General features: G+C 37.9%; 62 protein-coding genes and 1 pseudogene (1 of these 63 only partly in view). 20 read left to right on the plus strand and 43 right to left on the minus strand.

All coding sequences use genetic code 11. The features are described 5' to 3' along the window. A protein-coding gene (locus NSQ84_RS09010) for a hypothetical protein (RefSeq protein WP_339212711.1) crosses the window boundary here: on the plus strand, window positions 1-1,231 show its 3' portion. The gene continues 320 nt to the left of window position 1, outside the view; 1,231 of the gene's 1,551 nt are visible here — the last part of the coding sequence; its start codon lies beyond the left edge, outside the window; its stop codon occupies window positions 1,229-1,231. Between the two features lie 22 nt (window positions 1,232-1,253). Then, window positions 1,254-2,549: a hypothetical protein gene (locus tag NSQ84_RS09015; RefSeq protein ID WP_130156963.1), complete on the plus strand. Its 1,296-nt coding sequence runs from the start codon at window positions 1,254-1,256 to the stop codon at window positions 2,547-2,549. Between the two features lie 388 nt (window positions 2,550-2,937). On the opposite strand, the gene NSQ84_RS09020 is transcribed toward NSQ84_RS09015, so the two are convergent. After that, complete coding sequence (locus tag NSQ84_RS09020; RefSeq protein ID WP_242513773.1) at window positions 2,938-3,189, minus strand: GNAT family N-acetyltransferase; 252 nt, start codon at window positions 3,187-3,189, stop codon at window positions 2,938-2,940. Window positions 3,190-3,767: 578 nt separating this feature from the next. Here NSQ84_RS09020 and NSQ84_RS09025 point away from each other — a divergent pair. Then, entirely contained in the window at window positions 3,768-4,217 is a 450-nt protein-coding gene (locus tag NSQ84_RS09025) for a hypothetical protein (protein ID WP_130156965.1), read from the plus strand. Window positions 4,218-5,043: 826 nt separating this feature from the next. On the opposite strand, the gene fetB is transcribed toward NSQ84_RS09025, so the two are convergent. The 10 genes and pseudogenes from fetB to moaA all read right to left on the minus strand — a co-directional run bounded on the left by fetB (window position 5,044) and on the right by moaA (window position 12,549). Next, a complete protein-coding gene (gene fetB / locus NSQ84_RS09030; RefSeq protein WP_063387658.1) occupies window positions 5,044-5,844 on the minus strand; it encodes an iron export ABC transporter permease subunit FetB in 801 nt (266 codons plus the stop codon). Then, window positions 5,841-6,470, minus strand: a complete 630-nt coding sequence (locus tag NSQ84_RS09035; protein ID WP_311067342.1) for an ABC transporter ATP-binding protein — start codon at window positions 6,468-6,470, stop codon at window positions 5,841-5,843. Before NSQ84_RS09035 ends, fetB begins: the two co-directional genes overlap by 4 nt. Before the next feature lie 967 nt (window positions 6,471-7,437). Then, entirely contained in the window at window positions 7,438-7,923 is a 486-nt protein-coding gene (moaC, locus tag NSQ84_RS09040) for a cyclic pyranopterin monophosphate synthase MoaC (RefSeq protein ID WP_327874036.1), read from the minus strand. Between the two features lie 4 nt (window positions 7,924-7,927). Next, a complete protein-coding gene (moaD, locus tag NSQ84_RS09045; protein WP_063387661.1) occupies window positions 7,928-8,161 on the minus strand; it encodes a molybdopterin converting factor subunit 1 in 234 nt (77 codons plus the stop codon). Further along, a complete protein-coding gene (locus tag NSQ84_RS09050) occupies window positions 8,158-8,613 on the minus strand; it encodes a molybdenum cofactor biosynthesis protein MoaE (RefSeq protein ID WP_130156967.1) in 456 nt (151 codons plus the stop codon). The genes moaD and NSQ84_RS09050 overlap by 4 nt, the downstream gene beginning before the upstream one ends. A gap of 32 nt (window positions 8,614-8,645) precedes the next feature. Beyond that, window positions 8,646-9,149 carry a molybdopterin-guanine dinucleotide biosynthesis protein B gene (mobB, locus tag NSQ84_RS09055; protein ID WP_186439295.1) on the minus strand — a complete coding sequence of 168 codons (504 nt, stop codon included), beginning with the start codon at window positions 9,147-9,149 and terminating at the stop codon, window positions 8,646-8,648. After that, the gene (gene glp, locus NSQ84_RS09060; RefSeq protein ID WP_327874037.1) at window positions 9,146-10,411 is read right to left on the minus strand and encodes a gephyrin-like molybdotransferase Glp; all 1,266 of its coding nucleotides are present in this window, start codon (window positions 10,409-10,411) and stop codon (window positions 9,146-9,148) included. Before glp ends, mobB begins: the two co-directional genes overlap by 4 nt. A 45-nt stretch (window positions 10,412-10,456) precedes the next feature. Beyond that, window positions 10,457-11,065 (minus strand): molybdenum cofactor guanylyltransferase, encoded by a 609-nt coding sequence (locus NSQ84_RS09065; RefSeq protein ID WP_063387703.1) that lies wholly within the window; start codon window positions 11,063-11,065, stop codon window positions 10,457-10,459. 5 nt (window positions 11,066-11,070) lie between these two features. Next, window positions 11,071-11,571 (minus strand): MogA/MoaB family molybdenum cofactor biosynthesis protein, encoded by a 501-nt coding sequence (locus NSQ84_RS09070; protein WP_094245859.1) that lies wholly within the window; start codon window positions 11,569-11,571, stop codon window positions 11,071-11,073. Window positions 11,572-11,581: 10 nt separating this feature from the next. Then, a pseudogene (gene moaA, locus NSQ84_RS09075) lies at window positions 11,582-12,549 on the minus strand (GTP 3',8-cyclase MoaA). Window positions 12,550-13,648: 1,099 nt separating this feature from the next. On the opposite strand from moaA, the gene NSQ84_RS09080 reads away from it, so the two are divergent. The 4 genes from NSQ84_RS09080 to NSQ84_RS09095 are packed head-to-tail and all read left to right on the plus strand — an operon-like array spanning window position 13,649 to window position 15,696. Continuing rightward, window positions 13,649-13,882 (plus strand): DUF2249 domain-containing protein, encoded by a 234-nt coding sequence (locus NSQ84_RS09080; RefSeq protein WP_063387667.1) that lies wholly within the window; start codon window positions 13,649-13,651, stop codon window positions 13,880-13,882. Window positions 13,883-13,886: 4 nt separating this feature from the next. After that, complete coding sequence (locus NSQ84_RS09085; RefSeq protein WP_063387668.1) at window positions 13,887-14,114, plus strand: DUF2249 domain-containing protein; 228 nt, start codon at window positions 13,887-13,889, stop codon at window positions 14,112-14,114. Next, window positions 14,101-15,348 (plus strand): hypothetical protein, encoded by a 1,248-nt coding sequence (locus NSQ84_RS09090; protein WP_327874017.1) that lies wholly within the window; start codon window positions 14,101-14,103, stop codon window positions 15,346-15,348. The genes NSQ84_RS09085 and NSQ84_RS09090 overlap by 14 nt, the downstream gene beginning before the upstream one ends. 45 nt (window positions 15,349-15,393) lie before the next feature. Beyond that, window positions 15,394-15,696 carry a metal-sulfur cluster assembly factor gene (locus NSQ84_RS09095; protein WP_063387670.1) on the plus strand — a complete coding sequence of 101 codons (303 nt, stop codon included), beginning with the start codon at window positions 15,394-15,396 and terminating at the stop codon, window positions 15,694-15,696. Between the two features lie 460 nt (window positions 15,697-16,156). On the opposite strand, the gene NSQ84_RS09100 is transcribed toward NSQ84_RS09095, so the two are convergent. Both NSQ84_RS09100 and NSQ84_RS09105 read right to left on the minus strand, forming a co-directional pair. Next, window positions 16,157-16,279: a hypothetical protein gene (locus NSQ84_RS09100; RefSeq protein ID WP_268753464.1), complete on the minus strand. Its 123-nt coding sequence runs from the start codon at window positions 16,277-16,279 to the stop codon at window positions 16,157-16,159. Window positions 16,280-16,468: 189 nt separating this feature from the next. Then, window positions 16,469-17,581, minus strand: coding sequence for a TIGR04053 family radical SAM/SPASM domain-containing protein (locus NSQ84_RS09105; RefSeq protein ID WP_327874018.1), 1,113 nt, complete (start codon window positions 17,579-17,581; stop codon window positions 16,469-16,471). Window positions 17,582-17,919: 338 nt separating this feature from the next. Here NSQ84_RS09105 and NSQ84_RS09110 point away from each other — a divergent pair, with 338 nt between their 5' ends. Beyond that, window positions 17,920-18,612 carry a Crp/Fnr family transcriptional regulator gene (locus tag NSQ84_RS09110; protein WP_130156977.1) on the plus strand — a complete coding sequence of 231 codons (693 nt, stop codon included), beginning with the start codon at window positions 17,920-17,922 and terminating at the stop codon, window positions 18,610-18,612. 91 nt (window positions 18,613-18,703) lie between these two features. Continuing rightward, window positions 18,704-18,916, plus strand: a complete 213-nt coding sequence (locus NSQ84_RS09115; protein ID WP_242009325.1) for a YozQ family protein — start codon at window positions 18,704-18,706, stop codon at window positions 18,914-18,916. A gap of 191 nt (window positions 18,917-19,107) precedes the next feature. On the opposite strand, the gene NSQ84_RS09120 is transcribed toward NSQ84_RS09115, so the two are convergent. After that, the gene (locus NSQ84_RS09120; protein ID WP_066248572.1) at window positions 19,108-19,851 is read right to left on the minus strand and encodes a YwiC-like family protein; all 744 of its coding nucleotides are present in this window, start codon (window positions 19,849-19,851) and stop codon (window positions 19,108-19,110) included. Between the two features lie 199 nt (window positions 19,852-20,050). Here NSQ84_RS09120 and ric point away from each other — a divergent pair, with 199 nt between their 5' ends. Continuing rightward, window positions 20,051-20,746 carry an iron-sulfur cluster repair di-iron protein gene (ric, locus tag NSQ84_RS09125; RefSeq protein WP_339211831.1) on the plus strand — a complete coding sequence of 232 codons (696 nt, stop codon included), beginning with the start codon at window positions 20,051-20,053 and terminating at the stop codon, window positions 20,744-20,746. A 777-nt stretch (window positions 20,747-21,523) separates the two neighbouring features. Here ric and parC read toward each other — a convergent pair. The 3 genes from parC to NSQ84_RS09140 form a co-directional block, all read right to left on the minus strand. Continuing rightward, the gene (parC, locus tag NSQ84_RS09130; protein WP_130156981.1) at window positions 21,524-23,953 is read right to left on the minus strand and encodes a DNA topoisomerase IV subunit A; all 2,430 of its coding nucleotides are present in this window, start codon (window positions 23,951-23,953) and stop codon (window positions 21,524-21,526) included. A gap of 25 nt (window positions 23,954-23,978) precedes the next feature. Next, window positions 23,979-25,901, minus strand: a complete 1,923-nt coding sequence (parE, locus tag NSQ84_RS09135; protein WP_094246508.1) for a DNA topoisomerase IV subunit B — start codon at window positions 25,899-25,901, stop codon at window positions 23,979-23,981. Between the two features lie 194 nt (window positions 25,902-26,095). Then, window positions 26,096-26,503 (minus strand): CoA-binding protein, encoded by a 408-nt coding sequence (locus tag NSQ84_RS09140; protein WP_063387680.1) that lies wholly within the window; start codon window positions 26,501-26,503, stop codon window positions 26,096-26,098. Window positions 26,504-26,658: 155 nt separating this feature from the next. Between NSQ84_RS09140 and plsY the strand changes: the two genes are divergently transcribed. Continuing rightward, entirely contained in the window at window positions 26,659-27,255 is a 597-nt protein-coding gene (gene plsY, locus NSQ84_RS09145) for a glycerol-3-phosphate 1-O-acyltransferase PlsY (RefSeq protein WP_063387681.1), read from the plus strand. A gap of 19 nt (window positions 27,256-27,274) precedes the next feature. Here the strand turns inward: plsY and NSQ84_RS09150 are convergent, their stop codons facing one another. From NSQ84_RS09150 to NSQ84_RS09160, 3 genes are all read right to left on the minus strand, one after another. Beyond that, window positions 27,275-28,018 (minus strand): exonuclease domain-containing protein, encoded by a 744-nt coding sequence (locus NSQ84_RS09150; protein WP_063387682.1) that lies wholly within the window; start codon window positions 28,016-28,018, stop codon window positions 27,275-27,277. Then, on the minus strand, window positions 28,015-28,992 hold the full coding sequence (locus NSQ84_RS09155) for a DUF294 nucleotidyltransferase-like domain-containing protein (protein ID WP_063387683.1): 978 nt from the start codon (window positions 28,990-28,992) through the stop codon (window positions 28,015-28,017). Before NSQ84_RS09155 ends, NSQ84_RS09150 begins: the two co-directional genes overlap by 4 nt. 66 nt (window positions 28,993-29,058) lie before the next feature. Continuing rightward, window positions 29,059-30,324: an ammonium transporter gene (locus tag NSQ84_RS09160; protein WP_063387684.1), complete on the minus strand. Its 1,266-nt coding sequence runs from the start codon at window positions 30,322-30,324 to the stop codon at window positions 29,059-29,061. A gap of 224 nt (window positions 30,325-30,548) precedes the next feature. Between NSQ84_RS09160 and NSQ84_RS09165 the strand changes: the two genes are divergently transcribed. Together NSQ84_RS09165 and NSQ84_RS09170 are read left to right on the plus strand one after the other, a co-directional pair. Beyond that, on the plus strand, window positions 30,549-31,703 hold the full coding sequence (locus NSQ84_RS09165) for a CapA family protein (protein ID WP_063387685.1): 1,155 nt from the start codon (window positions 30,549-30,551) through the stop codon (window positions 31,701-31,703). Window positions 31,704-31,775: 72 nt separating this feature from the next. Beyond that, window positions 31,776-32,066, plus strand: coding sequence for a HesB/YadR/YfhF family protein (locus NSQ84_RS09170; protein WP_063387686.1), 291 nt, complete (start codon window positions 31,776-31,778; stop codon window positions 32,064-32,066). 186 nt (window positions 32,067-32,252) lie between these two features. Here NSQ84_RS09170 and NSQ84_RS09175 read toward each other — a convergent pair whose 3' ends face one another. The 8 genes from NSQ84_RS09175 to NSQ84_RS09210 form a co-directional block, all read right to left on the minus strand. Then, window positions 32,253-32,561: a hypothetical protein gene (locus NSQ84_RS09175; protein ID WP_063387687.1), complete on the minus strand. Its 309-nt coding sequence runs from the start codon at window positions 32,559-32,561 to the stop codon at window positions 32,253-32,255. A 3-nt stretch (window positions 32,562-32,564) separates the two neighbouring features. After that, window positions 32,565-32,990, minus strand: a complete 426-nt coding sequence (locus NSQ84_RS09180) for a thioesterase family protein (RefSeq protein WP_063387688.1) — start codon at window positions 32,988-32,990, stop codon at window positions 32,565-32,567. 272 nt (window positions 32,991-33,262) lie between these two features. After that, window positions 33,263-33,484, minus strand: a complete 222-nt coding sequence (gene tlp / locus NSQ84_RS09185) for a small acid-soluble spore protein Tlp (protein ID WP_063387689.1) — start codon at window positions 33,482-33,484, stop codon at window positions 33,263-33,265. A gap of 162 nt (window positions 33,485-33,646) precedes the next feature. After that, entirely contained in the window at window positions 33,647-33,790 is a 144-nt protein-coding gene (locus NSQ84_RS09190) for an acid-soluble spore protein N (RefSeq protein WP_063387690.1), read from the minus strand. Window positions 33,791-33,863: 73 nt separating this feature from the next. Further along, window positions 33,864-34,004 carry an FbpB family small basic protein gene (locus tag NSQ84_RS09195; protein ID WP_082829475.1) on the minus strand — a complete coding sequence of 47 codons (141 nt, stop codon included), beginning with the start codon at window positions 34,002-34,004 and terminating at the stop codon, window positions 33,864-33,866. Window positions 34,005-34,208: 204 nt separating this feature from the next. Then, window positions 34,209-34,718, minus strand: coding sequence for a redoxin domain-containing protein (locus NSQ84_RS09200; protein ID WP_063387691.1), 510 nt, complete (start codon window positions 34,716-34,718; stop codon window positions 34,209-34,211). Between the two features lie 158 nt (window positions 34,719-34,876). Further along, window positions 34,877-37,603, minus strand: a complete 2,727-nt coding sequence (acnA, locus tag NSQ84_RS09205; protein WP_063387692.1) for an aconitate hydratase AcnA — start codon at window positions 37,601-37,603, stop codon at window positions 34,877-34,879. 244 nt (window positions 37,604-37,847) lie between these two features. Next, window positions 37,848-38,111: a hypothetical protein gene (locus NSQ84_RS09210; protein WP_063387693.1), complete on the minus strand. Its 264-nt coding sequence runs from the start codon at window positions 38,109-38,111 to the stop codon at window positions 37,848-37,850. Window positions 38,112-38,265: 154 nt separating this feature from the next. Here NSQ84_RS09210 and NSQ84_RS09215 point away from each other — a divergent pair, with 154 nt between their 5' ends. The 3 genes from NSQ84_RS09215 to NSQ84_RS09225 all read left to right on the plus strand — a co-directional run bounded on the left by NSQ84_RS09215 (window position 38,266) and on the right by NSQ84_RS09225 (window position 39,739). Continuing rightward, entirely contained in the window at window positions 38,266-38,406 is a 141-nt protein-coding gene (locus tag NSQ84_RS09215) for a small acid-soluble spore protein P (protein ID WP_063387694.1), read from the plus strand. A 523-nt stretch (window positions 38,407-38,929) separates the two neighbouring features. Further along, on the plus strand, window positions 38,930-39,247 hold the full coding sequence (locus tag NSQ84_RS09220) for a hypothetical protein (RefSeq protein ID WP_063387695.1): 318 nt from the start codon (window positions 38,930-38,932) through the stop codon (window positions 39,245-39,247). A gap of 66 nt (window positions 39,248-39,313) precedes the next feature. Continuing rightward, a complete protein-coding gene (locus NSQ84_RS09225) occupies window positions 39,314-39,739 on the plus strand; it encodes a DUF2621 domain-containing protein (RefSeq protein ID WP_063387696.1) in 426 nt (141 codons plus the stop codon). Between the two features lie 97 nt (window positions 39,740-39,836). On the opposite strand, the gene NSQ84_RS09230 is transcribed toward NSQ84_RS09225, so the two are convergent. The 9 genes from NSQ84_RS09230 to NSQ84_RS09270 form a co-directional block, all read right to left on the minus strand. Beyond that, window positions 39,837-40,301, minus strand: coding sequence for a CcdC protein domain-containing protein (locus NSQ84_RS09230; RefSeq protein WP_063387697.1), 465 nt, complete (start codon window positions 40,299-40,301; stop codon window positions 39,837-39,839). Window positions 40,302-40,371: 70 nt separating this feature from the next. Next, complete coding sequence (locus NSQ84_RS09235; RefSeq protein ID WP_063387698.1) at window positions 40,372-40,728, minus strand: response regulator; 357 nt, start codon at window positions 40,726-40,728, stop codon at window positions 40,372-40,374. Between the two features lie 127 nt (window positions 40,729-40,855). Then, window positions 40,856-41,566: a cytochrome c biogenesis protein CcdA gene (locus NSQ84_RS09240; RefSeq protein WP_066251214.1), complete on the minus strand. Its 711-nt coding sequence runs from the start codon at window positions 41,564-41,566 to the stop codon at window positions 40,856-40,858. A gap of 319 nt (window positions 41,567-41,885) precedes the next feature. Continuing rightward, on the minus strand, window positions 41,886-42,104 hold the full coding sequence (locus tag NSQ84_RS09245; protein WP_063388294.1) for a YneF family protein: 219 nt from the start codon (window positions 42,102-42,104) through the stop codon (window positions 41,886-41,888). A gap of 86 nt (window positions 42,105-42,190) precedes the next feature. Beyond that, window positions 42,191-42,622, minus strand: a complete 432-nt coding sequence (sirA, locus tag NSQ84_RS09250) for a sporulation inhibitor of replication protein SirA (protein ID WP_157727967.1) — start codon at window positions 42,620-42,622, stop codon at window positions 42,191-42,193. A gap of 113 nt (window positions 42,623-42,735) precedes the next feature. Then, window positions 42,736-44,745, minus strand: coding sequence for a transketolase (gene tkt, locus NSQ84_RS09255; protein ID WP_327873665.1), 2,010 nt, complete (start codon window positions 44,743-44,745; stop codon window positions 42,736-42,738). A gap of 72 nt (window positions 44,746-44,817) precedes the next feature. Continuing rightward, window positions 44,818-45,048: a DUF896 domain-containing protein gene (locus NSQ84_RS09260; protein ID WP_063388306.1), complete on the minus strand. Its 231-nt coding sequence runs from the start codon at window positions 45,046-45,048 to the stop codon at window positions 44,818-44,820. 75 nt (window positions 45,049-45,123) lie between these two features. Continuing rightward, a complete protein-coding gene (locus NSQ84_RS09265) occupies window positions 45,124-45,774 on the minus strand; it encodes a recombinase family protein (protein WP_066251220.1) in 651 nt (216 codons plus the stop codon). Between the two features lie 18 nt (window positions 45,775-45,792). Continuing rightward, on the minus strand, window positions 45,793-46,107 hold the full coding sequence (locus NSQ84_RS09270) for a LysM peptidoglycan-binding domain-containing protein (protein ID WP_063388298.1): 315 nt from the start codon (window positions 46,105-46,107) through the stop codon (window positions 45,793-45,795). A gap of 159 nt (window positions 46,108-46,266) precedes the next feature. Between NSQ84_RS09270 and lexA the strand changes: the two genes are divergently transcribed. The 3 genes from lexA (at window position 46,267) to NSQ84_RS09285 (ending at window position 49,911) form a co-directional block, all read left to right on the plus strand. Then, window positions 46,267-46,890, plus strand: a complete 624-nt coding sequence (lexA, locus tag NSQ84_RS09275; RefSeq protein WP_063388299.1) for a transcriptional repressor LexA — start codon at window positions 46,267-46,269, stop codon at window positions 46,888-46,890. Between the two features lie 329 nt (window positions 46,891-47,219). Further along, complete coding sequence (gene gdhA / locus NSQ84_RS09280) at window positions 47,220-48,599, plus strand: NADP-specific glutamate dehydrogenase (protein ID WP_094245873.1); 1,380 nt, start codon at window positions 47,220-47,222, stop codon at window positions 48,597-48,599. A 727-nt stretch (window positions 48,600-49,326) separates the two neighbouring features. Further along, window positions 49,327-49,911, plus strand: coding sequence for a lysophospholipid acyltransferase family protein (locus tag NSQ84_RS09285; RefSeq protein ID WP_066251223.1), 585 nt, complete (start codon window positions 49,327-49,329; stop codon window positions 49,909-49,911). Between the two features lie 83 nt (window positions 49,912-49,994). Here NSQ84_RS09285 and NSQ84_RS09290 read toward each other — a convergent pair whose 3' ends face one another. The 6 genes from NSQ84_RS09290 to NSQ84_RS09315 form a co-directional block, all read right to left on the minus strand. Further along, a complete protein-coding gene (locus NSQ84_RS09290) occupies window positions 49,995-50,576 on the minus strand; it encodes a TIGR00730 family Rossman fold protein (protein ID WP_066251226.1) in 582 nt (193 codons plus the stop codon). Window positions 50,577-50,673: 97 nt separating this feature from the next. Beyond that, a complete protein-coding gene (locus NSQ84_RS09295) occupies window positions 50,674-51,606 on the minus strand; it encodes an aldo/keto reductase (RefSeq protein WP_339211835.1) in 933 nt (310 codons plus the stop codon). Between the two features lie 210 nt (window positions 51,607-51,816). Beyond that, on the minus strand, window positions 51,817-51,963 hold the full coding sequence (locus tag NSQ84_RS09300; protein WP_133309172.1) for a transposase: 147 nt from the start codon (window positions 51,961-51,963) through the stop codon (window positions 51,817-51,819). A gap of 967 nt (window positions 51,964-52,930) precedes the next feature. After that, complete coding sequence (locus NSQ84_RS09305; RefSeq protein ID WP_094245877.1) at window positions 52,931-53,542, minus strand: alpha/beta hydrolase; 612 nt, start codon at window positions 53,540-53,542, stop codon at window positions 52,931-52,933. A gap of 41 nt (window positions 53,543-53,583) precedes the next feature. After that, complete coding sequence (locus tag NSQ84_RS09310) at window positions 53,584-54,525, minus strand: ring-cleaving dioxygenase (RefSeq protein ID WP_327873939.1); 942 nt, start codon at window positions 54,523-54,525, stop codon at window positions 53,584-53,586. A gap of 565 nt (window positions 54,526-55,090) precedes the next feature. After that, window positions 55,091-55,234, minus strand: coding sequence for a hypothetical protein (locus NSQ84_RS09315; protein ID WP_157727969.1), 144 nt, complete (start codon window positions 55,232-55,234; stop codon window positions 55,091-55,093). Between the two features lie 96 nt (window positions 55,235-55,330). Here NSQ84_RS09315 and NSQ84_RS09320 point away from each other — a divergent pair, with 96 nt between their 5' ends. Continuing rightward, a complete protein-coding gene (locus NSQ84_RS09320) occupies window positions 55,331-56,308 on the plus strand; it encodes a LacI family DNA-binding transcriptional regulator (protein WP_327856345.1) in 978 nt (325 codons plus the stop codon). The last annotated feature ends 280 nt before the right edge of the window (window positions 56,309-56,588 follow it).

Raw genomic sequence — 56,588 nt, forward strand, 5'->3', positions numbered from 1 at the left:
TGAGTTTCAGAAAAAGAATAAAGAATTTCAACAATACTATAAAGAAAAAGATATAGACAAGTTAGAAGCAATGATACATTGGCAAATGAACCAAGTGTTTAAAGAATTGGACCTAAAGTTAACAGGTTTATCTGAGTACGAACAGGATCAATTGGCTGAAAAAGTATTGGAGTTTGTGAACTCACTTCCTTCAGATCAACAAGAAAAAATTAAAGAAAAATTAGGTGTTCAGGAAATATCCAATAAAGTAGTCAAGAATATAATGGCCCAAAGTGGTGCAAGTATTCTTTTTGCAACAATTGTTGAGGTAAGCGGTTTTGCTTTTTATACAACAGCGACATCGATGTTGGCAGCATTTATGGGTTTCTTTGGAATTACATTGCCTTTTGGTGCATATACCACACTTACTTCAACAATCGCATTTCTAGCAAACCCATTATTTATTCTGCCCTTGATTTTAGGCGGGGGAGTGTTGCTAGTTAATCACCAAAATAAATCATTACGAAAACGGTTAGTTCCAATCGTTTTAATGCAGATCTCCTTGCCATATTTAACAAATCCTGAAATATCTTATCATGACTTATCTGTTATCTCGAATGAATGGATTCCAAAATTTGATAACTATAAACAGTTATATCATAAATTAAAGCTTAATCAAGAGGAACAAAGGAAACTAAATAGAGAGATTTCTGCATTGAATACAAAATTGCAAGCAAGAGAAGCAGATAAAAAAGAAAAAGAGAACAAAATTTCTGCAATAAAAGAAAAATTAAAAGAAAAGCTAAAAAATGATAAGGGACGACCTTATATAGAAGGATTAACTAATCAACTTCATTCAATGCAGAATCAAATCGTCGGCTTAGAAGAACAAATTAAAATTGAAAAACGTTCATCAACCGGCTTTTGGAGATCCATAAAAACAGCATTAAAAACAAGTAACTATCAATTAGAGATTGTTAGTTTAAAAAGAAGAATGGATCAAACCTTTGAGCAAATGGTGGAGATTATTTTACAGGGAAAGTTGGAGTATGCAAACGAACAATTTGGACAAGTCAATTCCTTGCAATTGGAAATACAAGAATTACTTCAGCAAATTTCTACCTTACAAATTCAGTTGTCTGAAAAGAATAAAGAACTATCCAATTTGCGAATAAAGGAACGTACGATTCGAAACGAAATAAAAAATAAGGAAATTGAAACATATGGATTAGAGCATATTGTATTAAACTAGCAGAAAGAAGAGATGAACGATGATGAAGGGCATAAAAAACGAGCAATTTTGGAATTTATGGAGACAAAAAAACTATGAAAAGGCATTATCATGTTCGGTTGCTCCAACAGTGTCATCCCAAGAACAGCGTGTACGTAATCTATTATTTGGAGGAAAAAAACAAATTCAACAGACAGTAGCTATTTCGACCATTAGTGTCGGTGAGTTTTTCTATGATTTTATCATGCTGGATCCCTTGGCAGTAGAAGGGATTGATTTTGCTAGGGAAGAAGACTTATCCCATCTTTTTTCTTTAAGTGAATTTGCCAAAACAGTTGATACTACTTCACTAACTGGAGAAATGGCACAACTACAAGGGTATGTAGCAGAGCGAATGATAGGAAGCGAACTTCAAGCACGGGGCCATGATGTCGAATTTCCTGCTACTTCTAATCAAGCTGGTTATGATCTTCTTGTGGATGGGAAACCATTTCAAGTAAAAAATTTAATTAATCCACAAGGAGTACGAGAACACTTAGAGAGATATCCTGATATTCCTGTTTACGTTAATGAGGAACTTGGGAAATATTTCGAGGGGAATCCTCAAGTATATGTTACTTCTGTTTCACATGAAGAAGTCATCAATACAACAAAGCAGACGCTTTCTCACGCAGCCGATTTAACTGATTTTGAGATTCCTTATATTACGTTTATTATTTATACTGCTTCAAATGTAAAGAGAGTATGGAGAAATGACCTTACAATTGAGCAAGCTGTTATAAATATTTTAGTTGATTCTACCGCAAAAATTGCATTTGCAAGTTTAGGAAAAATGACAGGAACAGCCCTTGGTGTTGCACTATTTGGCCCACAGTATGGAATTCTATCAGCAGGCATAGGTGCCATACTTTTTGGATCTCAAAGCCGCTATGCATCAGATTTTATTAAAAAAGCTCTGGCAAGCAAGGAAGAAAAAGAACTAAAAGACTCGGCCTTCTATCTGTTAGAACCGATATTGAAAAAAGTGGATGAAAAAATCGAAATCAGACATGATAAGCTTCGTAAGCTTAAAGAAGGATTGGAGAAAAGCCATACCAATGAAATATTGCTTCAAAAACTAACGGCAATGAAAGATGAAGATATACAGTATATTGCTTATAAAAAGAAAGAGCTTGAGAAAACATTATCTGATATCCAAAACGGTCGGATTTATGTACTAGACGGATATAAGGAAATCATGAAAACTATACCGAAAACAGGTGTTCATCCTAATAATTATCAATCTGAGTTAGATTTTGCAAATGCTGCATTTATAAAACTAAGAGAAAAGGTTTTATAAATTTCAATTACTGCTGTTTCTATTGATGAATGATCGGACTGTCTATCGCGCACAAGCAAGATTGTAGACATGCGTCAAGGGAGTATTTCCGTTCGCAGCTAAGTGGGAGAAAGAACGGAGTTAACCGTTTAGCTGCACCTTCATTCATGAGCGGCAAGACACTGTTATACGAGAATATAGTAGAGAGAAAAAATTCCCCCCTCTCTACGAACATCATGAAAAAGAAAGCATGTTTAGCGCGTATTCCTTAATACCGTAATAAACCCATCCAGTATTTGATGACTGATTTTAAACCTTTTCGGAGATAAAATTTTAACGCATCGTCATTTCCGTTTGATACAAAAATAAATATGTCCTTGATTGATTCAAATGAACTTAACCACTCCATCTATTTTTCGAATAAAACGCTGCCAATTCCATGGTTGCGATATCCTTCTTTTTTATAAAACTGCGAAAGGCAGCCAGCGTCATCGGTTGGAACAGAATCAAAATCAAAAAATGCGTCACTCGGCAAAGTCGAGAAATTATTGGAATAGATTGTTTTTGGAGAAATATTGCTATATGCATATCCAACAATTTCATCATCATCTTTCGCTACAATGATGTAGTTCGCTTTAGCTTTTTCGATCGATGGAATCATTCACGTTTCAAAACACATACCGTCAAACCACTCCGGATGGATCACTTGCTTTAGATTTTTGATAGGCCATTAATTCATTGCATAAATCTTTAATACAAATAATCTCGTCTTCGGAAATCACTTCATAACGAATACCCATGTTCCAACTTCTTTCGAAGGGATTATGTAAAAATAAGGAGAAGGGCATGCCTCTCCTAGAAAAAAATTTGTGGGCAGTTCAGAAACAGATGTCGTTGATGCTCATTAAAGTTGCCTTTGCTTTTTTATCTTATGAGGCGAATGCTCAAGATGTCAAGGCCTTAACATTTGCGATACATAGCAATGTTTAGAATCACATTTTTCATTTAAACCACTCTAAGGAAGAAAAACTTATCATTGGAGGTGGAGGGAGGTGGAGGAATTTAGCAGTTTTTGTCGAATTTAATCTCTAATGAATGTTTTCAAGTTAATTTTTATGCTAAAAAAGGATCTAAGGTTAGAGCAATTCATGATTTGTGTGTGATGGTATACATATTATCAGTTTCAAACATTTTCAACACTATTCGAATTAAAATTTAGGTAAGTGTAGGTGATAATTCGTGAAAGATGTTTTAACATCGATTGTAATTCCACTTGTTGTTGGGATTGTACCTGCTTTTATTTCGTATTTAGGAGCTCGGTATCAGGCGAATAGTGCACTACAAACTGTTAAAGAACAACAACAGGCAGAGTTGCAAAAATTGAAAGAACAACACAGTGTTGATTTGCAGAAGCTAAGAGAACAACAACAGGCGGAGCTAGAAAAACTAAAAGAGCAGCAGAATACAGAGATACAAAGGATAAGAGAGCAGTCTTTGCGTGATATAGAGAGAATAAAGGTTAAAATAGAAAAACAAGCAGAACTTTATGAAAAGAATGCCCAAACGGATATCATAAAAGAGTTGTTTGGAAAAGCAATTGAAGGGGACATGTCTGTATTCGAAAACTTGGAGAAGTTAGATAAATTATCTAAGCAGATGCAGAAAGGAATCTTTGTTAAGAACCTCTGAAATGCTTGTTGCATTGGTGATAGAGATTTATAGAAAAGTTATTGTAACTGCATTGGAGAATCATTTAAAAGCATGTGAATTTGAAGTAAACTTTAACTAAAAAAGAAAATCATATTCGTTTATATATGAGCGGTTTTGAAGTGTTCCCGGATCAAAATTTGGATACAGAAACATTGCAAAACGCGAAATTAAAGACAAAACATGCTGTTGCAGAAAGAAAAAAGCTTTTATCGATGAATATCGAAAAAAAATTATTGCATTCATCGAGCATGTGGAACTGATTGAATTACATTAGGAACGTATTATACATGGTTAAAACATGACAAATCATTTAACGAAGAATTTTATAAAATTAACGAAAGGGCAGTTAAGTAGTCAATAGCTGCTTTATATTTTTCGAATTTTAGTTTACATAATATATATTATAGGAAGTTATAAATGGATCTTGTTTCACTAAAGAGATTACTTGTTGTGATGAGATGAAATAAAAAAATGAAACAAATTGTATTTTAATTGCATTTAATGAATTTCTTTTTAAATTGTAAATTTACATTGCAATTTAATTAATTGATCTTTAAAAATTGATCTTAAAAATTCGTTATGATTTGCTGCGTGTTTAAATTCATTCCATGATTAATTTAGGATTATGATTTATTTATTTTTATTAACGCTTCATTTTTGTTTGTTCTATATCCCGAAGTCCGTTCATTCATCTCCTTCTAAGTTTACATAATATATTTATGTTTTTAAAAAACTCCACTCATACCCTCATCCTCATGATTTGAGCGGCAAAATCAATGAATTATTGCCGCTCTTTGCCGTTCTTTTACTTCTCTTTTCCATTTTGTGGTATAAATTGGAAGCGATCATTAAAAAATGTTTTGTAGCCGAATTGCAGTGATAAAAAAGATGAAATCCCTACACTTCCGGCAATACCGATCAAAATCACAATTTGATATTCGATTGCAACTAAAGGGCTTGTACCTGCAAGGATTTGACCTGTCATCATTCCCGGCAAAAACACTATCCCCATACCGACCATGTTATTGATAGTCGGCAAAATAGCTGAATCAAATGCAGAGTTTACGATTGGTTTTGTTGCTGCATCGGGTTTAGCACCTAACATGAGCGCCCCTTCAATCAGATTCTTTTGGGTAGCAAAATTTTCGATCATTTCTTTCATGCCTAGCGTTATACCGATCATTGAATTTCCAATAAACATTCCGGCAATCGGGATAAAGTATTGAGGTTCATACCAAGGCTTAAAATGAATGACGATTAGATTAAAATACAACAGGCTGACGAGAGAGCCGATAACCATTGACAGCACAATGACCAGCTTCAATTTTTTCGATAAAGGCTTATGAAGCTGTTTAAATATATTATAAACGGCAAACGATTCCATGAAACAAAGCACCAATAAAACAATCCAAGGTGAAGGATTTTTAAAAATATACATCAATATGTATCCGACTAGCACAAGTTGAATCGTCATCCTGGCAGTTGAAAGGACAATTAATTTTTCACGTTTAATTTCTCGTTTTTTTACAAGCAATATTAAAATAAGAACAAATAAATATGCTGCCGAGAGCCTCCAAAATTCGATGTTGATAACTTCTTGCTTCATTGATTATCACCTGTTGGTTTATTTATCGTAATAACTTTATCTGCATATGTTTTTGGTATTGTATCTGAGTGTGTTACCATAATAACCGTTTTTTCTTTTTCCTTTGAATAACGAATGAATGCATCCATGATTTTCTCTTCAGTTCCTTTATCTAGCGCAGAGGTTGGCTCGTCTAATAAAAAAACTTCTGGATCCATTAGAAAAATTCTGGCTAGTGCAAGTCTTTGTTTTTCTCCGCCGGACAATTGTTCTACGTCATCCTCTAATTTTTTTTGCAAGCACACAAATTTTAGTGCTTCTTTCAACTTTTCATCGTCAATAGGCTCTTTTTCAGATAAAATTCTGCCGAAATTCAAATTCTCTCGAATATTTCCTTCAAACATTACTGGCTGCTGTGAAAGCATCACAACTTCCCGTCTTAAAGCGATTGGATTCCATTCAAACAATGACCGGCCTTTATAAACAATTTCTCCTTGATCTGGCGACAGCATGTGATTGAGCATTTTTAAAAGTGTTGTCTTTCCTCCCCCGCTTTGGCCAATGATGCACGTTACTTGTTTTTCTTCAATTTTCAACTCGTCAATGTAAAGAATATCTTTGTATCGTAAATTTTTGATGTGAAACATGTAAAACAGCCCTTTCTTCATAAAAAGCGAAATCCCCTGTTTTGAATATGAATAAAGTTGCAAATGATTCAAACCATTATACTTATTAAACACTTCTCTCTTTATAAAAAGCTTGGCACTCTTATTTATTTTATTTCGTGCAGCAAACCACTGAAAATTTTTTATTTCATTTAATGTCGGAACAAAGGAATGGAAAAAAGATAAAAAATTTGAATTTTATACCTCTTGTTTTAAATAAAAAAAGCTTTTTGAATGAAATTTTAACGTATTTGGAGCATTTTGTAAAATTTTTTGCGAAGCGGAAAATCAATGTTATTGAAAGGAAAACGCCTTTTGATCATGAGGGCTTAATGAAGATCGACATTTTGCGTCTTGAAGCAGTTTTCTTCCCTGCTTTGGAGAAATGATCAGAGGAGCTTAAAAAAATTTGTCCTTAACCTTTCGTTTTATCCATCTGCCTCAGCAATCCAACAATTTTGGGGCTCTAGACACTTCATAAGCCCCTGGCCTTTTTTGCAAAACGGGATGCAAAAGCATTCAACTCGATATGATAAAATTTTTTCCTTAAAACAATAGAATAACTTGTGAAATAGAGCTGATTGAATCGTTCAGAAAGAATGACATAAATCAAAACAGACGGCAACGAGGCGGTTATAGGACGGTACGAGAACACCCCGACAAGCTCGTTGTCCACAACGCTTAAGCAGCCCTTCATCGATAATGAAGAAGCTCTTATATGCCGAATGAAAAATATGTACAGGGCTCCTTAGAAATTTTTCCAGTTCCAAGAGCCCGGATTGCGAAACATTTGATATGATCATGCTTTTTTCAAAAGTGTCTCTTTCCTTGTAGTTTTCAGCTTGGCGTCCTTTTATTTAAAGACAGAGTAAGTTGATTGGTTTCATGGTAACTAGTTTCTTTCTGCAGCTAAAAATTCTTTTCTATAATGATCAATTACCTATAAAAGTTATAGTTCACGGCGGAAGTCACCGCTTTTGCCGCCTGTTTTCTCCATTAAATATGTTTGGCCAATGACCATTCCTTTATCGATTGCTTTGCACATATCATACACGGTTAAGGCGCAGACGCTCGCAGCAGTTAATGCTTCCATTTCAACCCCTGTGCTTCCTTTTGTTTTCACAAATGAATGGATCATTAATTCATATTTGTTTTCGTCGCATTTCCATTCAAATTGAATATCCACCGCTTTTAAAGCAATCGGATGGCACATTGGAATGATGTCAGCCGTGCGTTTGGCGGCCAAAATTCCAGCTACTTGCGCTACTGACAGAACATCTCCTTTTTTGACCTGTGAGCTTGTGATTTTTTCATACACTTCTTTTGAAACAAGAATACTTGAGATGGCATGTGCAGTACGGACTGTTTCCTGTTTCTCTGAAATATCTACCATTTTTGCCCTTCCTTGCTCATTTAAGTGAGTCAGCTTCTTCATGTTTTTAACCTCCACTCATCGGCGGAATAAGGGCGACAACATCCCCATCCCGAATGATGTCATCTTCTGCAGCAAATTCTTCATTGATGGCAAAAAGGACGGAGGATAGGGCGGGCAGTGAATATTCTTTTTCCAACCGTTCGCGGAGTTGTTTAACAGTTATTTCTTGATATGGCAATGTCATCTCCTTTTTATTCAGCTGCTCTTTTAGTTGGGCGAAAAATAAAATTCGGATCATGACTTCATCTCCTTTGGAATGCCTTTTTCATAAGAAATCGTTTCTTGCTGATTGCCGATCCACAATGAGCCATCCTCCCAATGCTCTTTCTTCCATATCGGTACCATTTCTTTAATCCGCTCGATTGCATAACGGTTTGCTTCATAAGCATCAGCGCGGTGAGGAGTAGATACGGCGATGACGACCGCGGCATCCGTAATTTCTAATCGTCCGATACGATGGACAATGGCAACCTTAGCATTCGGAAACTGCTGTTTAATTTCAGCTCCGATTTGTTCCAGTTTTTTTTGAGCCATCGATTCATATGCTTCATATTCTAAATACAATGTTTTTTTTCCTTTTGTCAATTCCCTTACAGTTCCGATAAATGTAACGATAGCTCCGGCATTTCGATCCACAACAGCTTCGATGACACGTGAAACATCTATCGGTTCTTTCACAATTTGAAACATAATTATCCCTCCAAATATAATATAAAATGGCATTATTGTCTCATTTCCAACAGCTTCTCCTTTACATAGTTCACGATCCAGCTGATATACAAATCTTCATCTTTAATAAAAAATGAATGTTTTTCTTTCAAAGGGATCGAGCTAATCGATGCGATCACATTTGATAAATCAAGCAGATGAAGATCTTTCTCATCACGGATACAGACAATTTTCGGGTATGGAGCTTTTTTCAATCCTTCGATAATCAATACATCAATTGAAAAATGCCGGTAAAGTTCCATAATGTTCGAAAAATGTTCATTCGCTTTTATTTCAGCTTGCAACAGCAAAGTTTCTTCCCCTAGAACCGCTGAAACAACAGCACCAGCTTCCCAATGCCGATACGTATCTTTTTTTGGAACATCCGGTTTTCCACCATGACCGTGATGTTTAAAAGTACCGACTTTTATCCCATGATTGGTCAGCTCTTTGATGCATTTTTCAATTAGCGTAGTTTTTCCGCTGTTTTGATGCCCTACCACTTGTAAAATCATCATAGCCAACTGGAGGCTCCTTCTTCATCTTCGATTAACAGCACGTTAACTTCACTGCCTGCTTGAAATCCTCTGCTTCCGCCAGGCAAAACAATTAAACTATTAGTATGAATTAAGGATGAAACAATATTTGATTTGTCCCTTCCAATCGGATCAGCTACTAGCTTTCCATCATGATAGGACAGTTTTGCTCTCACAAAGCGCGTGAACGGATTCGGCTTTAAAAAATCTTTCGTTAAAATCGCCCGGGCTCGTTTTAAATAACAATTTTTTTGTCCGAGCATCGCCCTTATATACGGACGGACAAACAGCTCAAAACCGACATAACAAGCGGAAGGGTTGCCTGAGAGGCCGAACAAAATTTTGTTGCCGACAACTGCTGCAGAGGTAACACTCCCTGGACGCATGCCGATTTTATTGAATAAAACTTGGGCTTGAAGATGCTCGTACACCTTTGGGATATAATCAAAATCGCCCACTGACACTCCGCCTGTTGTGATGATAATGTCGGCCATTTGCATTGCTTTTGTAACAGCTTGAAATACATTTTGAAATGTGTCTTTCACAATTCCGTATAAAATCGGTTCACCGTGAGCTCTGAAAATTTGTGCCTGCAGCATATAAGTATTGCTGTTGTGAATTTTTCCTTTTTCCAGCGGTTTATACACTTCAAGCAATTCGCTCCCGGTTGCTATGACGACAACCTTTGGGCTCTTCATAACCGGAACGTAATGATACCCGAACGTTGCCAGAACAGCGGATATTCCCGGAGTGATCACGGTTCCTTTTTCGATAAGCAAACTGCCCTTTTTCATATCTTCTCCGATGCGGGAGATGTTTTCTCCTGCCTCAACTTTTCTTTTTATTTGCACATATGTTTTTCCGTCTTTTCTGAATTCCTGTGTTAATTCCTTCATGATGACGGCATTTGCACCTTCTGGAATGGCAGCGCCAGTCATGATTTTAACGGCTTGAAAAGGTTTTAAAGATTCTTTCCAAACAGAATCTGCTCCTTGAGTCCCGACGACTTCCAAAACTGCTGGATTGGAAGCTGAAGCGGCCTCGGTCGATGCTGCCCAAACAGCATAGCCGTCATAAGGGGATCGATCAAATCCAGGTACATCCGTTGTAGCAGTTATATCTTGACCAAGCACACGATGAAAGCTGTTTTCGATTGATACATACTCTACTTCACCTTCATAGCTTTTTTCCAACACCCGGTCGATTGCTTCCTCTACTTGAATTGGCTTTCGCAACGCTCCCATTCCTTTCCACCCTTCTTGCCCCCACCCGATACTACCAAGGAACATTTATTTTGTTTTGGAAAAGGAGGCTTGAGGAAAAAGGTTATTATGAACAATATACTGGTCATATTCATCCTTTGTATTAATATTGATGAAAGCATCGTCATCATTGATCTCAACATATCTAGTATGAATACTTGGAAGAAAATGCTTCATGCTTAACTTATTTTGTTCAAGGTGCCATCGTATTTTTTCCTTCACTCGATGATGGTACATGGCGATCAATGGCTGAATATTTCCGTGAACACTAGGAACAATCGCTTCACAACCGTCATTTCTGTATAATTGTAATTTTTTCAACAAATGCGCATTGATAAAAGGAGTATCACAAGGTAAAACGATATACCATTCGGATTTGAATTGGGACATAACGGAATAAATGCCGGCAAGAGGTCCTTTTCCTTGATACAATTCGAGATCTTGAATATATGTCAGCTGGTTCCTTTGCAGCCATTTCGTATCTATTTCAGGATGTATGACAACAACCACGTCTTTTGTGATACATTGCAGCGCTTCGATACTATATAAAATAAATTCCTTTCCATTTCTTTTCGCAAATGCTTTCGGTTGCCCAAACCGTTTCGACTGTCCTCCTGCCAGCACAATCCCGATCATCTTGTTCACTGACGATTCATCTCCCAAACAAGATGGCGAAGTTCCGGCAAAATCAGCTTTTCCATGGCAAGACGAACCGCATTTGTCGATCCCGGCATGCAAAAAATGACTTTTTGTCCAATTGAACCGGCAAGCGCTCGACTAAGCATGGATGCGCTTCCAATTTCTTTATAGCTTAAATAACGAAACAATTCCCCAAAACCAACCATTTCTTTGTCAAGCAATTCTTTTACCGCTTCAACCGTCACATCCCGTTTTGTAAAACCAGTCCCGCCGTTCAATAAAAAAACATCAATTTCGTCAGAAGCCTCTTTCACAGCAGATTGAATGGCTTCCCGTTCATCTTTCACAATCTCGTAATCTATTATTTCCATTTGTTCTCTCGTTAATAATTCGATGATTAATGCACCGCTTTTATCCGTATCCTTCGTTCTCGTATCAGAAACGGTGATCACTTTGCAGCGAACAGGGTCATTTGCCTTGCTGCGATGTTCAGATACACTCATCAATCACACCTCACCCGCCAATATAAGACATTTCCACACGTCTGTTTGCAGAAAGAGCATTGATCCTTCCTCTTTCTTCGGAATAACGATCGTCCCGAGCCTGCCAAACACGGGTGATCTCATCCAATATTTCTTCACCGCTTGCTCCCTTTCGCATTTTAACTAATAAATCAACGCCGTTTGAGGCAAATAGCATGTATACTTTTTACCGTCAGCTGATAGGCGCATTCGCGTCAATCATAACAAAAAGCTCCTGATAAGGAAGAAATAAAACCGCCTTCCACATCCGTACCTCGGTATCGATACCTTTTAGGAACCTCGCCAAAAACGTTGACTGAACTGGTTTAAGAGGTATTTCTTGGTGAATCATATCATGAACTTCTTTGCTCGTCAAAACTTCGTCCATTTTCCAACCGTTTAAGGTTTCGACATCCATATATTCGATGAAGCGGATCGTCATTCCTTTTTCTTCAAAAAAACGAGCCATCGGTAAAATTTCGCTCTCATTTATTCCTTTTACAACCATGTTCACCTTTACGGCCAGACCTTGTGCAACCGCTTCTTCAATTCCTCTAACAATTTCCTCAGACTTTGCATTACCTCCGTTCATTTTAGAAAAAATTTCGTTATTTAAAGCATCTAAACTGACATTGATCCGGTTCATGCCCGCTTTTTTAAACGCTTGGCATATGATATTAAAAATATCCGTTAATGGTCAATGAAACGTCTTGAAGATCTTGAATATTTTTTAACATCGATATTAGTACATCAATGTCCTTTCGTCCCTCCGGTCAGACGAATTTTTCGAATGCCTAAACGTAAAGAGGCTGGCCAAACGATATATTTCTTGAAACGTCATTAGTTATTCCCGTTTTATAAAAGAATACTGTCTTCCTTCCATTTCAGCATACAGTATACACAACGAAAATTACATCGGTCTGTCACCGAAATGCGCAAATTCAATAAAGGGCGGTTAATTGATCTCGCAACATCTTCCTCTCCTTATACATTCATTCTTCATATGTTACAGACAAGATAAACAATAGAATGAGATCTCTGTCACATAAATTCGAATGATCATAAAAGGTTAAATTAATTGTAAAAAAAATTTTCTGAAAAAGAAACCTATTTGGAATACATTTTGCCAATTTATCATTTTTTTATGGCTAACATGATGGGGCTCTATATAATGAATTGAGAAAGCAAAATAGATACACAAAAAATATTTTACGATTTCGGCAAACGGAGGCTTTCATAATAGAATCAGCAGTTTTCATTATGGACAATGTACCAATGCTTGGCGACTTGATGGAAAGAATGGTTATTATATTAGAAAACCGTTCATCCATCAACAGGATCTTCTTAGCTTTTTCCATTTAGGGTCACCTGTCGAGAATCCGTCCAGACTCGAAAAAACTCAAAGTTGATTGAAAAAAAGATACTATCGAAAAACAACTGATAGAAAAATCATTAAAGAAAACCGCCGGCAACAAATCCAAAGCTTCCTGAGAATTAGGGATTTCACAAGTTACACTTTACAATAAGATGAAAAAATACCAGCTACCTAAATAGATGAACAACTTCTCAATCGTTTTCGAGAATGGCATTAACTTGGTTTACGCCCCGCTTTTTTCTTCTAGCACACTTTTCAGGCAACCATCTTTTTGATGTCAATGACATACTTTCAATGTTAGAATGATCTTTTTGCAATAGCGCTTTGCGGGTTAGACGTATTTTTCGCACAATGGCCGCTGACCATATTAGCAAAGAAATAAATTTCCCTACATGCCATCAGCTGTTTCCGCTTTAAAAACACACACTCTCCTTTCTATTTCAAGCAAAACAATATCCTTAGCGAAATGGTACCGATCTTTCATTGAAAACTGAAACATTTTCTAATGATGTTGTAACATCTTCCCTTCCCTCAATTGGAAGGATATATGCCAATACGGCATCACGAATCAATTATTCATAAACTTTTCAAAAGTGATGCCGATGAAGTGAAGCAAATCACAAATTGCGGGAATTGTTTTTACTATGATGAACATTGATAAAAAAGATGGAAAGGAGAATATGGATGGGAAAAACTGTTGAATTAGATGTTCGCGAAGATTTAAAGAAGAAATTAGAGCCGTTTCAAAAAATCATGGCGGCCATTCAGCCTCTTGCACAAGGAGATGTATTTATTTTACACGCTCCGTTTAAACCTGTTCCGCTTTTTCCTATCATGAAGAAAAAAGGGTTTTCTTATCAAGCGGAAAAAATAGAGGATAAACATTGGAAAATTACCTTTGTTAAAACGGAGGAATGAAAAAATGATACTGGATAATCGCGGCTTAGAGCCCCCACAACCGATGATGCGGACTTTAACGGCATTAGCAAAATTAAAAAAAGGAGAAGCGTTGAAAATTATTAATGACCGCCGCCCGATGTTTTTATTTGAACAGCTTGACGATCTCGGTTATACCTATCAAACGCAAAAGCGCAGTGATGGAAGCTATGAAATAACGATTGAAAAGAAGGATGACGATGATGACGGCTAATCATACTTATGAAACGAATATTCGAATCCCTTTTTCGTTTATTATTTTTGGCTTGCTGGCGTTTTTCCTTTCTCAAATTCTTTTATTTCTGTCAACTCGTCAGCTTTCAACCGGAGAAATGCGCCTTCCTGTCGTATTGTCAGCTGTCCATTTATTAGTGATTGGCTTTGCTTTAATGACAGCCATGGGGGCCATGTATCAGCTTGTTCCAGTCGTGTTTTTAACCCCGATATGGAATGAATCATTTGCTTTTATCCAAATGGTCGTCACGTCATTAGGAATACTATCTTTTAGCATCAGCCTGGCCTTTAATATTCAAATGGCTATATTTTCAGGCTTGCTTCTTACTTGCGGGATTGTAATGTTTTTATGGCAGATGTTCATGACATTAAAAAAACAGAAGAAAAGAACGGTCATCACTTTATTTGTTGGTACTGCCCTCATTTGTTTGCTCTTAACGATCGGGCTCGGATTGACGCTTGCCTATCATTTTTGGAGCGGCAGACAATTAATCGATCATGATTTGATTTTCAAAGCACATATATTGCTGGGATTTTCCGGCTGGTTTACACTTCTTATCTTCGGATTTTCTTACAAAATGGTTCCGATGTTTTCATTGGCGCATCATTTTTCAATGAACACGGCCCGATATGTCTACATTTTTTATATAAGCGGTCTTGTGTTAACTTTCATCAGTTTTATAACGGCAAATGACCGGTTGTTATCAGCAGGGCTTCAATTGATGGCTGTCGGATATGGGTTGTTTGCATACCATATGTTTGCCATTTTAAAGAAAAGGATGAAGAAAAAGCTGGATAAACCTTTTCTGTTTGCTCTTTTGGCCATTGTTTTTGGAGTCATCCTGCATATAGCGGCGGCCGGTTTTTCTTTTGAAAGTGAAATCCATTCCCGCATCTTTTCCATCATCATCTACTGTTATCTGTTCGGCTGGATTGTATTAAGCATCATTGGCTACTTATATAAAATTGTTCCTTTTCTATGGTGGACACACCGGTATAGCAAAAAAATCGGCAAAGAAGCGGTGCCGACTTTGAAACAAATGATAAATGAAAAATGGATTGTGATGGAATGCTGTTTATTTGTTGCGAGTCTTATCGGCATGATCGCTGCTCTTGCCTCTTCAAGTACTGGTCTATTTTATCTTGCTCAAGGAGGAGTGGTGCTGTTTTCTGGATTATTTGCCTGTACGATTGGCTCCGTATTGCTGAAATAAAAAAATGAGGGAACGATTTACTGAAATATAAAGGGTGATGTTACAATGGAAATAAAAGCAAAGATCTTGGAAAAACTGCAAAACGTTTTAGATCCTGAATTGGGAATTAATGTTGTTGATTTAGGACTGATCTATAAGATTGAAGTAAAAGACGGAACTGCATTCATTTTAATGACATTGACTACACCCGGCTGTCCGTTGCACGACTCAATAGCAGGCGGTGTGAAACGCGCGTTGCGTGATATTGAAGGCATTCAAGACGTAAATGTCCAAATCACTTGGAATCCGCCTTGGTCCCCTGATAGAATGAGCGAAAAAGCATTAAGGCAGCTAGGGTTCCTTTCCTAAACGTTTTTCAAAGACTGTTCCTTTCCTGAAAGGGACAGCTTTTTTTATGAAAGAAGTCCCAATTATTTTGGTGTTTTTGGCTCTTCTTCCAGCTCCCAAACAAACGGCATCACATTTAAAATTTTCGTTTAATCGTTTCCCAGCCAAAAAAATCCCCTTCCAGGAAAATCTTTTTACAAATGCTGTCTTCCTGCAGGGGATAATCGCTGTTCCTTGTTTTTCCAGAGGTGTCAACCAAAAAAAATGTAACTGAAATTGCAAATGACGTTCGTCCATTCCAATGAAAAAGCTCAAAATATCGTCATTCCGTAAGAATTGGCAAAACTGACGCCAACTATGGGACAATTAAAAATAATAAAAGCAAAGAATACATTTACCGTCGGCCATACCGGTCAGTAAATTCCGAGTGGAATTCGCATGACAGAACCTTGCAAGACGGGTTGGCAACTTAGATGCTTTTTTATGTTGCTGTCAGGTTATAAATATCTTGGAACGTACTTGCTAACGGAGATAAAATTCGCCATACGGCAAATGCAAATGTCATGGCTAAAGTGGTGACTGGCAGTAATGCTTTTTGTTTCACCAAAATCCCCCTCCTAAACAGATGAATGGTGCCATCATCTGTACCATAAAAATAGGCGGGGAATGTTTGTGAACTTTATCATATAATTATTGATTGCCAAATAATTGTTAAAATTTCACCTCAACAAAAATGTTTTTCCGATTTTTGCCCATTCAATCAAATTGAAAAACCGCTTGCGTTTCCAACGGTTTAAACTTCCCGTTTTTGGCGAAGCGCTTTAGGAATGTATACACAATAAGGCTCACTTTCCAAATAGTCGCCTGTCACAGCATACGCTCTTGAGCGTGAGCCTCCGCAAACAAAACGAAATTCGCAAACACCGCATTTTCCTTTATAAAGATTTGGATTGCGCAATTTTTGAAATATTGGTGAAGTTCTGTAAATATCGGCCAGTGGTGTTTGTCTTACATTTCCCGCTTTGATTGGAAGCAATCCGCTCGGATAAACATCGCCAATATGGGAAATAAACACAAAACCGTTGCCATCATTTACTCCCTTCGGAGCACGGCCGAGTCCGTCCACTTCCCCTGTAGCCCCTTTAAACAAAATATCTTCATAATGGATTTCTTTTCCATCTATTTGCTGTTCACGCATTTTGGCTTGCAAGACGACACGACGGTAATGTTGTCCGGCAGTCGTTTTAATATCAAATGGTACACGTTTGCTCTTTTCATATAACCAACGAAAAACTTGTTCATGTTGGGCGGGAGAAATCATATCCGATTGTTTTCCTCTTCCAGTTGGTACGAGGAAAAAAACGCTCCAAAGAACGCAATCAAGTTTTTCAACAAAATCCGCCATTTCTTCAAGAACATGAACATTGTAGCGTGATACAACCGTATTAATTTGAACAGGAATCTTAAATTCATGCAAATATTTGATTCCTTGCATCGTTAAATCGAAAGAACCTTTTGTGCCGCGAAAATGATCATGAATTTCCGCATTCGGGCCGTCCAAACTAAATGCCCAACGGGAAAGCCCGATATCTTTTACCCTATGCATCACTTCTTTTGTTACATTTGGAGTTGCACTCGGCGTGATTGAAACACGCAATCCCTTTTCAATAGCATATTCGGCAAGAGCGAATAAATCCGGCCGCATTAATGGATCACCGCCGGTAAATACTAATAGCGGCTGGTTCATCGCAAAAATATCATCAATTAATTTTTTTCCTTCCTGAAAAGTCAACTCATGGGGATCACGATGATATTGCGCCTCGGCTCGGCAATGCAAACAATTTAATTGACATGCTCTCGTCAACTCCCAAATGACAATAAAAGGGTTTTGGTCATAATCCATCATCACATACAAACTCCTTTCTTTAAAATGAAAAATATCTCTGCTTCTTCTCATCATATAAAAAGGTGAAATTTTCGAAGTGAAAGCCATCACACTTTCCGGTAAAAGGGAAGAAATGATTTTTACGAAAAAGTCATTCTTTTGACAAATGTTCAGCTGCTGCGGATCTTCCCCGCGATTGCTTCGGTAATTCGCAAATGGATGAGGTGGTCTGCCCCAAACCTTAAGTATGTTAGACACCTTATTTTTATTAGTAACTATGATTTACATCACACGACTCATTTGTAAAGAAACGCTATAATATGAAACGAAAATCAAAGTTGAAAAAAAGGTGTGATACCATGACAAATAGCTGGGTGTTTGAAAGATTAAGAAGCGTTCCCCTTTTCCGTGAACTGTCTGATGAAGAATTGACTTCCATAGTTGCTATCTCTCAAGTACGTACCTATCAACCAAAATCGTATGTATTCATGCAAGGCGACATGCTGGAAAACGTATATTTCATCCATTCAGGAACTATTAAAATATATAAAACGGACAGAAATGGAAAAGAACAAATCGTTTCCATCTTGCAGAATGGAGAAATGTTTCCACATACCGGATTTTTTTGCAAAGGATCTTACCCTGCTCATGCAGAAGTTATGGAAGAATCTACATTAATTGTCATTCCCATCAAAGATTTTGAGGAAACGCTTATGCTCTTTCCGGTATTGTCCATCAAATTGTTTCGTGTGATGAGTGAAAAAATTATAGATTTGCAAAATCGGTTAGAAGAGCAAATTCTTCATAATACATATGAACAAATCGTATTGTTGCTGTTGCGGCTTACAAAAACGAATGCACTGCCGCAAGGAAAACTTTATCGTTTGACAACCCATTTAACGAATCGGGAATTGGCAAATATGATCGGAACTTCCCGTGAAACCGTTAGCAGAACGCTTAACCAGATGAAGCGGAAGGGTCTTATTCTTGTTGATGACGACGGATATTATTTGGTTGATGCTGAACAATTGGAGAAAGAAATCTTTATGTAGCGGCCGCCAAAAAGAAAACTTATTTTTGATGAATGTTTGAAGCGATTAAGAATCATAATAAAAGAAAACGAATTTTCATGGAGGAAACGAAATGTCCACAAAACGTCAAGACAAGAAAATGAAAAATAACCCAACCTTCGGAGCATATGATGAACCTTTTAAGAGCGGCAGCGAATCCGACCTAAAACAAGGTTTGGCCATAACGCAGGAACAAATAAGAGATACATATACGGAGGGCACAATTGATGGGATGATGGAGGATGTTGACGGCAACAACATCCCGTTGAAGACTGAAAAAGAATAATAATTCCTTTTTTTCCTGATATTAAAAATTTAAGTGAAATGCCTGTACCCCCCGCAATCATCATGATGATTGCGGGGGAATTTCATGGCCAATTTTGTCTTGACAGCGTTTAAAAAAATATATCGGCATTACTTCCCCCAAAAAATCGAATGATCATTGGGCAATCAACCTTCTGCAAAGGGAAAATGCGCTTACGGCAGCATGAACAGATTGATGATCATAAACATTGCAAAACAAAAATATACGGCATTGCCCACTTCTATTAAACCGATTTTTAAAATCGGCATTTTTTTTCCGTAAAAATAAACAGCTCGAATAACACTCGGAATATAAGCTATTATAAAAACGGCATATTCGGTAGCGACCAAGCCGATCATTAAGAAAACATGAAAACCCCATGACAACCATTTATAGTTCGGATTGTTTTTTTCCCGAATCATTGTTTTGACATAAAAAGTGCTGCCCACAAAAAATAAAAAACAAAGCATTATGGTGATGAAGGCTTCTTTTGTTATTTCTCCGCTTACAATAAAAGAACTGGCAAGACCTCCAATGCAAAAAACAGCGATTGCTGCTAGATCATTGAAAAAAGCACGATCTTTTTTCTTTTTCCCATAATAAATATTTATTAAAAAAAACGGTGTCATCGCCATTCCGAAATATATTATTTCCCATCTATACATTAATGGAAAGAGCAGTATAACGGCAGCAGCGGCAAAATAAAGAGCAAACCACTTTATATAAAATGGCTTGCGCTTATTTTTCATAGCCATCAGTAACGGATATGTTGCTAAATATAAACATAACCAGCCGATAAATAATGGAATATGAATCCAAGAGAACCCTCCTATATAAGCCCCCAATAGAAATGGTATAACAAGCATTGCCCAGGCTCCATGCTGTTTTGGAATCACTAATTTCTTGACGGTTGCCATCATGTATCCACCTTTCATCAACAATTTCTTCTAAATTCCATTATAGTGAAAAAAACTAGCTACGTTGTGATTTGTTGCATACCTCTCCGTTTTGTCACAAAATAGCCACAACACTAAACGGGAAAGTGACACCTGTCACTATTGAAAAGAACGAGTTGCGGTATTATCTTTTTAACAATGAAATTGGGAGGGCAAAATAATGAAAACAATATTTACGGAAAATACGACAGTTGGAGAAATTGTCGCAATGCTTCCGAAAGCGAGCGATGTTTTTAAAAAAAATAAAATTGATTTTTGTTGCGGCGGTGATCGCTCTTTAAAAGAAGCAGCCGATAAACGGGGAGTGGCGATTGAGGAATTAATGAGTCAATTGCAGGATCTGTATGCTGCAACTGATGAAAAAACAGAGAAAAATTGGTTGACAGCAACATACTCAGAACTTATTGACCATATCATAAATAAACATCATCGTTATTTGTTGGAAGAACTACCAAACCTTAGTCCCTATGTGACAAAAGTTATGCGAGTCCACGGCGGAAATCATCCACATCTAATAAAGGTTCATAAATTGTTTAATGAATTAAAAACGGAACTAGAACAACATTTATGGAAAGAAGAGTCTGAAGTATTTCCGCTTATTAGCCAGTTCGAGAAGCAGCCGACAAGCGAAAACGAACAAAAAATGAAAAAAATGATTGCCGATCTTACGAATGAACATGATAAAACAGGGGATATCATAAAAGAAATTAGGCGGATCACAAATGACTATATCCTTCCGAACGGGGCTTGCCGAACATATCAACTCGTTTACAATCGTTTAGAAGCTTTGGAATCAGACTTATTTGAACATATTCATTTGGAAAATAACGTATTATTTCCACGCATTCTTCAATAATTTCGGGTGGAAGAGGCGGCGATCCCCCGCCTCTTTCTTCACCATTTCAACATCACGGAAACGGACTGTTCAGACCTTGATCTAACCATTAAAACTTAAAACGTTTTATCAAGGACGAAGCTAAAGGCTATTGACAAGCAAAGTTTCATGGCATGCCGTCGTAATAGAGTTTTTTTCAGAGAATAGAAAGCTAAAAACGAAAAGCGCCTCGGTGTGTGACGTCATTTTCGCTGATGTTGCTGAATAAGCGGCTTTCGATATGGTTTCTTTCTTTTTGGAAGCGCTCTTTTTCTTGTTTTGATATTCTGCTTGTTTGGCACAAAAGAAGAATAACTTAAACATCTTTCTTCTGATATAATAAGTATAATAAGTTATATCCAACTTTTTTCAACTACACCACTACGATCACAAAGGAAGTGAAGGGAAATTGGAGGAATTTGTAGGATTTTGTATAAGGTGCAGCAAACCTATTCATTGTCTAAACGGTTTTTTGAATGGGGCTATTGACGAAAAAAATGGGTCGTTGTTTTGTTTTTCATGCTTAGAAGAGAATGAAAATTCGGATTTTTCTCATCAATCTCATTGAAAGCGTAAATAAATGGCATTTAGATTATGCATTTCAAACAACGTTTAGAAATGTGTCCGAATAATATGTCTGATCGAGACCAAGGGGTTTTCTTTCAGAATTTGCTCCTAAACCGCCAATGAAGCAAAATATCACTGTATTAGATTGAAAAACCCCTATCCTCACTAAATCCGGATAGGGGTGATCATTTTTTATGCTTCCGTTTCCAGCCAGCTATCAGCGACTTCTCCTGCCTCCTCTTTATCTATGTAAAAGGAACCGTTGCTGTATCGATCAGTCACCTTCACATTGGAAAGAGGCACTATTTCCCTGATACCTTTCTCCGTTTCCAATACCAAATTCTCATTTCCGTTGACGAGTAAGATGGCCGCTGTCCGATGCGGGTTTGTTTTCAGCTCTCTGTACAGCATTGATCCTCTTCTGGCTCGTTGTGTTCGTTCGATTTCCCCGATATTGATCATTTTCACAGCGCCTCTGTGCGTGACAATGGCGAGCTTTTGATCGTTAACATGTTTCTCAGCAAACACAAGTCCAGAAACGACTGCATCGCCTTCCTTTAATTGGATGCCTTTGACTCCTGCTGCACGGGAGCCGACAATATTCACTTCTTCTTCGTGAAATAAAAGACCGTATCCAAAACGGGTGGATAACAAAATCAATCCTGTTCCATCAGTTATATGAACCGCAACCACTTCATCGTCGTCTTTTAAATTGATCGCAACAAGCGGCTTGGAGTATCGCTGAGCTTTATATTGGCGAATTTCCGTTTTCTTCACCATGCCTTTTTTCGTAACAAACAAGAAAAATTTCTCGTCGTCAAAACTTTTTAAAGGAATGCCTTGTACAATCCGTTCATCTTGATCAATCGGAATGGTCCTTGAAATATGCTGTCCAATATCCTTCCAGCGAATATCCGGAAGCTCGTGAACAGGACAATATAAATAATTTCCTTTGTTTGTGAATAAGAGAAGAACATCTGTTGTGTTCATTTCATACTGGCATAACAGTCGATCCGAATCCTTCATGCCGAAATCTTTTCCGTTTGATGCTGTATACGACCGCAAGCTCGTACGTTTCACATAGCCGTCTTTTGTCACAGTAACAATTGTATCCTCGCTTGCGATGAGGGATTCCATATTGATAGTAATGGATTCAATTTCCGCCTCAATCTTCGTCCGCCGCTCATCGGCAAATGTTTTTTTCAATTGTTTTAATTCGGATTGAATGACTTTGGAAAGCTTTTTTTCATCCTCCAAAATGCTTGTTAACCCCTTGATTTTTTTCTCAAGCTCTTCTTCTTCCGCTTTCAACGCTGTAATATCAGTGTTTGTCAGACGGTACAGCTGCAACGAGACAATCGCCTCTGCCTGCGGTTCAGTAAATGCAAATTCACTAATTAAATTATCTTTCGCATCCCGTTTATCTTTTGAAGCACGAATAACAGCGATCACTTCATCCAAGATGGATAGAGCTTTGATTAATCCCTTTACGACATGCTCCCTTTCTTGAGCTTTTTGGAGTTCAAAAGTCGATCGGTTAATCACGACTTCCTTTCGGTGTTCGATGTAAGCATCCAACAATTCAGGCAGGCTTAATAATTTCGGATGCCGATGGTGAATTGCAACCATATTAAAGTTATATGGAACTTGCAAATCTGTGTTTTTATATAAGTAATTTAAAACTCCTTCAGCATCGGCATCTTTTTTCAGTTCGATGACGATGCGAAGACCTGTCCGGTCCGTTTCATCGCGCACCTCGGCGATTCCGTCCACTTTTCTTTCGTACTTAAGGTCATCTATTTTTTTTACTAAATTTGCTTTATTGACCTCATACGGAATTTCTGTAATGACAATTTGCTCTTTTCCGCCTCGGATTTTTTCAATTTCCGCTTTGCCGCGAACAACAATTTTTCCTTTTCCTGTTTTATATGCTTTTTTAATCTCGTCGATTCCTTGAATGATTCCTCCAGTCGGGAAATCAGGGCCTTTTAACACTTCCATTAATTCCTCAACTGTGCAATCCGGATGATTCATTCGCATAATCACAGCATCAATGACTTCGCCAAGATTATGCGGAGGAATATCAGTTGCATAGCCGGCTGAAATCCCTGTTGAACCATTGACAAGCAAGTTTGGGAACATCGCCGGGAGAACGACGGGTTCTTTCGTTGTATCATCAAAATTCGGTACAAACTCGACTGTATTTTTCTCAATATCTTTTAAAAGCTCGGAAGCAAGTTTGGACAGCCGTGCTTCCGTATAACGCATGGCGGCAGGAGGATCGCCGTCAAGGCTTCCGTTGTTTCCGTGCATTTCCACTAAAACATTGCGAACCTTCCACTCCTGGCTCATCCGAACCATCGCTTCATATACAGAAGAATCTCCATGCGGATGGAAGTTCCCGATAACATTCCCGACTGTTTTGGCCGCTTTTCGAAATCCTTTATCATGCGTATTTCCGTCCATCAGCATCGCGTATAAAATTCTCCGCTGCACCGGCTTCAGCCCGTCGCGAACATCCGGAAGCGCGCGGTCTTGAATAATGTATTTGCTGTACCGTCCAAAACGGTCGCCCAGCACATCTTCAAGGGGTAAATCGACATAACGTTGTTGAGCTTCCATGCTGCTCCTCCTCTAGCACATTGTTTTAAATTTCGAACATGTTGTCATTTTCGTCAATACCAAAAGACACATTTTTTTCGATCCATTGTCGACGCGGTTCAACCTTGTCACCCATTAAGGTTGTCACTCTTCTTTCCGCTCTTGCTGCATCATCAATCCGGACGCGGATGAGAGTGCGTGTTTCAGGATTCATCGTCGTCTCCCATAGCTGCGGCGCATTCATTTCTCCAAGCCCTTTGTATCGTTGGATTGTGTAGCCTTTGCCGACCTTCTTAATGGCAGCGGACAGCTCCTTCTCATTCCATGCGTATTCGATGACTTCGGATTTGCCGCTGCCTTTGCTTACTTTATATAAAGGCGGAAGCGCAATATAGACTTTCCCTGCCTGAATGAGCGGCTTCATATATCGATAGAAGAAAGTCAATAAAAGCACTTGGATGTGGGCGCCATCCGTATCAGCATCCGTCATAATGATCACTTTGTCGTAGTTGCAATCTTCAATGTTAAAATCAGCACCGACGCCAGCTCCGATTGCATGAATAATTGTATTGATTTCTTCGTTTTTAAAAATATCCTGCAGCTTCGCCTTCTCCGTATTGATCACTTTTCCGCGCAGAGGCAGAACAGCCTGAAATCTTCTATCCCGACCTTGTTTCGCTGATCCTCCCGCAGAATCCCCCTCCACAAGAAACAATTCATTTTTCTTTGGATTCCGTGATTGAGCAGGCGTAAGCTTTCCGCTTAAAGACATTTCAGATTTTTTTCGTTTTTTTCCTGATCTTGCTTCTTCGCGCGCTTTTCTTGCCGCCTCTCTTGCTTCTTGCGCTTTTATCGCCTTTTTAATCAGGAGGGTGCTGATCTCCGCATTCTCTTCTAAAAAATAAGATAATTTTTCCGAAATGACTGTGTCAACAGCAGATCTCGCCTCTGTTGTACCGAGTTTTCCTTTCGTTTGCCCTTCAAACTGCAAAAGTCCTTCAGGGATTCGGACGGAGATAATTGCCGATAGCCCTTCACGAATATCTGTTCCTTCCAAGTTTTTGTCTTTCTCTTTTAATAAACCGGTCTTTCGTGCGTATTCATTAAACACTCTTGTCATGGCAGTTTTGGCGCCTGCTTCATGTGTGCCGCCGTCTTTTGTTCTCACATGGTTGACAAACGACAAAATGTTTTCGCTGTAGCCGTCATTAAATTGGAAAGAAAATTCGACTTCAATTCCTTGCTGCTCACCTTCGAAAAAGACAACAGGATGAAGAGTTTCTTTTCCTTCATTTAAATATGCGACAAATGATTCGATCCCATTTTCATAACAATAAGATTCTTGAACATTGTTCCGTTCATCAATCAAATCAATTGTTAATCCTTTTAGGAGGAATGCAGACTCCCGCAATCGTTCACTCAATATGTCAAATTGAAAAGTCGTAGTGCTGAAGATGAGAGGATCTGGTTTAAAATGGACTGTCGTACCGGTTTCTTTTGTTTCTCCTATCTTTTCTAATGTCGTAACGGGTTTCCCGCCCTTTTCGAACCTTTGCTTGTAAATAAATCCGTCCCGTTTAATCGTCACTTCAAGCCACTCAGATAAAGCATTGACGACTGAAGCTCCTACTCCGTGCAAGCCGCCGCTTGTTTTGTAACCGCCTTGCCCGAATTTTCCTCCTGCATGAAGCACGGTTAAAATTACTTCCGGAGTCGGCTTACCAAGCTTATGCATGCCAGTCGGCATTCCTCTTCCTTTATCAGCAACAGAAATGCTTTCATCTTTATGTATTTTGACAATGATATGGTCTCCGAAGCCTGCTAATGCTTCATCTACAGAATTGTCAACAATTTCATATACAAGATGATGCAATCCTCTAGCATCCGTGCTGCCGATATACATCCCAGGCCGTTTCCTTACTGCTTCCAATCCTTCCAATACTTGAATCGCATCGTCATTGTATTCCATTATCTTTGCTTTTCCCACAAACAAATAACTCCTTTCAAAAAACAAGAACAGATGTTTGTAAACTGTATTTTACATGGTTTCCCTGCGTTTGGCAATCTTACACGGCAACGTATATTATTGTATTACTCAAATGTTGTATGTTTCAAACCTTTCTTCAAAAAAAGAACCCATCAAGATGATGGGGGAAACATTTGTTATTTTGTTAACGCATGCGCTACTTTTATACACATATCCATGATAACGGGATAACCTTTTTCTTTTAATAATTGATATGCTTCCTCGTTAACGCAGCCTAATTGAGCCCAAAAAACATCGGCATCAATTTCTAAAAATTCTTTCGCAACATCTAATAAATGCTCGGAACGTCTAAAAACGTTTACAATATCCACATGGCCTTCAATTTCTTTTAAGGATGAGACCGCTTTGACACCCAAGGCTTCATCGATCATTGGATTGACAGGAATAATCTCATACCCCGCATTTTGCATCGCTTGTGAAACTTGGTAAGATTCTCTTTCAGGATTGTTGGACAAGCCGACAACAGCGATTCGTTTGCTTTTTTTTAAAATATCACGGATTTCGTCCAGACTTGGATTTTGCATGAAAATTTGTTCACTCCTTCCAATGTTTCTTTTATTATAACTGTAAAAGCGTCGAACACCAAAGTTTTAAAACGGCTTTTATCAACAAAATATAGTCCTGATCGAATCAATTGTGTACAATAATAATAGAATCATGAATATAAAGGAGTTTCATTATGTCTTTTCTATTAATCTTAGTCCTTATCTTAGCTTATTTAATTGGTTCCATCCCCTTTGGACTTATCGTTGGCAAAATTGGATACGGCATTGATATTCGTGAACATGGAAGCGGAAATTTAGGTGCAACCAACACTTTTCGAGTGCTTGGAAAAAAAGCCGGGCTGTTTGTTACGGTTGCAGACATTTTAAAAGGAACTCTCGCAGCTAGCCTCCCCGTATTGCTTAGTGGCGACCTTCACCAAGCATGGACGCTCATTGCAGGAATGGTGGCTGCTGTAGGACATATGTATCCAATTTTCGCAGGCTTTCGGGGCGGAAAAGCCGTGGCGACAAGCGGAGGGGTGCTGCTTTTTTATAGCCCATTACTCTTTTTATCTATGCTTGCTGTATTTTTTCTTGTTTTATATGTATCAAAATATGTTTCTTTATCCTCTATGGTTACAGCACTGTATACGTTAGTTTATACCATTTTTACCGGTGATGCGGCTTTAATGATCATTGTCGCGATCCTCGCAACCTTTGTTTTCTATCGGCACAGAGCCAATATTAAAAGGATCATAAATAAAACAGAGCCAAAAGTGAAATGGCTGTAAAATAGAAAGGAGCGGGAACTCATCTTCTCGCTCCTTGTTTTAATTGTGATAGTTTGATAAACACATCCATCAACGTTTTATAGCCTGATTCAACAAACATTTTTACATATTCACACCAGATCGCGGCTGTCATTTTTGCATCTTCTAAGGCGTGATGACGCTTTTGGACCGGGATGGAAAAAAACCGGCAGCATTCATCTAAACTTACGGCAATTTGTTCTCGCTGAACGAGCCGGAACAGCATGGCTGTATCCACAATCCGATGTTTAAATGGAATGCGGAAATGCTCCTTATTAGCTTCTGTAAGAAAATTTTTTTCATGATTGGCATGATGGGCGACAAGCGTCCGATTTTCTGCAAATTGATAAAAACGAATCAATACTTCCGATATAGGGGGAGCAGCTCTTACGTCTTCTTCAACAATTCCTGTCAATTTTTTTACGTCAACGGGAATTTCCCCTTCATACTGAACAAAAGAGTAAAATGTATGCTTTTCTTCAATCTGCATGCCGTGAACTTTAACTGCTCCAATCGAAAGAATTTGATCCCCTTTTTCCGGAAAAAAACCTGTTGTTTCCAAATCAAGCACAACAACGTCCAGCTCCTGAAGAGGAGTTGACAAGCTTTCCTCCCGCTTTAAGTCTTGTTCCATTTTCCGCAAAAACGCTGCATGCTGAAGATTCGTTTCAAGACCTGTAAATGCTGAAGATTGCATTTTCCCCTGAAATTGCTTCATCAAGTGAAAAAAAGATGGAAGTTTCATGGATTAACGCCCTTTTCAATGATGGATTTCGTTTCATTCATCAATTTTTTTCCGCCTAAAATGATTTTTTTTAGCCTTCCTTTTTCTTCTTTTGATAAATCCTTTAAAGAGAGGTAATGAACTTCATCATATGTGTTCGCTTTTAATGAATTTTTAAAATGAATCGTTACTAATTCTTGAAAATATGTGTGATATGGAGATAATACATGACGAAAATACTCCTGCTTCATCAGAAGCTGAAACCTTGACAGCGTAGACGTATCCAACAATCGTTCTTTGATCGCCAATAAGCGGACAGAATTAATGTAAGGCAATAACCCGGCCTGTTTTAAATCAATAGCGCCTGAATGAGGGCCGTATGTTTCAGGCAGCAGCTGATGAAAAATACCCACCCCTTTTTTGACATGCATTGTGTTGTTTAACAATCGACCAAGAAAATCAGGATTATATTGAATATATTGGAAAATTTGGTTTTTCAGTCGATGAATCGATTCGGATTGTCCGATGATCATACGCGCATCAAAAAAGATTAATAAATAGCGGATAGAATCAAATGTTTCATCCTGCAGCCATTTATTGATCTGCTTGCTCCAGCTTTGTTCCGATCGGCACCATAAAGAAGTTGAACACATGACATTTCCTTCGCAGTAAGGATAACCGATGACGTTCAAGCCGAATGAAACTTCTTTTCCAAGCAGCAAAAAGTAGTCGAGAGCTTCTTTCTCATTGGAATGAAAAATGAGTCCGTGGTCTTGATCGCTTATTTTCGCCTGCTCGCCTCTTCCGCCGCTTCCGACTAAAAACCAAGTAAATTCACAAGGCGCAGGGCCGTATTTCTTTTTTACAATCTCGAAAGAAAGATGGAAGGATTGTTTCATAACCTGATCGTGTATACTGTTTAATTCCGTCACTGTTTTCGCTTTTTGCAAATGGCTGTTGCGCCATTCCTTCAATTGTTTGTAAGGATTCCCCATGTGTATAAAAATCCCCTTTTTTATAAATAAGCGTACAGATGATACATCATCCATACGCTCTTGCGGTTAGCTTCCAAGCTTTTGTTCATTAGATTCAAATGCTTCCGGATACCCATAAACTCCGTGCTCGCTTAAGTCCAAACCGATCATTTCTTCTTCTTCTGTCACCCGCAAGCCATTGAGCAATTTTTTCATCACAGCTAAGATGACGAATGAAACAACAAAGGCGTATAAACCTGAAGTAAACACTCCCAATGCTTGAACGCCGAGCTGTGTAAAGCCTCCGCCGTAAAACAATCCAGGGTTACCAATAGTTGCTAATTCAGGGGTTGCAAAAAATCCAGTTGATAAAGTGCCCCAAACACCAGCTACTCCGTGAACAGACAAACAATAAATCGGATCATCAATTTTAACTTTATCAAAAAACTTCATACTAAAATATACAAGAATTCCAGCTATTAGTCCGATTACGACAGCAGCCCATGTGTCGACAAATGCACAAGATGCGGTAATGGCGACCAATCCTGCAAGCGCTCCGTTTAACATTGTCGGTATATCAGCTTTTCCGCCAGCGATCCATGAAATGATCAAGGCGCTTACGGCTCCTGCTCCGGCAGCTAAATTCGTGTTCAAAGCAACAAATCCAAAAAATCCATCCTCAACTGTAATCGTGCTTCCTGCATTGAAACCGAACCAGCCAACCCATAAAATAAGTACGCCTAGAGCTGTATAAACTTGGTTATGTCCATAAATATTATTAACAGAACCATCTTTGTTATATTTACCGATCCGAGGCTTCAACAAGATCGTTGCAGCCAAAGCTGCCATTGCACCTGTCAAATGAACAACGGTAGAACCTGCAAAATCTTGTTTTCCATGTTCTGACAGCCATCCTCCGCCCCAAATCCAATGAGCAACAACTGGATAAACAAGTGCGGTAAACAATACAGAAAAAATTAAATAAACTGAAAGTTTTGCCCGTTCCGCAAATCCAGCAAAGGCAATGGCGAGAGAAACTCCGGCAAAGGCTAACTGGAATACAAAAAAGACGGATGTTGAAAGAGATAATCCATCTATTTCATATCCTGAATAAAAAAAGTCAGACATTCCTACAAAAAAGTTGCCGTTCTTCCCAAAAATAAATCCATAGCCGACTGCCCAGAAAACAATGGAGGCAATTCCGAATGTAAAAACAGTTTTTCCGGCAATATGTCCGGCATTTTTCATTCGTGTAGAACCCGCTTCGAGCAATATAAATCCTGCTTGCATAAAGATGACCAAAATAGCTCCCAGCATCACCCATAAACTGTTCATTAACGTTAATGAGTCCATAGCACAACCTCCCATGTAATTATTTCTTCTTAATTGTGTTATAAAAAATAACATAAGAAGTATATCTCTATTTTTACACCCGTTTTATTTTAATGTCAATTCATTTTCCATAATTTTTCGAAAAAGTATGTTAGGAAATCTAACATATAAACAAAATTAGACAATAGTTTATTTTTTCCGACAAAACGTTTATGATAGTAAAAACAGTATTTAAGGAGGGTTTTATGAGAAAGGTTTTCTTAATATTCGCAATTATTTGTTTGATGCTTTTTTCAGGATGCGGCAGCAAAGGTCAGGCGAATGAGCAAAACGCGGTAAAAAAAGAAAATGTGGATGATTCGCCACAATCTATACAAGCTGCTCCCAAAAAAGTGGAGCCGACCGAATCGCTCGTCACTGTTTCTGCAATAGGTGATGTTCTCATACATAGCCAGCTTTTTAAAGATGCGAGGACCGGGAGCGAATCATACAATTTTAAGCCAATGTTTGCAACAGTAAAACCTTTGCTCTCAAAAAGCGACTTAGCCATCGCCAACCAAGAATCGATCATTGGGGGAACAGAACTTGGAATCTCCAGTTATCCGTTGTTTAACAGCCCGTTCGAAGTGGCAGATGCGCTAAAAGATGCTGGCATTGATCTCGTCTCAACAGCAAACAATCATAGTTTAGATAAAGGAGAAAAAGGTATTTTAAATGCGATTCAGCATTATGAACAAATCGGGCTACCGTATGTAGGGAGCTTTAAAAACGAAGCGGACGCCAATACATGGAGAATTCAACAGGTCAACGGGGTGAAAATCGGCTTTCTTTCGTATACATATGGGACAAACGGTATTCCAGTTCCGAAAAATAAACCCTATTTAGTAAACCTTATAGATGAAGAAAAAATGAAAAGGGATTTAGACACACTAAATGGACAAGTTGATGTAACTATTGTTAACATGCACTGGGGAGAAGAATATCAATCCTTTCCAAGCGACGCTCAAAAACAATGGGCACAGCTGCTAGTCGATCATGGAGCAGACATAATCATCGGTCACCATCCTCATGTATTGCAGCCGATCGAATGGCTGGAAGCAAAAAATGGAAACAAGAGTATCGTTGTGTATTCGTTAGGCAACTTCTTGTCTGGCCAAAAGGGAGATGGAAAAGACATCGGTGGGATTTTTTCGATTGATGTAATTAAGCGGACTGATGCTAACGGTACGACACTGACTTTGAAAAATCCGCGTTTACTCCCTACCTATGTTACCAAAAATAAAAATCATCATTATTATGTTGAATTGCTGGACCGAATCGACAAAAACGCCTATGAAAAAGTGATGAAGCATATGCATCAATGGTTGGAAACGAAAGAAGTGACGAACTCTATCCAGTAGAGTTTATTCATGGAAAGAAAGCTTTTCATGTAATATAATGTAAACAGGAAGCTGATATTAGGAGTGACAAAAATGAAACTGAATATTACCGATGATGCAGCAAAATGGTACAAGGAAGAATTGGAGTTAAACGAGGGAGATGCAGTCCGCTTCTTTGTCCGATATGGCGGATGCGGTCATGTGCAAAGCGGATTTTCCCTTGGAATTGCAAAAGAAGCTCCAAATCAAATCGGAATAAAAGCCGAAAAACTAGGGGTCACATTTTATGTTGAACATGATGATTTATGGTATTTCGACAATCATGACGTGACCATTCAATTGGATGAAAAAATTCATGAACCTGTTGTTCGTCTTATAAATTAGCAAATCGATTGAAAGTATGCTATAGGTCGAAAAACAAGTCTTTGTCAAAGAGCTGTTCTAGTAGACGAAGCATGCTATAGTCAGTAAAGAAACCCAACCGCAAATTTAATTTGCCGATTGGGTTTCTTGTTTCATCTCATCATTTTTTACTCAAATCTGACTTCCACATGATGCCCGTCAAATCTTTTATTTTTTCAGCAATTTAAATTTTCTTAAATGATCGGTTAGCTGATATTTTTGCAGGATTTCTACTTGTTTTTCCCCCAGCAGGTCAAAATGCGGAAAATCTTTATGATGATGAATCCACTCCATTTTCAAACCGTTTTCATTTCCCCATTCTATTAAATGCTTTATATTGCTGCATCCAACCTTTGTTACAGAATGATAATCCGGAAACCGTTCATCATACCAATAATGCGTTAAAAAGGCGATTTCCCCTTTCCGCACTTTTTTCTTCCACTCAGCAAGCTCCTCTTTCTTGATTCCAAAGGCCAATCTTTATCTCTCCTCTTTCATCGCTTTTACATATGCTTCGTGCCATTCAGGATATAATTTCTTAAATACAACTGGGCGAAACGTTTCTTTTTTTACGCAAACATGGCTGGAAAAACCTTTTGCTGCCAATTCGCCATGAGAATTGAAAATTTCGTATCCATATACTGTTTTAATTCCGTTATATTTCTCAATCCACGTATGTATTATTGCCTTTTCACCGTATGTAATCGGTTTTTTATATTCGATTTGAATATCCACGACAGGGGAAATTATTCCGTCTTTCTCCATCGCTGCATACGAAAAGCCAAGATCTTGGATCAGCTTCGTCCGTCCAACTTCCATCCATATAATATAATTGGCATGGTACACGACACCCATTTGATCGGTTTCCGCATAACGAACTTCTATTTCTTTTGATGAAACAAACATAAGCTTCTCTCCCTTGCAAAAAATGAAATCGATCGAAAAAGCCTGCATCAGCGTCTGTGATACAGGCTTTCTATTTTAGGCCTTTTCAACTTTCTTACTTAAATTTTTTTGCGGAGTCTGTTTTTTATTCAAGCCGGTCCAACAAAGTTTGTCCCATTGTTGGCCGTTCATCAAATGAATTTAGAAGGCAAAAATTTTCAATGAACAATTTTATTATAACATTTCTATTTGCAATCGAAAACTAAAATGGAATTATCAACCTAAATTGAAAGCTAGGAGTTTCGTTCACGGGCTTCATCTTTAATTTCTTGTCGCATCGCCTCAATGCTTTCTTCTCTGCGGCGATTTTTTGCCTCAATCTGTTCACGCTCTCTGTCGTTGGCAAACTCTAATGTTTCTTCTGCTCTTTCGATGTTTTCAATCGTATTTTGTACCATTTCCTGCAATTTTTCAACATTGTCGGAACGGTCATCACGATTTGTTCGATTTTGCATCAAATATTCTCCTTTCTGGGAAAAATTGTTTTATCGCCATTTCAAATATAGTTTGTGCATTTGATGTTAAATTATGAAACGAACCTGTTTCCTCAATGAAAAGGAGAAAAATGATGGAACCATAATTATATTATGTAAATTAAAAGGCGGTGGACATATGTCCTACTCGCCTTTTGTCTGAATCACTTGAGGATGCTCATTCGTCTTATTTTGCATTTTTTTCCCTTTGTTTCCACCGAATCCTCTCGGTTTTGTTCCGATATGATTCGGATTAAAATGAGACTGGATATCATTTGAATTTGTCATCAAACAATCGCCTCCTGCTTTTATTGTTTACCAATAAAGCAGAAAACATGCTGTCAAACACGACTGTTTGCTATCAGCTCGATTTTTCCAATTGCCGTTTTTCCAGCCTTTTTTCAAGTCTTTCTTCAATTTCATTCAATGCTTCACGGTCTTTTAGCAAGTTTTGCTTATTTTCCAACACAAGCTGTTTAAACGAAATTTTCGTTTTTTTCATTTTTTATCCCTCACTTCTTTTCTCTGTTACTTTTATTGTACAAAATATTCCGACACTTTCCCGTTGAAAATTTGAATGTTTAATGACAATATAACCAATAATGCAAAATTTCATACGTTTCAAAAAAACTCTTCTTTTGCAAAAAGAAAAAATCGGCAAAGTCAGCCGATTCTTTTTGATTCCCGAAAGGAAATCAGCGTCTTTTTATTTCAGGTTTAGTTTTTCTTTTATCGTTTTTTCATTTAATTCTCCCACTACTTTATCTTGTATGACTCCATTTTCATCAAGAAAAAATGACGTCGGATATGTAAGAATTTTATATCCACTGTTCATTTTATTTTTTGGATCAAGTAATATCGGAAACGTAAATCCAGCCTGTTGAACAAAATTTTCAACATCTTTTGCACTTTTCTCACTGGCAGTAAAGTTAACCGCGACAATCGTTATTTCATCTTGATGCTTTTCATATATTTTTTGCATGATCGGCATTTCTTTTTTACATGGTGGACACCAAGTGGCCCAAAAGTTTAAAAGTACTTTTTTTCCATAAAAATCGGAAAGCGATTTCTTTTCTCCATCCAAAGTCGTCACTTCAAAATTCGGAGCTTTGTTTCCTATCTCTAAACCGACTGTTTCCTTCTGGGAATTGATCCATTGCCATACTGCAATCGCTGCTAATACGATTAATAAAAAAACAGCAAGCTTTTGTTTCATAAACCATAACACCTCTGATTCAATACGATAGCATTTCGAAATGATGCCCAATTTCATCATATATTATTTTTGTGAAAAAAACAGTATTTCATATCAATTGTCTAATTTTAGCCAAAAAATAACGGGAACTATGAACAGTTCCCGCTTTTTTTCAATTATTATCCTTTTAATCTTTCTCTTAATACCATTTGTAAAATTCCGCCATGTCGGTAGTAATCAATTTCAACTTCACTGTCAAAGCGAACTAATACTTCAAACTCTTTTTTGTTTCCGTTCTCATCAGTTGCCGTTACTTTGATGTAATCGCGCGGTTTTACCGATTCATCAATGTGAACATCCAATACTTCTTTACCGGTTAAACCAAGTGTTTCCGCATTTTCGCCTTCTTTAAACTGAAGCGGAAGAACACCCATAAGAACAAGATTAGAACGGTGAATACGTTCGAAGCTTTCAGCGATGACCGTTTTGATTCCCAATAAGTTCGTTCCTTTAGCAGCCCAGTCGCGAGAGCTTCCCATTCCGTAATCTTTTCCTGCCAGTACAACAAGTCCTGTTCCGTCCTGTTTATATTTCATGCAAGCGTCATAAATAGACATTACTTCGCCTGTCGGCCAGTACGTTGTATATCCGCCTTCAGTTCCTGGTGCAATTTGGTTGCGAATGCGGATGTTTGCAAACGTACCTCTCATCATTACTTCGTGGTTTCCGCGTCTTGAACCGTAAGAGTTGAAATCTCTTGGCGATACACCTTTAGACAGCAAGTATTGGCCTGCAGGAGTATCTTTGCCAATCGCACCTGCTGGAGAAATGTGGTCTGTTGTGACAGAATCACCGAATTTTCCAACAACGCGAAGCCCTTTCAACGGTTCTACTTTACCAGGCTCAGGAGACAATCCTTCAAAGAATGGCGGATTTTGGATATAAGTAGACTCTTCGTCCCATTGATATAATGGCTCATCTGTTGTTTCAATGGCATTCCAGCGTTCGTTATCATCAAATACACGTTCATATTCTTTACGGAATAATTCTGGTGTAACAGTTTGTTTCACAACTTCATTAATTTCTTCCATTGAAGGCCAAATATCTTTAAAGTAAACATCGCTTCCGTTTTGATCCTTTCCGATTGGATCATTCAGTAAATCAATGTCAACAGTCCCTGCTAATGCATAAGCAACAACTAGAGGCGGTGAAGCTAAATAGTTACCTTTCACGAGCGGATGAATACGGCCTTCAAAGTTCCGGTTTCCGGAAAGAACAGATGTGACGAGCAAATCATTTTCAGCGATCGCTTTTTCAATTTCATCTGCAAGCGGTCCAGAGTTCCCGATACAAGTTGTACATCCGTAACCGACAAGGTTAAACCCTAATTTTTCAAGATAAGGCATTAAGCCAGAATTTTGAAGATAACCGGTTACAACTTTTGAACCAGGTGCCAATGATGTTTTTACATATTTCGGAACAGTCAATCCTTTTTCAACAGCTTTTTTTGCAACGAGACCAGCGCCTACTAAAACATATGGGTTTGACGTATTCGTACAGCTTGTAATCGCCGCAATAACGACTGCACCCGTTTTCATTGTTGTTTTTTCGCCATTCGCAAATTCAACCGTTACTTCCTTATTAAGTTCTTCCGGCTGCAAGCCAAATCCTTGGTTTCCTTGCGGAGCTGTAAGAGCTCTATGAAATTCTTCTTTCATTTTTGAAAGAGGAATTAAATCTTGAGGACGCTTCGGACCGGAAAGATTTGCTTCAATTTGAGAAAGATCGATTTCAACTACATCCGTAAAAATAGGATCCTCTGCTTCAGGCGTGAAGAATAAACCGTTTTCTTTACAATATGTTTCCACTACTTTTACATGCTCTTCATCGCGACCAGTTAAACGCAAATATTCAAGCGATTCATTATCAACAGGGAAAAATCCGCATGTTGCTCCGTATTCAGGCGCCATATTCGCAATAGTAGCACGGTCAGCAAGCGGAAGCTTTGCAACACCAGGGCCGAAAAACTCCACAAATTTTCCTACCACGCCTTTTTGACGCAGTACTTGAGTTACTTTAAGGGCTAAATCTGTTGCTGTTGTTCCGTTAGGCAGCTCGCCAACAAGTCTTACTCCGATGACTTCAGGTACAGGGAAATAGGAAGGCTGTCCAAGCATTCCAGCTTCAGCTTCGATTCCGCCGACACCCCAACCTAAAACACCGAGTCCGTTAATCATGGTTGTATGGGAGTCTGTTCCAACTAACGTATCAGGATATGTTTCGTATTCTCCATTTTCACCTTCAACCGCATGGACAACGCTTGCTAAATATTCCAAGTTTACTTGGTGGACAATACCTGTTGCTGGCGGAACAGCACGGTAGTTGTCAAATGCTTTTTGAGCCCAATTTAAAAATTTATATCTTTCAGCATTTCGTTCGAATTCAAGATTCATGTTATATTGCAGCGCATCATCTGTTCCGGCACGATCCACTTGAACAGAATGGTCGATAACAAGATCAACAGGCTTTTCCGGATTGATTTTTTGTGGATCTCCGCCCATGTCAGCCATCGCTTTTCTTAATGAAGCTAAATCAACGACAGCAGGAACGCCGGTGAAGTCTTGCAAAATGACACGAGATGGTTTAAATGGAACATCCAAATTTTTAATTTCATCTGTTCCCCATTTCGCAAGGTTTTCAACATGTTCTTTTGTAATAACTCGTCCATCCACTTGGCGCAGGACTGATTCCAAAAGAACTTTGATTGAATAAGGCAAACGGGAAACTTGACCAATTCCTGCATCTTCTAGCGCTTTTAATGAATAGTAGTTGTACGTTTTTCCGTTAATTGAAAAGCTTTTTCTTGCACGGAAAACGTCATTTTTCTCTAACTGTTGCTGTGACATGTCATTTTATCCCCCTTTAAACGTAATTTCGACAAAAATGCCGAATATCTCCCCACTTTAAACATCACACATTTAAATCTTAATATACTTTTTATGATAAGTAAATATCAATGATGTTATCAATTATTATAAGAAATGCTTATTTCACTAAAAAATTTAAATATTTTCAGTATAATTTTTCTTGCTAATGAAAACGTTCGTATAAGAGAAAAAATAGTGAAAAACGACGGAAGCTCCGCCGCTTTCAAGTCTCATCCAAATTCACTTCCTGCACAATTCGATCTAAATCGCGCTTGTACTGTTCTAAATGCTTTCTCTGCGTTTCCGATGCAACTTCCAATGCATTTTGAATTTGTTCATACGCCTCATTAATTTCCTGGCGAAGATGCTTTAGCTGATGTCCATAATCAGAACTGTTTTTCGTTAGATTGACATGTACTTTATGAACTTCCACCATTCCTTGTTGCACTGCATCAAATGCTTGTTTTTTATTTTTATGGTACGGCAAATATAGCACTCCTTTCGTTTTTTTATCTTCTATAGTGTTTTTTTCAAGAAATCAATTTATTCTAAAATGAATGAATGATTTCAAAATCATTCAAACTAAACGACGAAAGATAACAATGCTATTCTTTACTATTAAATATTAAGGAGCGATGTATATGGCAAAAGATCAAGTACAAAATGATCAAAAACAAAACGTTCAAAATCGGAAGGGACAGCCAGAGCCGTTATCTGGATCGAAAAAAATAAAAAATCGAAATCATAGCCGCCAAAAACATAACTCGGAGCATGATTTATAAAAAAATGGGGATGTTTAATTGAAATGTCCCCAAGTAGACAGCGGAAATAATAAAAATGCTTTAAGCGGCTTGAGCTCTACATTCTAATGGGCTTAAGCCGTTTAATTTTTTTGATAACGTTCGTTATTATAAAACTGAATATTCCTTAATGGTCTGTTGTAACGCTTCAAACGTTTCATATCCCTCTTTCACATTATAAGGTTCCCCAAAAAGATTCCATTAGGCCGTTATCAATGCATCGTCCAACTCTTGTCATACTATGGCTTTTAAGCATATCATAAGTCTTTCTTCGGCTTATAGACGTCCCCTTTCATCTTATAGAAATGTTGAAATGATGTTTATGTTTTCAATGAGAATTTGACTTTCTGGACTGCCGCAGTTTTGAATTTATACACGTCTTTTCTACATATTATGTCTTGCGGAAATCCTTCGTTTATGGTTTTTCTTTAATGACGAATTTTTAAGTTATATCTATTTTTCATTTAGAACAATGTTTTTGTTAATAATAAAAAGTTGATGACAAATGATTGAAATGAAAGTGGAATCTATCATAAAATATAGTAAGGTGAAAATGGAAGCTTTTTTTCAGCAAATGACAGATATTGATAATATAAAATTTTTAAGTCTGGAGGCTGTCATGAACGGGCGTTTATATGAAATGTTAATTTATCCTTCCAAATCAGGCGATATTAAAATCAGTATTTACCGTGATGCAGTTGAATACCAAGTTTTCGCGGAAATTAATGACTGCTTTTCTGTCGGCCGTCATAAAAAGAAATTAGAAGCTGTGAGACGTGCTGTAAAAGAATTGATAGATGCATATGAGTCGATTAATCCTTAACGGTTTTCATCAACTTCGCCGAAGTGCACGAATTAATGGAAATGTTAAGGCGATGGGGGTGATTTCATGCTTGAAGGCTGGTTTTTATGGTTTATTCTCATATGGGTTGTGTTTCTTATAACTATGTTATCGATTGGCGGCTTCTTCATGTTTCGCAAATTTTTGAAACGGCTGCCGAAAGAAGACGGAAAATCTGAACTTGATTGGGAAGAGTATTATATTCAACAGACTCGGCATTTATGGTCAGAGGAACAAAAGGCGTTGTTAGAAGAATTGGTTGCACCGGTTCCAGAGCTTTTCCGCGATGTTGCCAGACAAAAAATCGCAGCAAAAATCGGTCAACTGGCATTAGAAGAAAAAGCTCCATCTATTACGCAAGATTTAGTCATTCGAGGCTATATTATCGCAACTCCAAAACGGGACCATAAATTTTTAATTAAAAGACTAAAAGAAAAAAATATCGACTATTCCAAATATGAAGCACTCTTTTAAACAAAAACATAAGCCTTTCGGGGATTTGTCCCGAAAGGCTTATTTATATGGAATAAACGGTAACCTGCTTTAAACAGCCGGCAGCTATATGTATTTTTTACGTTCCGTTCAGTTGATTTTTCAGTTTTTTATACGAAATGAACATCGCAATTCTCCAAGGAACAATCATTCCAAAAGCCAGCAGCCAGAACATACCGCTTAATTCGCCAACATCGATAGACGCGCTTAAATAAGATTTTAGCAGAATTCGTACAACTAACAGACCAATCAAAATGTAAACAAAAGCTTTTGACCTTTTTAAATAGATTTCTTCTCCCCGAACTTCAAAAGTAGAGGTTTTTATTAAAAAAATCGAAAAAATCAGCCCGACTGTCAACGCCTCCAAAATTTCCATCGGCGTTATGCGGAATTGCGGAAATAAATACATAAGGGCTCCAGTGCTCATAAAGATCGGAGGCAAAATAATTTTTTTCGCTGTCGCCGGCTTTTTAGCAGCCTTTGTTCTGATCATAATTACGACAATGCCCATTAATACAGCCGTAATAGAAGACCAAATGACCATGCAGAACCATCCTTTTATTTTCAGCTTCTTTCTTTAATAATATTATAGAAAAAAAAGCAAAATGAAAAGGCTAATTCATAACTCTTTTGATGGCTTCCATCACACGATCTTCATCAAAAGGCTTTGTAATAAAATCGAGTGCTCCTGCTTCTATCGCTTCGATAACCATTTTTTGCTGTCCCATTGCCGAACAGATAATGATTTTCGCATCCGGAAATTCCTGTTTAATTTTTGTAATAGCCTCAATGCCGTTCATTTTCGGCATTGTGATATCTGTGATTAATACATCTGGTTGTAATTGTTTGTATAATTGTACCGCTTCGATGCCGTTTTCCCCTTCTGCAACAACCTCAATACTATGCTTTTTCAAAATGTCCTTTAATGTTTCCCTTAAAAATTTCGCATCGTCAACGATCAATGCTTTCAAATTAATTCCACCTCAATTATCCTCGCAAACTAAATCCTTTGATATTATACTACTTTCTGTCACAAAAAAGTACCGAGAGGTTTAAAATATTGTCAAAAATCTCGTTTTTCTCTTAAATGACTAAAAATTAAAACCCGGTTGGTAAAAATATAAGAATTTTGTTCATCCAATTAATAATTTTAGTCATCCAATCAAAAAACAGCAGAATTCCCATGAAAATCATGAATATGCCTCCAATTTTCATGATTTTCACATTATGTTTTTTGATCCAATTCATCCGCCCGATGAAGAATGATAAAATAAAGAACGGTACTGCAAAGCCTAGCACATATGCTGTCATATACAGAACTCCAGAACTAGGATTGGTTGCCGCTAAACCGATTACTACCATAAGAATTGGGCCCGTACATGGAGTCCATCCAGCTGCAAACGCCATACCAATCAGAACAGATCCAAGAAATCCGGCTGGACGATTTTTGAATTCAATCCTTCTTTCCTTCATTAAAACATCAGGTTGAAAAACACCGAGAATAACAAGTCCAAAAAAGATAATGAGGATCGCTCCTATTTGTCTTATCAGATCTTGATAGTTCAAGAAAAAGTTTCCAATCAAGGATGTGCCGAATCCCATTGCGATAAAAATGGCAGAAAAACCAACTAAAAAAAAGAAAGTATGTAATAAGCTTCTTTTTTGCAGCATAGCGTTTTCAGTTTTCAACTCATTAACCGATACCCCAGTTATATACGATAAAAAAGCAGGATATAAAGGCAAGCTGCACGGAGAAATAAACGATAAAAAACCTGCTCCAAATGCTAAAAACACATTAATTTCCGACATTTTGCTGCTCCTTCCAAAAGATTTACCTCCATCCATTCTAACAGATCATTGAATAAATGTTTAAAAGAACGTTTGACATTTTCCGCACATTATTACAATGAACCTTCCTGCCATGAATACCATATTCTTACAACTTCTTATAACGAAAAAAGAATTAATCTTACCTTGAGAAAGGAAAGACTAATTCTTACTTCACAATTCCGTATAAAACAACGCATATATTAAATAGTATAGATAAAAATTACATGATGTCAAAAAATATGATTGGTCATCATGAACTAATTTAATGAAAAATCATTAAATAATGCCTGAAACGAAATTATTTTAATTGATTTTGCATCGCTTTCATCATTTGATTGATTTTCTTCTGGGACGGTTTCATTCCCATTTGCATCATCATCATTTTCAACATTTGTTCGTTAATAGGTGGATTTTTCTTCAAATAATTCATCATATACTTTCGAGCGATAAAAAAGCCTAGCGCTACGCCGGCAAGTAATGCCAGAACAGCGATTAATATCGCCAGCCAAAGTTCCATCTTATTTCCTCCTTCATGTTGTCTATCATACAGTGTACTAAACCATATGACATTATACAATATTTCATTAGCAAATTTCCGCAACTTTAGACAAATTTTCTTTCTTTAATCGGACTCAGCCACCCGTATCGTTCATTTGTAAAATCCATGGCAAAAAAATAAGGATCAAATTTTCCCAATATATCAAAAAACAATAACTCACCGTCAAAGCTGCCGGTACAAATCATTTCAATATACCGTTCCTTTAAAACCATAGTAGCTTGTCCTTTTTGATTTTCCATTTGGATGGCGTGAATCGATGATACCTTTTGATAATGGTTTCGGTGAGACAAGAATGACTGAAGCAGCAAATCTATTTCTGAAATGGGAATGGCTCTTGAAATATAATTGACTTGCCTTTCCAATTGTTCAAAAATAGGATGCGTTTTCCTTGTCCAAAAAAATTCTTGATATAACTGAAAAATTTTCGATTCCCTATGATAAAAATGCTCAGCAAATTCCTTTTTTATCAAATACAAATAAAAGTGCCTCATGCGCTCACCTCATTGTTACATTCCTTTTTTGCTATTATAAAGCAAGGAATGTAAAAGGTTTGTCTTATGGTGGCGGATAGAGGCACTAATTTTGGCGATTATTTCCGAACTAATTCTTTTACTTTTTCGACAACATTTTCAACAGTAAAACCGTACTCGCTTATAATTTTTTCCCCAGGTGCAGATGCTCCAAACTTGTCGATAGCTAAGATTTCACCTTCAGATCCGACATAGCGCTCCCAGCCAAGCGAAGATGCCATTTCGATCGCAAGACGCTTCGTTACGCTGCTAGGAAGAACTGATTCTTTATAATCTTTTGATTGCTTTTCAAAACGGTCCCATGACGGCATGCTGACGACTTGCACATCAATTCCATCAGATGCAAGAATTTGTTGAGCTTTAATAGCTAATGCTACTTCTGAACCTGATGCAAGTAGAAGAGCATCCGGTTGATCCGATTTCGCCGGTGAAATGACATAAGCGCCTTTTGCAACACCTTCTTCAGCATTTTCTTTCGTACCTTTAATAGTTTCTAAATTTTGGCGCGTTAATACTAATGCAGTCGGTGTTGATTTAGATTCAAGCGCAGCCTTCCACGCAGCTCTTGTTTCATTTCCATCAGCTGGACGAATGACAGAAAGATTCGGCATTGCTCTCAAAGAAGCTAATTGTTCAATCGGCTCATGTGTTGGTCCGTCTTCTCCAACCGCTATGCTGTCATGAGTGAACACGTAAGTTACAGGGAGATTCATTAATGCTGCTAAACGAATCGCTGGCCGCAAATAGTCAGAGAAAACAAAGAACGTTCCGCCAAAAACACGTAAACCTCCATGCAGAGCCATACCGTTCAATGCTGCTCCCATGGCAAACTCTCTGACACCAAACCAAATGTTTCGTCCGCTGTAATCTTCCGCAGAAAAGTCTCCTGAACCTTTTATTGTCGTTTTGTTTGATCCAGCTAAGTCTGCAGATCCCCCAAAGAAATAAGGAACTTTTTCAGCTATTGCATTTAATACTTCTCCAGAAGAAGAACGGGTTGCAACGCTTTTTCCTTCTTCATAAAAAGGTAAAGATTGATCCCAATTTTCTGGCAATTCACCATTGATTGCTGCCTTTAACTCTTTTGCAAGTTCAGGATATTCTTTCTCATACTTTTCAAACAAATTATTCCATTCAATTTCTTTCTGCTTTCCACGTTCTTTTACATTTTTCTCAAAATGCTCATAAACTTCTACTGGAACATAGAAATCTTCTTCAAATGTCCATGCATAGGCTTCTTTTGTCAATTTTGTCTCTTCTGGGCCTAACGGCGAACCATGAACGGAAGAAGTGCCTGCTTTATTCGGCGAACCATATCCGATTGTTGTTTTTACTTCAATTAATGTCGGTCGTTGTTCATCCAATTTGGCTTCTTCAATGGCTTTCGAAATCTCTTCAATGTTGTTGCCGTCCTCAACGCGCAGCACTTGCCAGCCCATAGATTTAAAGCGCTCTTCTACATTTTCTGAGAATGATTTATTTAAATCCCCATCTAGGGAAATATCATTCGAATCATAAAGAACAATTAATCGTCCAAGCTTCAAGTGACCAGCTAAGGAAGCTGCTTCAGAGGAAATCCCTTCCATTAAGTCACCGTCACCGCAAATGACGTATGTGTAATGATCAACAATATTGTATCCTTCTTTATTATATGTAGCTGCTAAATGACGTTCTGCCATCGCCATTCCAACGGCCATTGCTATTCCTTGGCCTAATGGTCCAGTTGTTGCGTCAACGCCAGGTGTATGTCCGTATTCAGGATGTCCAGGTGTTTTGCTTCCCCATTGACGAAACGATTTAATATCATCCATGGAAAGATCATAACCCGATAAATGAAGCAAGCTATAAAGCAGCATCGATCCATGTCCGGCAGATAAAACAAAGCGATCTCGATTAAACCAATTAGGGTTTTCAGGGTTAATGTTCATAAATTTCGTCCACAGCGCATAAGCCATTGGTGCGGCGCCCATTGGCATTCCAGGATGTCCGGAATTCGCCTTTTCAATCGCGTCAATGGATAATGTTCGAATCGTCATGATGGATAAATCTTGAATGGAATGAGTCACCATTATCATCCTCTCATCTGTATTTTCAGTTTATAATCTTATCTTTATTGTTGTAATAAGGCAACACCCCATCCATTAATGCAGCCTTTTATTTTTTAATTTTTTCAATTTTTCCGGTGTAACATCATTACCTTTCGGATCAATCACTGTAACATTTTTTAAGGTGTTTTGAAAATCCCGACGAAACGACTCTAAATATTCCTGCCTTAATTGCTGCTGCTCAAGCTTTTCCTCTTGCGTCAATCCTTCTGACTTAGACTTTTTAGATAGTTCATTAATACGGTTAAGTTTTTCTTTTGAAATCATAAGCTGAACCCCTTGTATATTTTTGCCGCGCTCTTTTATCATACTAAATGCAACCACTAATGACAACAATTATTGCTATGATTCTCCTTTTTCTGACAAAAATTGTTGATATCTGCGATGGACAGTAGCTTTTGAAACGTCATAGCCGAATCCTCTTAACGTTGCCGCTATTTCTGAAAATGTCAGGCCGTTTTTCCGCAATCGGTCAATCTCCTCGATCGGAACTTCTTTTCGCTCTCTTTTATAGGAAGAATTTCTATTCTTTAAATTTTTTTCAGGCCTGTACCCATTTTGTATAGCTCTCAACATTCCCCGCTTTATTTTCAAATTATGAATTTTTCGTTGATATTCTTCGACAATTCCTATGATTTCAAGCACCATCGTGTCTGATTCAGACAGTTCCATCTCCCCGCGATGGGCAGCGGTGAAAATTTTCACACCTTGTTTCAAAATGGAATGGACAATGGCGATTTTGGCATTCCCTCTGCCAATTCTTGTTTCATCCTGTATTAATACCGCTTCAATTTCTTTCTCCTCAATCAATTCCAGCAGTTGAAAAACCCCTTCACGATCAACATCATACCCGCTCGCTTTTTCTTCTATCACTTCAACAACTTCCATACCGTTTTCAGCTGCGAGCTTTAACAGCTCGTCCTTCTGTCTTTTCAAAGATGTTTCCTGCTCATCTTTTTCAGTGCTGACTCTTGCATAAACGACTGCTCTCATGTTAAATGCTCCTTGCGGTTATTCTTTGTTTGCCAAATATTCAGCATTGTAGTATTTATTTTTTTCAATCGGAATGACGATTGTTTCCCCCGGTTTTACAACAAGGCTTTGGAGATTGTTTCGCTCCTGAACCCATTTAACAAACTCTGAATGAGACATATTGTCATATTCTTTATATTCATCAGCGATTTTCCACAAACTGTCCCCTTCCTTCACTTGAACCTCCAAATAATGATCGAGCTCTTCCCTTTCTCCAGTATACGAAATCGCCAAAACTGCCGCCATGATGACAAGGAAAAAAGAAACGATGTAAGACCATGATAATTTATCCATTTAGAACCGCCCCCTGAAACAGAATATTTGTTCGGTTTTTTGTTTTTAAGTATAAAAGGGAACACATGTTTCTGTCAAGCAAATATTCGAACTTACGTTTGCTTTTTTGGAAAAATCATGCTATAATCGACACAAATTGATATGACTGAGGTGCTTGACATGTCAACAAAATTATCTAAGAGACAACAAGATATTTTGAACTTCATTAAGGAGGAAGTAAAAAAGAAAGGATACCCTCCCTCTGTAAGAGAAATCGGCGAAGCGGTCGGTCTTGCCTCCAGTTCAACTGTTCACGGGCATTTAGCAAAGCTTGAGAGCAAAGGACTGATTAGAAGAGACCCCACAAAGCCGAGAGCCATTGAAATTTTGGACGATGATGGCAGCCACCTTCTAACAAACAATGTGATCAACGTGCCGGTCATCGGAAAAGTGACGGCTGGTATTCCGATCACTGCCGTTGAAAACATCGAAGAATATTTTCCGCTTCCGAATCATATTGCGTCAGGTGATGATCAACTTTTCATGCTTGAAGTAGTCGGAGAAAGCATGATCGAAGCAGGCATTCTGGACGGAGATTTAGTTATTGTCAGACAACAGCAAACAGCCAATAACGGCGACATCGTTGTCGCGCTCACAGACGACAATGAAGCGACCGTAAAAAGGTTTTTCAAAGAAAAAGACTTTATACGGCTTCAGCCGGAAAACCCAACAATGGAACCGATTATTTTAAAAAATGTGACAATACTCGGAAAAGTGATCGGGCTATACCGTTCCATACACTGAATATTCGATGTCTCAAAACAGGTGAGGCATCCTTTTTCTTTTTATAAAATTTTCAAAATTCCCTCTCTTAGCGATGCTAAATTTTTAAAAATGTTTTCTAATCAATATGTATGCAGACAAGCTAGATTCAATGAAACAAATTTCAGGCGCCTTCTCCGCGCCTGCATGCAAAGCTATTATGCAACAATTCTCAACAGTCATTGTTTTTTGATTTATTTTGTTGTAGAATTTTTTATTGTAGATTTCGCTTCCTTAGCCAGTGCCGGGATGATTTACTGAATTGTTTGAATTCTTCTAACTGCTTAAATTTTAGGTATAGGAGAGGTGCTATGAATCAATTACTTATGAAACAAAGTGAATTGGAAAACGCAAAGCAATATGTCAATGAAGTATTTCAATCCGTGCAAGAAAAAAATCCGAATGAGCCTGAGTTTCTTCAAGCTGTAAAAGAAATATTTGACTCGCTTGTGCCTGTATTTGCTCAACATCCTACATATATAAAGCACGGAATACTTGAAAGAATTGTTGAGCCGGAAAGATTGATCATTTTTCGCGTTCCATGGGTGGATGACGAAGGAAAAGTGCGTGTAAACCGCGGATTTAGAGTGCAATATAATAGTGCAATTGGGCCATATAAAGGAGGCTTGCGCTTTCACCCGACCGTCAACGCCAGCATTATTAAATTTTTAGGATTTGAACAAATCTTCAAAAATTCATTGACTGGGCAGCCGATCGGCGGAGGAAAAGGCGGATCTGATTTTGATCCGAAAGGTAAATCAGATGGGGAAATTATGAGATTTACACAAAGCTTTATGACAGAGCTTTACAAACATATTGGACCAGATATTGACGTTCCTGCCGGTGATATTGGAGTTGGCGCAAGAGAGATCGGATACTTGTTTGGCCAATATAAAAGAATACGCGGCGGATTTGAAGCTGGGGTGTTAACCGGAAAAGGCATTGGTTACGGCGGAAGCCTAGCGAGAACCGAAGCGACAGGGTATGGAACTGTTTATTTTGTTGAAGAAATGCTTAAAGACCATGGATTAAGCTTCAAAGGAAGCACAGTTGTTGTCTCTGGTTCTGGGAACGTTGCCATATATGCGATTGAAAAAGCAACACAATTAGGTGCAAAAGTTGTCGCATGCAGCGACTCTGATGGCTACATTTTTGATAAAAATGGAATTAATCTTGAAACGGTTAGAAGGTTAAAAGAAGTTGAAAGAAAAAGAATTAAAGAATATGTAAATGAACATCCTCATGCAGAATATTATGAAGGCTGTTCCGGAATTTGGTCCATTCCGTGCGATATTGCCCTCCCATGCGCTACTCAAAATGAAATCGATAAAAAAGCAGCTGAACTCCTTGTTTCCAACGGACTCAAAGCTGTTGGAGAAGGCGCCAACATGCCGTCTACATTAGAAGCGATCGACGTGTTTTTATCAAACAATATTCTTTTTGGACCTGCAAAAGCTGCTAACGCAGGCGGAGTTGCTGTTTCAGCATTAGAAATGGCTCAAAACAGCGCAAGATTATCTTGGAGCTTTGAAGATGTCGACGCAAAATTACGTGATATCATGAAGAACATTTACCGAAATTGCGTCAACGCTGCAAATGAATACGGCTGCTCCGGAAATCTTGTCGTCGGCGCTAACATAGCAGGATTTAAAAAAGTCGCTGATGCAATGGTAGAACAAGGAGTCATTTAAAAGATAGAAAAATGGTCATTTCCATCATTTATTCTTTATAGTGAGTAAACATATATGATAATCGCTAAAGCTTTACCTACCCTGCTTTGGCGATTCATCATGCTCACTATAATACCCCATCTTAACTTGAGTAAATAGAAATTGACATCACATCTATCCAAATTCACTCTTCTTTATTTCCACATTCAATCAAATTTTTCCCTATCAGTGTATCCCATTCAATGAGAGAATTGAAGTTTTATGTCAGATTTTCTTACATATTTTTTTACGCTGATGCCTGGATTGATTATCTCTTGCTTTTTAAATAAAAAAGGCAGATTGCACTGATGTTTGTTTATCTGCTTCTTCTCTTCTTTACTCTCAATATTTTGTATCATCAAATATAAAATTTATAGAAACAAAGTAACTGCTATTAAAATTGATTTTTCCAATTAAAGCATTTTATTATTGATATGGTTGCTCCTTCTATCCAGTGCCAATAACCTTCAGCACAAATACTTGTTCATCTAAAAAACACCGAATACGGCTGCCCATCCTCCAATGAAACGGCGGTATTTTCACTGACTGACTTTGGATAAGACGATTCGTTGACGATGTACTACCGACTTTACATGCATCACGTAAAAATGCTAAACTGAACGCAGACAAAATCGACATGCGCCCTAACCGAAAATACAGATCTTTTGCAACGCAAACATATTTCTGGAAGTCATTCGGGGGGAACAAAATGATTTATCATTTAGCAGGAAAACTTGCAATATTGATCATTAAAATTTTTAGTTTGCTAGAAGTCAAAGGCAAGCAGCATATTCCGGCAGACCATCGTTTTATTGTTACATGCTCTCATCGCAGCTGGGTAGATGTAGTCTTGCTCGCCGCAGCACTTTTTCCAATTCATGTCCATTATATGGCCAAAAAAGAATTGTTTCAGAACACGCTCATAGGTTGGTTTTTGAAAAAGATGCATGCTTTTCCAGTTAATCGTGAAAATCCTGGACCGAGCGCACTAAAAATTCCTTTGAAACTGTTAAAAGAAAATAAAGTTGTTGGAATTTTCCCGAGCGGCACAAGAACAGACGAGGAAGTTCCTTTAAAAAGAGGCGCGGTTACAATTGCGATGAAAGCCGGCGTTCCCATATTGCCTGCAACCTATCATGGTCCAAAAAGTTTAAAAGATTTTTTTGCCGGAAAAAAAGCTGTCGTTGCATTTGGCGAACCAATCTATTTAGAGAAAAATGCAAATCAAATTGATGATGCGCTTCAACAGCTTGAACATAAGCTGAAAGCTCTTGAAAAAAGCATAAACGACTAAACATTGACGTTTCTGATCAGCTTGTCATTTTTAGACAAACTGATCAGAAAGCTAAAGGCGAAGTAAAGTTCTGATATTTTCATTTATCGATCTAGTTCGATCCACTTATTTGTCTTCAAAGGCGGTTTGTACGCACGAAGTTTATCTATTAATATAGAGGGATTGTCTGCAAAAATCATAAACTGTTTATGCGTTTCAGGCATGAAGCCTCCCTCTACCGCATTCTCAATCATCTGTTTTACCGGCGTGTAATAGTCATCGATATTTAACAACGCCACAGGCTTTTCATGAATCCCAAGCTGCCCCCAGCTAACCGCTTCAAATATTTCCTCAAAAGTACCATAGCCTCCGGGAAGAGCAATGAACGCATCTGAAAGCTCTCCCATTTTTGCTTTCCGCTCATGCATATCATTGACTTCATAAAGCTGAGTGAGATGCTTGTGGACAACCTCTCCTTGAAATAAATTCGTCGGCATAACGCCCAATACGGTGCCTCCTAACTCTAATACGGTGTTTGCAATCACTCCCATCAGACCAATGCTGGAGCCTCCATATACGAGCTCAAGCCTGTTTTTTACCAATTCTTCTCCTAGTTTGATAGCTGCTTCTTTATACTTAGGATTTGTTCCCGGATTCGATCCTGCAAAAACACAAACACGTCTCATATTACCACTCCTGCTTCTTCTCTAAACGTTCTGACGAATGAGAAAGTCCTATTAAAAGCTGTGAATGGGATATTTCCATCACAGCTTTATTACAAAATTATTGAAAAATCTTACTGATTTTCTCTATTTCTTCCTTTGTTAACTGGACATCTAACGTTTTTAAATTGTCAAGTACCTGTTCCGGCTTCTTCGCACCAGGGATGATCGCATCGATGGAATCGACCGTTAAATACCATGCTAGCACAACGTGAGCAATTTCAGCATTTTTCGCTTCTGCGATTGGACGCAATTGCTCGACTTTTTCGAGATTACGCGCAAATGCTTCCCCTAGAAATAAAGGATTTTGTGCACGTGAATCATTGAACTTCTCATCTTTCGAATATTTTCCGCTTAATAGACCTGAGGCAAGTGGAAAATATGGTATAAACGATATTCCATTTTCCGCCGTGTAAGGAAGCAAATCTTTTTCTGCTTGTCGTTTAAATAAGTTATATTCGGACTGAATTACATCGACATACCCATCTTTGTTCGCTTCTTTTAATTGTTCGAGCGAGAAATTCGATACACCGATCGCACGAATTTTCCCTTCATCCTTAAGCTTCTTCAATTCACCGACAGCTTCATCCTTCGGTGTCGTTTCGTCCGGGAAATGAATGTAATATAAATCTATGTAATCCGTTTTTAAGCGTTTCAGGCTGCCCTCGACCGACTCGCGAAGGAAATCGGGAGAGTTATCAAGAACAACTTTTCCGTCTACAAATTTGTGAGCACCTTTAGTAGCAATGACTACTTCATCACGACGGCCAAACTCCTTGACGACTTCACCGATAATTTCTTCCGAACGCTCAGGACCGTAATAAAATGCCGTATCCAAAAAATTTATTCCATGATCCAAAGCTGTACGAACGATTTCTTTCCCAGTTTCATCGTCAAGGTTTGGAAAAATGTTGTGCCCGCCAACAGCATTTGTTCCAAGCCCGATTGGGTTCACATATATATCGGTCTTGCCTAATCTAGTCTTTTTTGTCACAATATTTCAACTCCTTTCGTTAACATTATAACAAATTCTATCAGAAAAATCAGTTTTTAACTAATAAGCTATTAAATATTATTATGGCTTTACAAATGAAATTATGAAAGGATTCTTTTATTCATTTTCAAGCAGCAGTTGCTCGACTGTTTATTGTTTGTTCCATTATGTTCAAATTCTTGAGGTTGTCTAAAGCAGCATAAAAATATCTTAAGCGATTGCAGCCTGCTGCAATAACAAAATAAAGAGGGGGCTGTCTATTTGATACCTTTTACAAAGCTCTTGAATAGTACATTCTCGGTTTTCATATGCAAGTAAAACTTCAAGTTTGAACTCTGTAGTATATTGCTTATACATAGAAAACTCCCCCTAAGGTAAAACAGATTTTTTATATTTTAATCTGTCTACCTTAAGGGGAGCATATCATAAGTCGATTTTCCGGCTTTTAGACGCCCCTTTAATGTTTTAGAAATGTTGATATATCAATGTTTATGATGTTCGGTTTTCAATGGATTTTGACTTTCTGAACAGCCTCTTTATTTTATGGACTTATCGGACATACAATTTTTTTCAATCTTGTTTATATCCTTCAGAAGTCTTATGAAGGATTTTTCTTTTGCTCTCTTTCTTCATTAGGTTCTTCAAAAGTTTTATGACGGACATTCAGCACATACAATCGCTTCTTGTTGGACTTCATTGCCTCTATAAAGAACATTTATAAATTTTATTTCATTATTTTTGTCCTTCACAGTTGTATTTCTCAAAATCTTTCATTTTAGCAACTCATCGGACAGCCCCACTGTTTGCTTGAAAGCAATTCCGTCCTTTACTTTCAATCTTTTTATTTAGAACGATATTCTTTTTTCGGCAATTATATCAATTAATTAAAACAGAATAAAGCATTACTGAAAAATTGCAAATTAGTGCCTCTGTCAAAACATTTATTTTGCGAATACTTATCTTGATTTCATAAAATCCACCGAACGCTCACGATTTTCTATTTAAATCTTGTGGAATTCGGCGGCTCTGTTAATATATTGATGCACAAGGTTCAAAATTGATAAACATTTTTTCAAATATAAGAACTCCCGCACTTTGACGAAACTTTTTGCATTACGGATCATTTTTGATCCGCTTTGCGTGGAATTAAGCAGCTCTTTTGATATATCGATGTACGAGCCTTGAGAATGACAAACATTTACAAATGGAAGAGCACGCCCAATTTCCTTCCGCATTTTGTTATAAACATTTTGGAATGACGGCTAATTGATTGCTGGCAACATTTTGATCCAATTTACTTGCTTTTATTGGTATCTTTCACAGCTTATTTTTGATAAAGCTGCCGGTACCAATTGGATGCTGCCTGAACTTCTGATAAAGTCAGCTCATGTCCTCCGTTTTCCCAATGCAAGTGCACATTTGCGTTGTTATTTTCTAAAAATGTTTTAAGCTCTATTGATTCTTCAGGAGAGCAAATTTGATCACGCTTTCCAGCTGCAATAAAAACGTTTTTTCCTGAAAGATCCGGCAGATCCATTCCTCTTCTCGGCACCATCGGGTGATGCAAGATGGCTCCATTTAGCGCATCCCGAAAATGGAATAAAAGGCTGGCTGCTATATTCGCTCCATTGGAATAACCGATTGCGATTACAGAATTTCGATCAAATCGATATGTTTGTGCTGCTTCATCTAAAAAAGAGTTTAATTCCTTTGTACGGAAAACAAGATCTTCTTCATCAAAAACTCCTTCGGCAAGTCTTTTAAAAAAACGCGGCATTCCATTTTCAATTACATTTCCGCGCACAGCTAAAATCGATGCTTCTGGATCAATAATTTCTGCAATGGGAAGAAGATCAAATTCATTTCCGCCGGTTCCATGCAGCAATAGGAGAGTCGGTTTTGCCGGATTGCTTCCTTTTTGAAAAATATGTTTCATCGTTTTTTCTCCTTCTCAGCGTTTATTAAGCATTACTTTTCTTATTCGTCAAGGTTACGGACTTCCACTGGCATCAACTTATTTTCCAACCGTTCCCGATACTTTTCGTAACGCTCCGGAAGCTTTAATTCTTTTCCAAGTGCATCTAAAGATTCATCAATTGCAAAACCCGGAGGATCTGTTGCAATTTCGAACAAAATTTCACCATGCTCTCTGAAATAAATAGAATGAAAATACTTTCGATCCTGAACTGGCGTTACCCTGTATCCATTTGATTCTAAAGATGTTTTCCATTCTAATTGATCGTTGTCGTCATTTGCCCGAAGCGCGATATGATGGACTGTTCCAACCCCCATGATGCCGCGTCCGGAAGAAGTAATTTTTACATCAACGACATTGCCGATTTCACTTGGAGAGTGAAAACGAATAAAATCTCCTTCCCTTCCAATTCGTTGAAGTCCAAAAATATTCTCCAACAACTCTGACGTTTTTTCAGGAAATGATGAATATAATACGGCGCCGCCAAATCCTTTAATGGCAACATCAGAGGTGACATGGCCAAATTCCCATTGATTTAATTCTCCTTCTTTTCGTTCCACTAGCTCAATGTTCAAACCGTGCGGGTCTTGAAACGCAAGCAGTGACTCACCAAACCGTTCTGTCATTGTAAACGGAATTCTAAATTTATCTAGTCTTTCTTGCCAAAAGCTCATGGAACCTTCTGGTATCACATAAGAAGTTACACCCACCTGACCATTGCCGATTTTTCCTTGATACGCATCAGGCCAAGGAAAGAAAGTAATCAGTGTCCCTGGCTTTCCTTCTTTATCCCCGAAATAAAAATGGTACGTGCCGGGATCATCGAAATTCACAGTTTTTTTAACTAACCTCAGCCCTAAAACTCCAGCATAAAAATCAATATTTTCCTGCGGATGGCCGACAATAGCAGTAATATGATGAATTCCAGCTGTTTTCTTTTTCATCTTTGATTCTCCTTTATTATTTGCTTTACGCGATTCGTTTTTGTAAATCAATCATTTTAATAGGTCATTATTTCGAATTAAAATATCTCGAATTAAATTATTTTTAATTCAAAATAATTTTATCAAATCTTTCATTTATTGTCAAAAAGCTGATCTGTTGAATTTTTCATCTCTTTTCGTTCCGTATTCACTAAAATACCATCCTTACCAAAATGAAAGCAATCGCAAGAGCAGCGTTTGAATGCGAAGAGAAACCTCCCTCTCCTCTTGCGCGCAAAATCGTTACAGAAATTGTTGTTCTGGCCGCAGCAAGGGCAATTGGCCGTTCCATAAATTTTTTTGTGATGACTCGGCAAACACAGTCGAATTTAAGATTGGTGATGAACACGCAACATCCTGAAAGTAGCCGGCATCCGCCAGCTGCTTTCAGATAAACCGAAAACATGCAAAAGCAAATTGCTTTTTGCAGACTGATCGTAATGACCGTTGCAATTTAATATTAGTAAATCCGTATGGCTTTAGCAAATGTAGACAAATGAAGTTGAATACCGTAACCGGACAGGTATCATTTCTGATCTTCTTTTTTATCATCTAATTCAAAGAACTCAGCAAAATCCATTAACAAAGCATCTTTGTCTTTTAACGCCAATTTTGCTAAGATGATTTCAAGAAGACATAAGCCAATTAAAATAAGTAATCCTTTCATCATATTCCTCCCCCCCCTCAAACTCATCTCTTTGTCAACATCAACATAATGTATGAAACGCGTTTCAGGTCAAGGATTTTTAAAAGAAAGGGATATTTCATGGCAACGATTCGTGATATTGCAAAGCTTGCAGGTGTTTCTGTTACAACGGTTTCGAGAGTTTTAAATAATCATCCATATGTCAGTGACGAAAAAAAAGAAGCGGTTTTAAAAGTGATAGAAGAAATCAACTATAAACGGAACATTCATGCAGTCCACTTGTCTAAAGGCTTTTCAAATTTGATCGGCGTCGTCCTGCCTAAAATCGATCATCCTTATTTTAGCAGCATTGTGGAAGGGATTTCGGAGGAAGCGATCAAGCATCATTTGCAGCTTGTTCTCTTTCAAACGAATTATGAACCAGCAAAAGAGCTTGAAGCATTGGAATTGTTGCGGGGAACCTTATTGGATGGTGTCATTTTTTGTTCAAGAGCCATTTCCTTTGATGTATTGAAAGAATATAAAAATGCTGGACCGATCGTTCTTTGCGAAGATTCAGACCAAAGCCATTTCCCTTCTTTGAGCATTCCGCATGAACAGGCATTTCAGTTTGGTTTGGACTATTTAATTTCGAAAGGTCATACGAAAATTGCATTTACTTTAGGACGAATGGAAGGGCCAAACAGTAAAAAAAGAAGAAAAGCCTATAAAACAAAAATGAAGGAATTAGGCGAACCGATTCGAAGCGAGTGGATCTTCGACAAATGCCTATCGATCACTGACGGCAAACAGCTTATGGAAAAGCTTCAGCATTTAGAGAAAAAACCGACTGCCTTTTTTGTTACAAACGATCAAGTGGCAGCAGGTATCTTATTAAGTGCCAAACAATATAAAATAAAGATTCCTCAAGACATTGCCATCTTAAGCTTTGATAATCAGCCTATTGCCGACATCATGGGAATCACTACTATTGAAATCCCAATAAGAAAAATGGGGAAGCTTGCGGTGCAATCGATTATTCATTGTAAAGAAAAACGGGAGCAAACAAATAAGAAGATGACTCTCCCCTTTCGGTTAATTGAGCGGAAAACTGTGTAACCCATGAAGAAGGATGCCCCCTCTTTAGAGTTCAAATCATTCCTGCCAAACGATCATCTGCAAAAACCGAAGCAGCTTGGCAGGATTTTTCATTTGATTTTGTAATCATTTTGACGATTTGCATGCGTCTTTTTCCATATTCCGTTTTCTTTTGACGTTCAGTGTGAAATTCATCGATTACTACTCAAAGCTGGTTAACAACTTGTCTGCATACTTACTCCCCTTTTTGGCCGACAGCAAAGTGTACGTCAATCACAAATGGCCTTACAGATGTTTTCAA

This window comes from Aeribacillus sp. FSL K6-3256, from assembly GCF_037965805.1.
Taxonomy (GTDB): Bacteria; Bacillota; Bacilli; order Bacillales; family Aeribacillaceae; genus Aeribacillus; species Aeribacillus composti.

What these genes read in the sequence shown, in the direction of transcription:
- NSQ84_RS09015 (WP_130156963.1), top strand. Translation starts at nt 1,254, where the DNA reads ATGAAGGGCATAAAAAACGAGCAATTTTGGAATTTATGGAGACAAAAA.
- NSQ84_RS09020 (WP_242513773.1), bottom strand. Translation starts at nt 3,189, where the DNA reads ATGATTCCATCGATCGAAAAAGCTAAAGCGAACTACATCATTGTAGCG.
- fetB (WP_063387658.1), bottom strand. Translation starts at nt 5,844, where the DNA reads ATGAAGCAAGAAGTTATCAACATCGAATTTTGGAGGCTCTCGGCAGCA.
- NSQ84_RS09035 (WP_311067342.1), bottom strand. Translation starts at nt 6,470, where the DNA reads ATGTTTCACATCAAAAATTTACGATACAAAGATATTCTTTACATTGAC.
- moaC (WP_327874036.1), bottom strand. Translation starts at nt 7,923, where the DNA reads ATGAAGAAGCTGACTCACTTAAATGAGCAAGGAAGGGCAAAAATGGTA.
- moaD (WP_063387661.1), bottom strand. Translation starts at nt 8,161, where the DNA reads ATGATCCGAATTTTATTTTTCGCCCAACTAAAAGAGCAGCTGAATAAA.
- NSQ84_RS09050 (WP_130156967.1), bottom strand. Translation starts at nt 8,613, where the DNA reads ATGTTTCAAATTGTGAAAGAACCGATAGATGTTTCACGTGTCATCGAA.
- mobB (WP_186439295.1), bottom strand. Translation starts at nt 9,149, where the DNA reads ATGATGATTTTACAAGTGGTAGGGCATCAAAACAGCGGAAAAACTACG.
- glp (WP_327874037.1), bottom strand. Translation starts at nt 10,411, where the DNA reads ATGGGAGCGTTGCGAAAGCCAATTCAAGTAGAGGAAGCAATCGACCGG.
- NSQ84_RS09065 (WP_063387703.1), bottom strand. Translation starts at nt 11,065, where the DNA reads ATGATCGGGATTGTGCTGGCAGGAGGACAGTCGAAACGGTTTGGGCAA.
- NSQ84_RS09070 (WP_094245859.1), bottom strand. Translation starts at nt 11,571, where the DNA reads ATGAGTGTATCTGAACATCGCAGCAAGGCAAATGACCCTGTTCGCTGC.
- NSQ84_RS09080 (WP_063387667.1), top strand. Translation starts at nt 13,649, where the DNA reads ATGGGAAAAACTGTTGAATTAGATGTTCGCGAAGATTTAAAGAAGAAA.
- NSQ84_RS09085 (WP_063387668.1), top strand. Translation starts at nt 13,887, where the DNA reads ATGATACTGGATAATCGCGGCTTAGAGCCCCCACAACCGATGATGCGG.
- NSQ84_RS09090 (WP_327874017.1), top strand. Translation starts at nt 14,101, where the DNA reads ATGATGACGGCTAATCATACTTATGAAACGAATATTCGAATCCCTTTT.
- NSQ84_RS09095 (WP_063387670.1), top strand. Translation starts at nt 15,394, where the DNA reads ATGGAAATAAAAGCAAAGATCTTGGAAAAACTGCAAAACGTTTTAGAT.
- NSQ84_RS09105 (WP_327874018.1), bottom strand. Translation starts at nt 17,581, where the DNA reads ATGATGGATTATGACCAAAACCCTTTTATTGTCATTTGGGAGTTGACG.
- NSQ84_RS09110 (WP_130156977.1), top strand. Translation starts at nt 17,920, where the DNA reads ATGACAAATAGCTGGGTGTTTGAAAGATTAAGAAGCGTTCCCCTTTTC.
- NSQ84_RS09115 (WP_242009325.1), top strand. Translation starts at nt 18,704, where the DNA reads ATGTCCACAAAACGTCAAGACAAGAAAATGAAAAATAACCCAACCTTC.
- NSQ84_RS09120 (WP_066248572.1), bottom strand. Translation starts at nt 19,851, where the DNA reads ATGGCAACCGTCAAGAAATTAGTGATTCCAAAACAGCATGGAGCCTGG.
- ric (WP_339211831.1), top strand. Translation starts at nt 20,051, where the DNA reads ATGAAAACAATATTTACGGAAAATACGACAGTTGGAGAAATTGTCGCA.
- parC (WP_130156981.1), bottom strand. Translation starts at nt 23,953, where the DNA reads ATGGAAGCTCAACAACGTTATGTCGATTTACCCCTTGAAGATGTGCTG.
- parE (WP_094246508.1), bottom strand. Translation starts at nt 25,901, where the DNA reads ATGGAATACAATGACGATGCGATTCAAGTATTGGAAGGATTGGAAGCA.
- NSQ84_RS09140 (WP_063387680.1), bottom strand. Translation starts at nt 26,503, where the DNA reads ATGCAAAATCCAAGTCTGGACGAAATCCGTGATATTTTAAAAAAAAGC.
- plsY (WP_063387681.1), top strand. Translation starts at nt 26,659, where the DNA reads ATGTCTTTTCTATTAATCTTAGTCCTTATCTTAGCTTATTTAATTGGT.
- NSQ84_RS09150 (WP_063387682.1), bottom strand. Translation starts at nt 28,018, where the DNA reads ATGAAACTTCCATCTTTTTTTCACTTGATGAAGCAATTTCAGGGGAAA.
- NSQ84_RS09155 (WP_063387683.1), bottom strand. Translation starts at nt 28,992, where the DNA reads ATGGGGAATCCTTACAAACAATTGAAGGAATGGCGCAACAGCCATTTG.
- NSQ84_RS09160 (WP_063387684.1), bottom strand. Translation starts at nt 30,324, where the DNA reads ATGGACTCATTAACGTTAATGAACAGTTTATGGGTGATGCTGGGAGCT.
- NSQ84_RS09165 (WP_063387685.1), top strand. Translation starts at nt 30,549, where the DNA reads ATGAGAAAGGTTTTCTTAATATTCGCAATTATTTGTTTGATGCTTTTT.
- NSQ84_RS09170 (WP_063387686.1), top strand. Translation starts at nt 31,776, where the DNA reads ATGAAACTGAATATTACCGATGATGCAGCAAAATGGTACAAGGAAGAA.
- NSQ84_RS09180 (WP_063387688.1), bottom strand. Translation starts at nt 32,990, where the DNA reads ATGTTTGTTTCATCAAAAGAAATAGAAGTTCGTTATGCGGAAACCGAT.
- tlp (WP_063387689.1), bottom strand. Translation starts at nt 33,484, where the DNA reads ATGCAAAATCGAACAAATCGTGATGACCGTTCCGACAATGTTGAAAAA.
- NSQ84_RS09190 (WP_063387690.1), bottom strand. Translation starts at nt 33,790, where the DNA reads ATGACAAATTCAAATGATATCCAGTCTCATTTTAATCCGAATCATATC.
- NSQ84_RS09195 (WP_082829475.1), bottom strand. Translation starts at nt 34,004, where the DNA reads ATGAAAAAAACGAAAATTTCGTTTAAACAGCTTGTGTTGGAAAATAAG.
- NSQ84_RS09200 (WP_063387691.1), bottom strand. Translation starts at nt 34,718, where the DNA reads ATGAAACAAAAGCTTGCTGTTTTTTTATTAATCGTATTAGCAGCGATT.
- acnA (WP_063387692.1), bottom strand. Translation starts at nt 37,603, where the DNA reads ATGTCACAGCAACAGTTAGAGAAAAATGACGTTTTCCGTGCAAGAAAA.
- NSQ84_RS09215 (WP_063387694.1), top strand. Translation starts at nt 38,266, where the DNA reads ATGGCAAAAGATCAAGTACAAAATGATCAAAAACAAAACGTTCAAAAT.
- NSQ84_RS09220 (WP_063387695.1), top strand. Translation starts at nt 38,930, where the DNA reads ATGATTGAAATGAAAGTGGAATCTATCATAAAATATAGTAAGGTGAAA.
- NSQ84_RS09225 (WP_063387696.1), top strand. Translation starts at nt 39,314, where the DNA reads ATGCTTGAAGGCTGGTTTTTATGGTTTATTCTCATATGGGTTGTGTTT.
- NSQ84_RS09230 (WP_063387697.1), bottom strand. Translation starts at nt 40,301, where the DNA reads ATGGTCATTTGGTCTTCTATTACGGCTGTATTAATGGGCATTGTCGTA.
- NSQ84_RS09240 (WP_066251214.1), bottom strand. Translation starts at nt 41,566, where the DNA reads ATGTCGGAAATTAATGTGTTTTTAGCATTTGGAGCAGGTTTTTTATCG.
- NSQ84_RS09245 (WP_063388294.1), bottom strand. Translation starts at nt 42,104, where the DNA reads ATGGAACTTTGGCTGGCGATATTAATCGCTGTTCTGGCATTACTTGCC.
- tkt (WP_327873665.1), bottom strand. Translation starts at nt 44,745, where the DNA reads ATGGTGACTCATTCCATTCAAGATTTATCCATCATGACGATTCGAACA.
- NSQ84_RS09260 (WP_063388306.1), bottom strand. Translation starts at nt 45,048, where the DNA reads ATGATTTCAAAAGAAAAACTTAACCGTATTAATGAACTATCTAAAAAG.
- NSQ84_RS09265 (WP_066251220.1), bottom strand. Translation starts at nt 45,774, where the DNA reads ATGAGAGCAGTCGTTTATGCAAGAGTCAGCACTGAAAAAGATGAGCAG.
- NSQ84_RS09270 (WP_063388298.1), bottom strand. Translation starts at nt 46,107, where the DNA reads ATGGATAAATTATCATGGTCTTACATCGTTTCTTTTTTCCTTGTCATC.
- lexA (WP_063388299.1), top strand. Translation starts at nt 46,267, where the DNA reads ATGTCAACAAAATTATCTAAGAGACAACAAGATATTTTGAACTTCATT.
- gdhA (WP_094245873.1), top strand. Translation starts at nt 47,220, where the DNA reads ATGAATCAATTACTTATGAAACAAAGTGAATTGGAAAACGCAAAGCAA.
- NSQ84_RS09285 (WP_066251223.1), top strand. Translation starts at nt 49,327, where the DNA reads ATGATTTATCATTTAGCAGGAAAACTTGCAATATTGATCATTAAAATT.
- NSQ84_RS09290 (WP_066251226.1), bottom strand. Translation starts at nt 50,576, where the DNA reads ATGAGACGTGTTTGTGTTTTTGCAGGATCGAATCCGGGAACAAATCCT.
- NSQ84_RS09300 (WP_133309172.1), bottom strand. Translation starts at nt 51,963, where the DNA reads ATGTATAAGCAATATACTACAGAGTTCAAACTTGAAGTTTTACTTGCA.
- NSQ84_RS09305 (WP_094245877.1), bottom strand. Translation starts at nt 53,542, where the DNA reads ATGAAACATATTTTTCAAAAAGGAAGCAATCCGGCAAAACCGACTCTC.
- NSQ84_RS09310 (WP_327873939.1), bottom strand. Translation starts at nt 54,525, where the DNA reads ATGAAAAAGAAAACAGCTGGAATTCATCATATTACTGCTATTGTCGGC.
- NSQ84_RS09315 (WP_157727969.1), bottom strand. Translation starts at nt 55,234, where the DNA reads ATGATGAAAGGATTACTTATTTTAATTGGCTTATGTCTTCTTGAAATC.
- NSQ84_RS09320 (WP_327856345.1), top strand. Translation starts at nt 55,331, where the DNA reads ATGGCAACGATTCGTGATATTGCAAAGCTTGCAGGTGTTTCTGTTACA.